Annotated in this window: 56 protein-coding genes (2 of these 56 cut by a window edge); 22 read left to right on the top strand and 34 right to left on the bottom strand. The window is 71.3% G+C overall.

The genetic code is table 11. The annotated features are described in order from the left end of the window. Positions 1-583, bottom strand: the 5' portion of a protein-coding gene (locus P1K89_RS02060; RefSeq protein ID WP_284614697.1) for a DUF4197 domain-containing protein. It extends 104 nt beyond the left edge of the window; 583 of the gene's 687 nt are visible here — the first part of the coding sequence; its start codon is at positions 581-583; its stop codon lies beyond the left edge, outside the window. A 168-nt stretch (positions 584-751) separates the two neighbouring features. On the opposite strand from P1K89_RS02060, the gene P1K89_RS02055 reads away from it, so the two are divergent. Then, positions 752-1,240: a redoxin family protein gene (locus tag P1K89_RS02055; protein WP_284614696.1), complete on the top strand. Its 489-nt coding sequence runs from the start codon at positions 752-754 to the stop codon at positions 1,238-1,240. Positions 1,241-1,336: 96 nt separating this feature from the next. Continuing rightward, positions 1,337-2,266: an aminotransferase class IV gene (locus tag P1K89_RS02050; protein ID WP_284614695.1), complete on the top strand. Its 930-nt coding sequence runs from the start codon at positions 1,337-1,339 to the stop codon at positions 2,264-2,266. Positions 2,267-2,287: 21 nt separating this feature from the next. On the opposite strand, the gene P1K89_RS02045 is transcribed toward P1K89_RS02050, so the two are convergent. Together P1K89_RS02045 and P1K89_RS02040 are read right to left on the bottom strand one after the other, a co-directional pair. After that, positions 2,288-2,725 carry an SRPBCC family protein gene (locus P1K89_RS02045; RefSeq protein ID WP_284614694.1) on the bottom strand — a complete coding sequence of 146 codons (438 nt, stop codon included), beginning with the start codon at positions 2,723-2,725 and terminating at the stop codon, positions 2,288-2,290. A gap of 112 nt (positions 2,726-2,837) precedes the next feature. Continuing rightward, on the bottom strand, positions 2,838-3,701 hold the full coding sequence (locus P1K89_RS02040; RefSeq protein ID WP_284614693.1) for a LysR family transcriptional regulator: 864 nt from the start codon (positions 3,699-3,701) through the stop codon (positions 2,838-2,840). 153 nt (positions 3,702-3,854) lie between these two features. Between P1K89_RS02040 and bla the strand changes: the two genes are divergently transcribed. Next, the gene (gene bla, locus P1K89_RS02035) at positions 3,855-4,727 is read left to right on the top strand and encodes a class A beta-lactamase (RefSeq protein WP_284614692.1); all 873 of its coding nucleotides are present in this window, start codon (positions 3,855-3,857) and stop codon (positions 4,725-4,727) included. Between the two features lie 157 nt (positions 4,728-4,884). After that, positions 4,885-6,228: an alpha/beta hydrolase family protein gene (locus P1K89_RS02030; RefSeq protein ID WP_284614691.1), complete on the top strand. Its 1,344-nt coding sequence runs from the start codon at positions 4,885-4,887 to the stop codon at positions 6,226-6,228. Positions 6,229-6,250: 22 nt separating this feature from the next. Here the strand turns inward: P1K89_RS02030 and P1K89_RS02025 are convergent, their stop codons facing one another. Both P1K89_RS02025 and P1K89_RS02020 read right to left on the bottom strand, forming a co-directional pair. Continuing rightward, positions 6,251-7,831 carry a PAS domain S-box protein gene (locus P1K89_RS02025; protein ID WP_284614690.1) on the bottom strand — a complete coding sequence of 527 codons (1,581 nt, stop codon included), beginning with the start codon at positions 7,829-7,831 and terminating at the stop codon, positions 6,251-6,253. Positions 7,832-7,864: 33 nt separating this feature from the next. Further along, the gene (locus P1K89_RS02020; RefSeq protein ID WP_284614689.1) at positions 7,865-9,016 is read right to left on the bottom strand and encodes a pyridoxal phosphate-dependent aminotransferase; all 1,152 of its coding nucleotides are present in this window, start codon (positions 9,014-9,016) and stop codon (positions 7,865-7,867) included. A 113-nt stretch (positions 9,017-9,129) separates the two neighbouring features. Between P1K89_RS02020 and P1K89_RS02015 the strand changes: the two genes are divergently transcribed. Beyond that, entirely contained in the window at positions 9,130-10,593 is a 1,464-nt protein-coding gene (locus tag P1K89_RS02015; RefSeq protein ID WP_284614688.1) for an aminotransferase-like domain-containing protein, read from the top strand. On the opposite strand, the gene P1K89_RS02010 is transcribed toward P1K89_RS02015, so the two are convergent. The 5 genes from P1K89_RS02010 to P1K89_RS01990 form a co-directional block, all read right to left on the bottom strand. Then, entirely contained in the window at positions 10,551-11,351 is an 801-nt protein-coding gene (locus P1K89_RS02010; protein ID WP_284614687.1) for a DUF2189 domain-containing protein, read from the bottom strand. The genes P1K89_RS02015 and P1K89_RS02010 overlap by 43 nt on opposite strands. Positions 11,352-11,430: 79 nt before the next feature. Continuing rightward, on the bottom strand, positions 11,431-12,288 hold the full coding sequence (locus tag P1K89_RS02005; RefSeq protein ID WP_284614686.1) for a DMT family transporter: 858 nt from the start codon (positions 12,286-12,288) through the stop codon (positions 11,431-11,433). A 28-nt stretch (positions 12,289-12,316) separates the two neighbouring features. After that, complete coding sequence (locus P1K89_RS02000) at positions 12,317-13,306, bottom strand: DUF72 domain-containing protein (RefSeq protein WP_284614685.1); 990 nt, start codon at positions 13,304-13,306, stop codon at positions 12,317-12,319. An 80-nt stretch (positions 13,307-13,386) separates the two neighbouring features. Continuing rightward, positions 13,387-14,034: a response regulator transcription factor gene (locus P1K89_RS01995; protein ID WP_284614684.1), complete on the bottom strand. Its 648-nt coding sequence runs from the start codon at positions 14,032-14,034 to the stop codon at positions 13,387-13,389. Between the two features lie 20 nt (positions 14,035-14,054). After that, the gene (locus tag P1K89_RS01990; protein ID WP_284614683.1) at positions 14,055-14,621 is read right to left on the bottom strand and encodes a TetR/AcrR family transcriptional regulator; all 567 of its coding nucleotides are present in this window, start codon (positions 14,619-14,621) and stop codon (positions 14,055-14,057) included. Positions 14,622-14,718: 97 nt separating this feature from the next. On the opposite strand from P1K89_RS01990, the gene P1K89_RS01985 reads away from it, so the two are divergent. After that, the gene (locus tag P1K89_RS01985) at positions 14,719-15,906 is read left to right on the top strand and encodes an FAD-dependent monooxygenase (RefSeq protein WP_284614682.1); all 1,188 of its coding nucleotides are present in this window, start codon (positions 14,719-14,721) and stop codon (positions 15,904-15,906) included. Here P1K89_RS01985 and P1K89_RS01980 read toward each other — a convergent pair. Then, positions 15,897-16,826 carry a LysR substrate-binding domain-containing protein gene (locus tag P1K89_RS01980; protein WP_284614681.1) on the bottom strand — a complete coding sequence of 310 codons (930 nt, stop codon included), beginning with the start codon at positions 16,824-16,826 and terminating at the stop codon, positions 15,897-15,899. The genes P1K89_RS01985 and P1K89_RS01980 overlap by 10 nt on opposite strands. Positions 16,827-16,988: 162 nt before the next feature. Here P1K89_RS01980 and P1K89_RS01975 point away from each other — a divergent pair, with 162 nt between their 5' ends. Together P1K89_RS01975 and P1K89_RS01970 are read left to right on the top strand one after the other, a co-directional pair. Further along, positions 16,989-18,164: an acyl-CoA dehydrogenase gene (locus P1K89_RS01975; protein ID WP_284614680.1), complete on the top strand. Its 1,176-nt coding sequence runs from the start codon at positions 16,989-16,991 to the stop codon at positions 18,162-18,164. Between the two features lie 4 nt (positions 18,165-18,168). Next, complete coding sequence (locus P1K89_RS01970; protein ID WP_284614679.1) at positions 18,169-19,353, top strand: CaiB/BaiF CoA transferase family protein; 1,185 nt, start codon at positions 18,169-18,171, stop codon at positions 19,351-19,353. Between the two features lie 12 nt (positions 19,354-19,365). On the opposite strand, the gene P1K89_RS01965 is transcribed toward P1K89_RS01970, so the two are convergent. After that, positions 19,366-20,073: a nucleotidyl transferase AbiEii/AbiGii toxin family protein gene (locus tag P1K89_RS01965; protein WP_284614678.1), complete on the bottom strand. Its 708-nt coding sequence runs from the start codon at positions 20,071-20,073 to the stop codon at positions 19,366-19,368. After that, positions 20,066-20,542 carry a helix-turn-helix domain-containing protein gene (locus tag P1K89_RS01960; protein WP_284614677.1) on the bottom strand — a complete coding sequence of 159 codons (477 nt, stop codon included), beginning with the start codon at positions 20,540-20,542 and terminating at the stop codon, positions 20,066-20,068. Before P1K89_RS01960 ends, P1K89_RS01965 begins: the two co-directional genes overlap by 8 nt. Positions 20,543-20,641: 99 nt before the next feature. Here P1K89_RS01960 and P1K89_RS01955 point away from each other — a divergent pair, with 99 nt between their 5' ends. Further along, positions 20,642-21,502 carry a 3',5'-nucleoside bisphosphate phosphatase gene (locus P1K89_RS01955; RefSeq protein WP_284614676.1) on the top strand — a complete coding sequence of 287 codons (861 nt, stop codon included), beginning with the start codon at positions 20,642-20,644 and terminating at the stop codon, positions 21,500-21,502. Between the two features lie 22 nt (positions 21,503-21,524). Here P1K89_RS01955 and P1K89_RS01950 read toward each other — a convergent pair whose 3' ends face one another. Then, the gene (locus P1K89_RS01950; protein WP_284614675.1) at positions 21,525-22,121 is read right to left on the bottom strand and encodes a DUF3617 domain-containing protein; all 597 of its coding nucleotides are present in this window, start codon (positions 22,119-22,121) and stop codon (positions 21,525-21,527) included. A gap of 34 nt (positions 22,122-22,155) precedes the next feature. Here P1K89_RS01950 and P1K89_RS01945 point away from each other — a divergent pair, with 34 nt between their 5' ends. Then, positions 22,156-22,782: an L-threonylcarbamoyladenylate synthase gene (locus P1K89_RS01945; RefSeq protein ID WP_284614674.1), complete on the top strand. Its 627-nt coding sequence runs from the start codon at positions 22,156-22,158 to the stop codon at positions 22,780-22,782. Positions 22,783-22,805: 23 nt separating this feature from the next. Here the strand turns inward: P1K89_RS01945 and P1K89_RS01940 are convergent, their stop codons facing one another. The 3 genes from P1K89_RS01940 to plsY are packed head-to-tail and all read right to left on the bottom strand — an operon-like array spanning position 22,806 to position 24,260. Then, positions 22,806-23,201, bottom strand: a complete 396-nt coding sequence (locus P1K89_RS01940; protein ID WP_284614673.1) for a glutaredoxin family protein — start codon at positions 23,199-23,201, stop codon at positions 22,806-22,808. 4 nt (positions 23,202-23,205) lie between these two features. Next, positions 23,206-23,550 (bottom strand): RidA family protein, encoded by a 345-nt coding sequence (locus tag P1K89_RS01935; protein WP_284614672.1) that lies wholly within the window; start codon positions 23,548-23,550, stop codon positions 23,206-23,208. Then, positions 23,547-24,260: a glycerol-3-phosphate 1-O-acyltransferase PlsY gene (gene plsY / locus P1K89_RS01930; RefSeq protein WP_284614671.1), complete on the bottom strand. Its 714-nt coding sequence runs from the start codon at positions 24,258-24,260 to the stop codon at positions 23,547-23,549. The genes P1K89_RS01935 and plsY overlap by 4 nt, the downstream gene beginning before the upstream one ends. Before the next feature lie 182 nt (positions 24,261-24,442). Here plsY and P1K89_RS01925 point away from each other — a divergent pair, with 182 nt between their 5' ends. The 6 genes from P1K89_RS01925 (at position 24,443) to P1K89_RS01900 (ending at position 30,750) form a co-directional block, all read left to right on the top strand. Then, entirely contained in the window at positions 24,443-24,895 is a 453-nt protein-coding gene (locus tag P1K89_RS01925; protein ID WP_284614670.1) for a copper chaperone PCu(A)C, read from the top strand. A gap of 52 nt (positions 24,896-24,947) precedes the next feature. Further along, the gene (locus P1K89_RS01920; protein WP_284614668.1) at positions 24,948-25,835 is read left to right on the top strand and encodes a DUF3034 family protein; all 888 of its coding nucleotides are present in this window, start codon (positions 24,948-24,950) and stop codon (positions 25,833-25,835) included. A gap of 11 nt (positions 25,836-25,846) precedes the next feature. After that, positions 25,847-26,275 carry a group I truncated hemoglobin gene (locus P1K89_RS01915; protein ID WP_284614667.1) on the top strand — a complete coding sequence of 143 codons (429 nt, stop codon included), beginning with the start codon at positions 25,847-25,849 and terminating at the stop codon, positions 26,273-26,275. Between the two features lie 98 nt (positions 26,276-26,373). Next, on the top strand, positions 26,374-27,195 hold the full coding sequence (locus P1K89_RS01910) for a HoxN/HupN/NixA family nickel/cobalt transporter (protein ID WP_284614665.1): 822 nt from the start codon (positions 26,374-26,376) through the stop codon (positions 27,193-27,195). Positions 27,196-27,242: 47 nt separating this feature from the next. Further along, positions 27,243-29,312 (top strand): TonB-dependent receptor, encoded by a 2,070-nt coding sequence (locus P1K89_RS01905; protein ID WP_284614664.1) that lies wholly within the window; start codon positions 27,243-27,245, stop codon positions 29,310-29,312. A 61-nt stretch (positions 29,313-29,373) separates the two neighbouring features. Beyond that, positions 29,374-30,750, top strand: a complete 1,377-nt coding sequence (locus P1K89_RS01900; protein WP_284614663.1) for a DUF3422 domain-containing protein — start codon at positions 29,374-29,376, stop codon at positions 30,748-30,750. Between the two features lie 29 nt (positions 30,751-30,779). On the opposite strand, the gene P1K89_RS01895 is transcribed toward P1K89_RS01900, so the two are convergent. The 3 genes from P1K89_RS01895 to P1K89_RS01885 form a co-directional block, all read right to left on the bottom strand. After that, positions 30,780-32,957 carry a putative bifunctional diguanylate cyclase/phosphodiesterase gene (locus tag P1K89_RS01895; RefSeq protein WP_284614662.1) on the bottom strand — a complete coding sequence of 726 codons (2,178 nt, stop codon included), beginning with the start codon at positions 32,955-32,957 and terminating at the stop codon, positions 30,780-30,782. Positions 32,958-33,125: 168 nt separating this feature from the next. Next, the gene (gene ybaK / locus P1K89_RS01890; RefSeq protein WP_284614661.1) at positions 33,126-33,614 is read right to left on the bottom strand and encodes a Cys-tRNA(Pro) deacylase; all 489 of its coding nucleotides are present in this window, start codon (positions 33,612-33,614) and stop codon (positions 33,126-33,128) included. 29 nt (positions 33,615-33,643) lie between these two features. Then, entirely contained in the window at positions 33,644-34,705 is a 1,062-nt protein-coding gene (locus P1K89_RS01885) for an aldo/keto reductase (RefSeq protein ID WP_284616293.1), read from the bottom strand. Between the two features lie 184 nt (positions 34,706-34,889). Between P1K89_RS01885 and P1K89_RS01880 the strand changes: the two genes are divergently transcribed. Genes P1K89_RS01880 through P1K89_RS01870 form a run of 3 tightly spaced genes read left to right on the top strand, consistent with a single transcriptional unit; the run spans position 34,890 to position 36,274 of the window. Continuing rightward, positions 34,890-35,387 carry a DUF2975 domain-containing protein gene (locus P1K89_RS01880; RefSeq protein ID WP_284614660.1) on the top strand — a complete coding sequence of 166 codons (498 nt, stop codon included), beginning with the start codon at positions 34,890-34,892 and terminating at the stop codon, positions 35,385-35,387. Between the two features lie 9 nt (positions 35,388-35,396). Further along, positions 35,397-35,630, top strand: coding sequence for a helix-turn-helix domain-containing protein (locus P1K89_RS01875; protein ID WP_284614659.1), 234 nt, complete (start codon positions 35,397-35,399; stop codon positions 35,628-35,630). After that, entirely contained in the window at positions 35,627-36,274 is a 648-nt protein-coding gene (locus tag P1K89_RS01870) for a hypothetical protein (RefSeq protein ID WP_284614658.1), read from the top strand. The genes P1K89_RS01875 and P1K89_RS01870 overlap by 4 nt, the downstream gene beginning before the upstream one ends. Before the next feature lie 21 nt (positions 36,275-36,295). Here the strand turns inward: P1K89_RS01870 and P1K89_RS01865 are convergent, their stop codons facing one another. The 3 genes from P1K89_RS01865 to P1K89_RS01855 are packed head-to-tail and all read right to left on the bottom strand — an operon-like array spanning position 36,296 to position 39,397. Further along, positions 36,296-37,144 (bottom strand): sulfurtransferase, encoded by an 849-nt coding sequence (locus tag P1K89_RS01865; RefSeq protein ID WP_284614657.1) that lies wholly within the window; start codon positions 37,142-37,144, stop codon positions 36,296-36,298. Between the two features lie 19 nt (positions 37,145-37,163). After that, the gene (locus tag P1K89_RS01860) at positions 37,164-38,909 is read right to left on the bottom strand and encodes an acetate--CoA ligase (RefSeq protein WP_284614655.1); all 1,746 of its coding nucleotides are present in this window, start codon (positions 38,907-38,909) and stop codon (positions 37,164-37,166) included. After that, positions 38,906-39,397, bottom strand: a complete 492-nt coding sequence (locus P1K89_RS01855) for a GNAT family N-acetyltransferase (protein ID WP_284614654.1) — start codon at positions 39,395-39,397, stop codon at positions 38,906-38,908. Before P1K89_RS01855 ends, P1K89_RS01860 begins: the two co-directional genes overlap by 4 nt. A gap of 77 nt (positions 39,398-39,474) precedes the next feature. Between P1K89_RS01855 and P1K89_RS01850 the strand changes: the two genes are divergently transcribed. Beyond that, positions 39,475-40,395: an alpha/beta fold hydrolase gene (locus P1K89_RS01850; protein ID WP_284614653.1), complete on the top strand. Its 921-nt coding sequence runs from the start codon at positions 39,475-39,477 to the stop codon at positions 40,393-40,395. A gap of 52 nt (positions 40,396-40,447) precedes the next feature. Here P1K89_RS01850 and P1K89_RS01845 read toward each other — a convergent pair whose 3' ends face one another. The 11 genes from P1K89_RS01845 to P1K89_RS01795 all read right to left on the bottom strand — a co-directional run bounded on the left by P1K89_RS01845 (position 40,448) and on the right by P1K89_RS01795 (position 52,009). Continuing rightward, the gene (locus P1K89_RS01845; RefSeq protein WP_284614652.1) at positions 40,448-42,580 is read right to left on the bottom strand and encodes a 3'-5' exonuclease; all 2,133 of its coding nucleotides are present in this window, start codon (positions 42,578-42,580) and stop codon (positions 40,448-40,450) included. Positions 42,581-42,590: 10 nt separating this feature from the next. Continuing rightward, positions 42,591-42,971, bottom strand: a complete 381-nt coding sequence (locus tag P1K89_RS01840) for a response regulator transcription factor (RefSeq protein ID WP_284614651.1) — start codon at positions 42,969-42,971, stop codon at positions 42,591-42,593. 11 nt (positions 42,972-42,982) lie between these two features. Next, positions 42,983-45,736, bottom strand: coding sequence for a sensor histidine kinase (locus tag P1K89_RS01835; protein ID WP_284614650.1), 2,754 nt, complete (start codon positions 45,734-45,736; stop codon positions 42,983-42,985). Between the two features lie 14 nt (positions 45,737-45,750). After that, positions 45,751-45,948 carry a hypothetical protein gene (locus P1K89_RS01830; RefSeq protein ID WP_284614649.1) on the bottom strand — a complete coding sequence of 66 codons (198 nt, stop codon included), beginning with the start codon at positions 45,946-45,948 and terminating at the stop codon, positions 45,751-45,753. A gap of 61 nt (positions 45,949-46,009) precedes the next feature. Further along, positions 46,010-47,491 (bottom strand): DUF294 nucleotidyltransferase-like domain-containing protein, encoded by a 1,482-nt coding sequence (locus P1K89_RS01825; protein ID WP_284614648.1) that lies wholly within the window; start codon positions 47,489-47,491, stop codon positions 46,010-46,012. A 48-nt stretch (positions 47,492-47,539) separates the two neighbouring features. Next, positions 47,540-48,046, bottom strand: coding sequence for a hypothetical protein (locus tag P1K89_RS01820; protein ID WP_284614647.1), 507 nt, complete (start codon positions 48,044-48,046; stop codon positions 47,540-47,542). Positions 48,047-48,179: 133 nt separating this feature from the next. Next, complete coding sequence (locus P1K89_RS01815; protein WP_284614646.1) at positions 48,180-48,560, bottom strand: hypothetical protein; 381 nt, start codon at positions 48,558-48,560, stop codon at positions 48,180-48,182. 113 nt (positions 48,561-48,673) lie between these two features. Beyond that, positions 48,674-50,788: a cation acetate symporter gene (locus tag P1K89_RS01810; RefSeq protein WP_284614645.1), complete on the bottom strand. Its 2,115-nt coding sequence runs from the start codon at positions 50,786-50,788 to the stop codon at positions 48,674-48,676. 1 nt (position 50,789) lies between these two features. Then, positions 50,790-51,047, bottom strand: coding sequence for a DUF4212 domain-containing protein (locus tag P1K89_RS01805; RefSeq protein ID WP_284614644.1), 258 nt, complete (start codon positions 51,045-51,047; stop codon positions 50,790-50,792). Between the two features lie 93 nt (positions 51,048-51,140). After that, positions 51,141-51,722: a tetratricopeptide repeat protein gene (locus P1K89_RS01800; RefSeq protein WP_284614643.1), complete on the bottom strand. Its 582-nt coding sequence runs from the start codon at positions 51,720-51,722 to the stop codon at positions 51,141-51,143. Continuing rightward, positions 51,713-52,009 (bottom strand): YggT family protein, encoded by a 297-nt coding sequence (locus P1K89_RS01795; RefSeq protein ID WP_284614642.1) that lies wholly within the window; start codon positions 52,007-52,009, stop codon positions 51,713-51,715. The genes P1K89_RS01800 and P1K89_RS01795 overlap by 10 nt, the downstream gene beginning before the upstream one ends. 193 nt (positions 52,010-52,202) lie before the next feature. On the opposite strand from P1K89_RS01795, the gene prfB reads away from it, so the two are divergent. Both prfB and pepN read left to right on the top strand, forming a co-directional pair. Next, a protein-coding gene (prfB, locus tag P1K89_RS01790; RefSeq protein ID WP_284614641.1) for a peptide chain release factor 2 occupies positions 52,203-53,307 on the top strand; the annotation gives its coding sequence in 2 pieces (ribosomal slippage) (positions 52,203-52,283 and positions 52,285-53,307; 1,104 coding nt in all). A gap of 68 nt (positions 53,308-53,375) precedes the next feature. Beyond that, a protein-coding gene (pepN, locus tag P1K89_RS01785) for an aminopeptidase N (protein WP_284614640.1) crosses the window boundary here: on the top strand, positions 53,376-54,419 show its beginning. It continues 1,683 nt past the right edge of the window; only the first 1,044 of its 2,727 coding nucleotides appear in the window; the start codon lies at positions 53,376-53,378; its stop codon lies off the right edge, out of view.

Here is a 54,419-nt window from a genome sequence, read left to right as displayed (position 1 = left end):
CGAGCGCCTTGCGGGTGACGTACTGCTGCACGTTGGCGTCCTCGCGCTTGACCAGGCCGACGCCGGCGCCTTTCTGTGCCAGCGCGTTGTACTTCTCGGCCAGCTTCACCCGCTCGGTGGCGCGCGTGACGATCGGCAGGAACTTCACCGACAGCGGCTCGCGCGTCTTGCCGGCGAAGAAGTCGGTGACGGACGTGTCGCCGCCGCGCACGACCTTCAGCGCGTCCTCGACGCTCATCGCCTTCACCGCATTGACCAGCAAGGTCTTCGCTTCCGGCACCGCCTGCTCGGCCGCGCGGTTCATCGCGGTGACCAGCTCGTCGATGCGCTTCGACTGCCCGATGGCCTTCAGCAGCTTCGCGGCGTCTTCCAGCGCCGGCGGCAGCGGGATGCGCACCTTCGGGTTGCCGAGGAAGCCGTCGGTGCGGCCGAGCAGGCTCACCGCGGCGACCGCGCCGCGTTCGAGCGCGGTGCGCACGCCCGCCACGGCGTCGGTCTCGGTCAGCGAGGCGGCCTGCACCAGGCCGCCCAGCGCAGGCGCGCCCAGCAGCACGATCAGCTCGCGTCGGTGGATGGTCGGCATGCCCACTCCCCTCGGGCACGCGAAGGGCACCCGTCGCGCCATTCTGCGGCGCGCGCCGGCGCTTGGGCATTGGCCAGACGCAAGGTGATGTTTCGTGGACGCGGTGGCACGCTGCACGCCGCGGCCGGGTTCACACTGGCCATTCGTTCACTCACTGCCGTCGACCCCATGATCCCCGCCGCCGCCGCTCACGCCGCGCCGCCGCTCGAGGTGAGCGACTGGCTCAATGCCCCGGCGCCGCTGACGCTGGACGGCTTGCGTGGCCGCGTGGTCGCGCTGCACGCCTTCCAGATGTTGTGCCCCGGCTGCGTCGCGCACGGCGTGCCGCAGGCGCAGCGCCTCCAGCGCACGTTCGACGAGAGCGAGCTCGCGGTGATCGGCCTGCACACGGTGTTCGAGCACCACGCGGTGATGGGCGCCCAGGCGCTGCGGGTCTTCGTGTCCGAGTACCGGGTGACCTTCCCCGTCGGCATCGACGCCCCGGGCGATGAGGGGCCGATCCCGCGCACGATGGCCGCCTACGGCCTGCGCGGCACGCCCAGCCTGGTGCTGATCGACCGCGCCGGCCGCGTGCGGCTGAATCACTTCGGCGCGGCCGACGACCTGGCGCTCGGCGCGGTGATCGGCCGGCTGCTGTCGGAGCCCGTCGAGGGCTGAGCGGCCTTCGTGCTGAGCTTCTGACCTGGGTCGATCGAGGGGTGCCCGGGGCTGGCGCATCATCGCCGTGTTCACACCCGATACGCCCGCACTGCCATGACCCTGCCCGCCCTGCCCCCGACCGCCGCCTTCGACGGCGGCTGCGCCTTCGCCGACGGCGCCTTCGTGCCGCTGTCCGAGGCCAAGGTCTCGCTGTTCGACTGGGGGTTCACCCGCTCCGATGCCACCTACGACGTCGCCAGCGTCTGGCAGGGCGCGTTCTTCCGGCTCGACGACCACCTCTCGCGCTTCTTCACCAGCCTGCAGCGCATGCGGCTGGTCATCCCGTACAGCCGCGACGAGCTGCGCACGATCCTGCACGGCTGCGTGCGCGGCGGCGGGCTGAAGGATTCGTACGTCGCGATGGTCTGCACCCGCGGCGTGCCGCCCCGGGGCGCACGCGACCCGCGCCTGGCCCAGAACCGCTTCTATGCCTATGCCGTGCCCTTCGTGTGGATCGCGACGCGCGAGAAGCAGCGCGAGGGCATCGACCTGCACATCAGCCAGCGCCAGCGCATCGCGCCGGCCTCGGTCGACCCGACGGTGAAGAACTACCACTGGATCGACCTGGTGCAGTCGATGTTCGATGCTTACGACCGCGGCCGGGACACCAGCTGCGTCGTCGATGCCGACGGCCACGTCGCCGAAGGCCCGGGCTTCAATGTCTTCATGGTCAAGGACGGCACCGTGCAGACGGCGGCCACCGGCGTGCTCGAGGGCATCTCGCGCCGCACCGCGATCGAGCTGTGCGGTCACTTCGGCATCCCGGTGAAGATCGCACCGGTGCCGGTCGACGCGATGCGCGCGGCCGACGAGGTCTTCCTCACCTCCACCGGCGGCGGCATCCTGCCGATCGCCCGGCTCGACGGCGTGCCGCTGCCGCACTTCCCTGGCCCGATCACCCAGCGCCTGACCGAAGGCTACTGGGCGATGCACGACGAGGCGGCGTACCGGGACGAAGTGGACTACGGCGACGCCGCCCGCTGACACCGCCGGCTGGAACGCCTCTCAATCGGCCGCGTCGATCAGCCGCTTCCAGTCCTCGATCATCGCGACGTAGGCCGCGCCGGCATACGCCTGCAGCGCCGCTTCGCCCGCGGCATTCAGCGCGGTCATCTCGTAGCGGACCTTGACCTCGGTGACGCGCTCGTCGACGCTGCGGCAGCGCACGTCGACGAGGCCGATGCGCGAGGCCGGCGTCACGCGCGAATAGCGGGCGTGGTGCGCGGCCGGATCGAAATCGACCACCGTCCACCAGGTGCGTTCGTCGCCGTCGCCGGTGATGAACACCTGGCCGGGCTCGGCCTCGCCCGACGCCGGATGAACGTACTGCGGCCGCCAGCCGGGCACCCAGCGTTCTTCGCCTTTCGCGGTGAAGAGCGGGAAGCAGGCATCGATCGGCCGTTCGAGGGTGATGGTGTGGGAGGAGCGGATGCGTGTCGTCATGCCCGCCATTGTTCAGGCCGGCGACGCGAACGAACAGCGGCGACGCACGGCGCGAAGGCGCCCCGGCCGTCGCTTTTTTGGTCCTCCCCGCTTTCGGCCGGAAAGCTCCCCCTCAAGCCGCCCCGGCCTGCCCGCGCACCCAGGTCCTGAATTCACGCATCGCCGCGGTCGGCGCGCGCGACTTCAGCCGCGTCAGCCAGTAACGTCCGATCGACACGTCCACGGCAAACGGCTGGACGAGGCGCTCGCGGCGCAGGTCGTCGGCGAACAGCGCGACGGGCAGCAGCGCGATGCCGGCGCCCATCGCCGCAGCCGCGGCCATCGTGATCGAGGAGTCGAAGACCGGGCCCCGCAGCACCGGCGGCGCGCAGCCGGCGGCATCGAACCAACGCGGCCATTCGTCGGCGCGGTACGAGCGCAGCAGGGTCTCGGGCCGCAGGTCGCCCGGCCTGCGCAGCCGCGCGGCGATGGTGGGCGTGCACACCGGCGACAGCGGTGCGTCGAGCAGCGGCTCGGCCTCGGTGCCGTGCCATGCGCCGTCGCCGAAGCGGATCGCGAAGTCCAGGCCTTCGCCGGCGAGATCGACGCGGTTGTTGTTGGTCAGCAGGCGCAGGTCGACGAAGGGATGGTCGCGGCGGAAGGCCTCCAGCCGCGGCAGCAGCCAGCCCACCGCGAAGGTGCCGACGGCGGCGACGGTCAGCACCTCGCGATGGCGACCGCCGTCGAACTGGCCCAGCACCGCGGCAATGCGCTCGAAGCTGTCGCGCAGCAGCGGCAGCAGCGCCTGGCCCTCGTCGGTCAGCGCCAGCCCGCGCGGCAGCCGGCGGAACAGCGGCACGCCCAGCCGCTGCTCGAGGTTCTTCACCTGCGCGCTGACGGCGTTCTGGGTGACGAACAGCTCCTCGGCCGCGCGGGTGAAGCTCAGGTGGCGGGCGGCGACCTCGAAGGCGCGCAGAGCGTTCAGCGGCAATGTCATCGTCGGTTCGGTGTCGGTTCGGCGTCGGTTCGGCGTCGGTTGGCGGCGGGGCCGCATGCCCCCAATTTTCTGGGGTTTCGCCGCACGAATCCGCGTTTGTCGCGCGCCTCGCCGACGCCTATCGTGCGCCACCTCGCCACTCGAAGGACACGCATGAATCGACGCCACTTCCAGCACGGCCTCGCGCTCGGCCTCGCCGGTGCCACGCTCGGCCTGCAGGCCCAGGAAAACGCCAGGCCCGATGCCGACCCCTGGGCGCGCATCGAAGCCACCTCCGGCGGCCGCCTCGGCATCGCGGTGCTGGACACCGCGACCGGCCGGCTCGACGGCCATCGCCTCGACGAACGCTTTCCGATGGCCAGCACCTTCAAGTGGCTGGTCGCGGCGCTGGTGCTGCAGCGGGTCGACCACGCACTGGAGCAACTCGAGCGCCGCATCCGCTACGGCCGCGAGGTGCTGATCGCGCATTCGCCGGTGACCGAGCGGCACGCTGGCGCCGAGGGCATCACGGTGCGCGCGCTGTGCGAGGCCATCGTCACCGTCAGCGACAACGCCGGCGCGAACCTGCTGCTCGACAGCTTCGGCGGGCCGGCCGCGCTGACGCGCTTCGCACGGTCGCTCGGCGACGGCATGACGCGGCTCGACCGCCGCGAGCTGGCGCTGAACGAAGCACGGCCCGGCGACCCGCGCGACACGACCACCCCGCGGGCGATGGCCGGCCTGCTGAACCGGGCGGTGCTCGGCGACGTGCTGTCGCCGGCCAGCCGCGCGCTGCTGGTGCAGTGGCTGGAAGCCGCACGCACCGGCCTGACGCGGCTGCGCGCGGCGCTGCCGGCCGACTGGCGCGCCGGCGACAAGACCGGCAGCGGGCAGCGCGGCACCAGCAACGATGTCGCGGTGTTCTGGCCGCCGCAACGCGCGCCGCTGGTGGTTGCGGCCTACCTGACCGGCAGCGATCGGCCGATGGAACACCGCAATGCGACGCTGGCGGCGGTGGGACGCGCGGTGGTGGCGCGCGTGGCCTGATGGACGTGCTCGACCTCACGCTCGACGGGCGCAGCCGCACGCGCGCGTCGCGCAGGTGACAGGGATGCTCCAGTCAAGCCCCTATGGCGCGCCGACCGGCATCGGCGCCGAATGGCCCCCCGTTCCGTGCATTGACCACCGACAAGAGGAGACCACCGTGAAGAAGACGCTCGTCCCGATCGTCGCCGCGCTGGCGTTCAGCGCATCTGCACTGCAACCCGCCGTCGCCGCGCCACCGCCGGCCTACTACGTCGACGAAGCGAAGCTGCCGTTCGCCGCGCTGCCCGGGCTGGACACGCAGCGCGCCTGGGGCGTGCACAACGGCGCCGGCTACCGCATCGAGGTGCCGATGAACTGGAACGGCAAGCTGGTGATGTGGGCCCACGGCTACCGCGGCACCGGGCTGGAGCTGACGGTCGACAACCATCCGCTGCGCCCCTTCCTGCTCGCCAACGGCTACGCCTGGGCGGCATCGAGCTACAGCCGGAACGCCTACGACCCGTCGCAGGGCGCCAAGGACACGCATGCGCTGACGAAGCTCTTCAATGGCCGCTTCGGCAAGCCGGTGCGCACCTACATCACCGGCGCGTCGATGGGCGGCCACATCACCGCGGTGGTGGCCGAGCAGTGGCCGGCCAGCTACGACGGCGCGATGCCGATCTGCGGCGTGCTCGGCGACTACGAGCTGTTCGACTACTTCCTGGACTTCAACCTCGCGGCGCAGACGCTGTCGGGACAGAACCAGCTCTACCCGTTCGGGCCGGACTACCTGACCAGCGTGGTGCCGGCGACGAAGGCCGGCCTGGGCCCGGCCTTCCCGTTCGCGCTGAATGCCGCGGGCACGAACTTCAAGGCGCTGGTGCAGCTGCGCTCCGGCGGCGTGCGCCCGCTGTTCGACCAGGGCTGGCTGTACTGGAACGCGGTGGCCGGCGATTTCCTGTTCGGCCTCGGCGTCGGCGACGGCACGCTGCCGCGCCAGCCCGGCGTCGCGGTGCAGAACAGCGACGTGACCTACCAGTTCGATGCGCTGCCCGCGCTGACGCCGGCCGAGGACGCCTTCAACATCGCCATCCAGCGCGTTCAGGCCGATCCGCAGGCGCGCCGCAACAACGGCCTGGCCAACGTCACGCCGACCACCGGCACCCTGAAGATCCCGACCCTGTCGCTGCACACGCTGGGCGACCTGTTCGTGCCCTTCCACATGGAACAGGAATACGCGCGACGCGTCGCGGCGAAAGGCTACGCGCAGAACTTCGTCTCGCGCGCGACGCGCGACGTCGGCCACTGCACGTTCACGCCGACCGAGCTGGTGCAGACCTTCACCGACCTCGTGAAATGGGTCGAGCAGGGCACGAAGCCGGCGGGCGATGCGATCCTCGACCCGGCCGCGGTGGCCAGCCCGAACTTCGGCTGCACCTACACCGACAAGGTCACGCCCCGGCTGTGGGACACGGTGCCGCAGCTGGCCTTCCTGAAGCCGCCGGCCTGCCCGGCGCCGTAAGCGAGAGCGACGCCGCAGCGCTTCAGCCCGCGGCGTCCTGCAGCGGCAGGCGCAGCTGGAAGACGGCGCCCGCGGCGCTGTCCTCCAGCGTCAGGTCGCCGCCCTGCTTGCGCGCCAGCGTGCGCGACACCGACAGGCCGAGGCCGGTTCCCGATCCTTGCGGCTTGGTGGTGAAGAAGGGCTCGAAGAGGCGCGCGCGCACGTCCGGCGCGACGCCGGGGCCGGTGTCGACCACGCGCAGCCAGGCCGACGCCGGCAGCTCGCCGGACTCCGGCACGACGCCGGTGCGCAGCGTGACGCGGCGGACACCGTCGCTTTGCGACAGCACGTGCTGGGCGTTGACCAGCAGGTTCAGCACGATCTGCGCGATCTGGTCCTCGTCGGCCTGCACCGCGGGCAGCGCACCGTCGAGCTCCAGCTTCAGCTCGATCGCGTGGCTGCGGTAGGTGTAGGCCAGCAGCTCGGCCGCCGCGCGGGCGACGTCGTTCAGCGACATGCGCGTCGGGTTCGAAGGCCGGCTGCGCGCCATGTTCAGGAAGGTGCGCACGATGCGCCCGCAGCGGTCGGCAGCGTCGCGGATCTGCTTCGCGTCCTTCAGCAGGTCGGGCCGATCGGCGCAGCGCTCTTCAAGCAAGGTGGCGCGGCCCATCACGATCGCCAGCGGGTTGTTCAGCTCGTGCGCGACGCCGGCCAGCAGGCTGCCCATCGCCGTCAGCCGTTCGCTCTGGCGCAGCGCCTCGCGCTGGCGCGCGATTTCCTGTGCGGCGCGGCGGCGTTCCGACAGGTCGGTGATCGACGCGGTGTAGAAGACCGTGCCGCCGACGTCGGTGCGCCACAGCACCATCTCGATCGGGAACTCGCTGCCGTCGGCGCGCAGCGCCTCGAGCTCGACGCGCCGGCCCATCATCTGCGACGGCGCACCCGCCTGCATGCGGCGCAGGCCGTTGTCGTGCGCTTCGCGATGCCGCGGCGGCACCAGCACCTCGCCGATCGAGCGGCCCAGCGCCTCGCCGCGCGGCCGGCCGAACATCGCCTCGGCGGCGGCATTGAACTCGACGATCCGGCCCTCGGCATCCGACGAGATCAGCGCGGTCTGCGCGTGGTCGACGATGGCCGACTTCAGCGCCTCGGCGCGCTGCAGCTGCTCGTCGCGCCGCGCCAGCTCCTGCTCGGACAGGCGCTGGTCGGTGCGGTCGAGCCCGAGCACGACCACCGACTGCACCGGCCCGCCGTCGGGCATGTAGGGCACCAGGATCTGCTCGCGGTAGCGCCTGCCCTGCTTCTCGTAGTGCACCCAGCCGCTCAGATGCAGCGACTCGCCGGCGTACAGCCGCTCGAAGATCGGGGCGAAGCTGTGCCAGACGCCCTCGTCGAGCACCTCGGACATGTGGCGGCCGATCACCCGCTCGGCCGGCAACGCCATGAACTCGAGCGCGCCGTGGTTGGCGTAGACATAGCGTCCGTCGCGGCCGATCACCGCCACCCGCGTCGCGATGTGCTCCAGCAGCAGGTTGGCCAGGCCGGGGTCCAGCGCCGGCAGCGTCGGCGCCTGCCGGCCCCAGCCGGCATCGCCCCATCGCAGTTCTCGTTCGTCTTCGGTCATCGCGGCGCGTTGGCGGCCGCGTCGCCGGCCGCTTCAATCGCGGCGATCGTACCCGCCCGCGGCCTGCCGCAGCGCACTCGACAGGGCCTGCAGCGCGTCGGCCAGCCCTGCCGTCGGCGGCAGGCCGAAGCCGAGGCGGAATACGCGCGCCGATTCGCCGAACCAGCGCCCGTCGCCGATGCGCAGGCCGAGCGCCGGCAGCGCGGCATGGAAACGCGCGACCGCGGCCTCGTCGAACACGGCCGGCTTCATGCGCACGCAGCACAGCGCACCGGCGTCCGGCCGCACCCAGTCGACCAGCGCCGCTTCGTCGCGGGCCCATTGCGCCGTCAGCGCGAGGTTCGCCGCCAGGTGCGCCGCGCGCTCGGCCAGCAGGTGCCCGCGTCGCTGCAGCAGGCGCAACGCGGCGGCCTCGTCCAGCGGCGAGCAGCAGATCACCGTGTTGAACTTGGCCGTCACCAGCTGTTCGCGCAGCGCCGCGTCGCGGGTGATCGCCCAGCCGATGCGCAAGCCCGGCGCGCCGTGGCACTTCGACAGCGAGGCGACGCTGACCACGCGCTGATCCAGCGCGATCGCGCTCGGCGCGGCCGGCGTGCCGCCGTAGTGCGCCTCGCGGTAGGTCTCGTCGACCAGCAGCCTGGCCTGGGGCGCGTGCTGCTGCATCAGCGCCAGCACCGCGCGCAGGCTCGCCTCGGGCAGCGCGACGCCCGACGGGTTCTGCGGCGACGCCAGGCTGACGAGCCGCGTGCGCGGCGACAGCAGCGCGCGCAAGGCCTCGAGGTCGGGCTGGTAGCCGTCGTCGAAGTGCAGCGGCAGCGTGCGGATCTCGGCACCGACCGCCTGCAGCGCATGGCGCGCCAGCGGGAACACCGGCGAGGTGATCACCGCCTCGTCGCCGCGCCCGCACAGCGTGAAGGCCAGCAGGAACAGCGCGTGCATGCCGCCGACGGTGACCACCACCTCGTCGGCGCCGCCGCCGTGCACGGCGGCGATCGCGGCGCGCAGCGCCGGATCGCCGGCCGCGCTGGCGTAGGACAGCGGCAGCGCCGCCAGCGCACCGGCCTCGTGCGGGTCGTCGAACAGCGCGCCGAAGCGCAGGTCGGGGCCGAGGCTCTCGGCGAGGTCGTGGCGCGGCGGCGCCTCGCCGACGAGCGAGGCGATGGCGTTGGGCGGAAAGCGGTTCATGGCGGCAGCTCCTGGCGGCATCGAAGGGGATCGCAGGGCGCCATCGTGCGGTGCCGGCCGCATCGATAACAGCCACAATCCGGCGCAACTTCAACCAGAACAGTTGCCTGGCGATGCCGCAGCCCGCCCGCTTTCGCTACGAGGCTGTCGCCGAGCTGATCGCGCAAGGCGTGCGCGACGGCACGCTGGCGCCCGGCACACGCGCGCCGTCGCTGCGCGCGATCGCGCAGCAACAACGCACCAGCCTGACCACCGCGCTGCAGGCCTACCGGCTGCTGGAAGACCGCGGCATCCTGCAGGCGCGGCCGCAGTCCGGCTTCTTCGTCGCCGATGTGCCCAGGCTGCCGGCCCCGGCGACGACGCGGCCGAGCCTGCAGCCGACCGAGGTGGCGCTGTCGGCGCTGATGCTGACGATGTTGGAGCACGCGTCCGATGAACGTTATGTGCCGCTGGGCTGCGCGATCCCGAGCCCGGCGCTGCTCGATTCGGCGAAGCTCGACCGCATGCTCGCGCGATCCGCGCGCGTGCGCGGCGCCACCCACAACACCTACTCGCCGCCGCGCGGCGAAGCGGCGCTGCGCATCGAGATCGCGCGCCGCGCGCTGAGGTGGAGCCAGCAGCTGGCACCGGACGACATCGTGATCACCTGCGGCGCCACCGAGGCGCTGGCGCTGGCGCTGTCGGCCGTCACGCAGCCCGGCGACACGGTGGCGATCGAGTCGCCGACCTACTTCGGCGCGCTGCAGGTGCTGCGCGCACTGCGGCTGAAGGCCCTGGAGCTGCCGACCGATGCGCGCCGCGGCGTGTCGCTCGACGCCCTGGCCGCCGCGCTCGAAGCGCAGCCGGTCGCCGCCTGCCTGCTGGCGTCGAGCTTCAACAATCCACTCGGCTGCACGATGGCCGAGCACGACAAGCAGGCGCTGCTCGCCCTGCTGGCGACGCACCGCGTGCCGCTGATCGAGGACGATGTCTACGGCGACATCCACTTCGGCGCCGAGCGGCCGCGGCCGTTCTCGGCACTGGATGCCGGCGACCGCACGATCTACTGCGCGTCCTTCTCGAAGACGCTGGCGCCGGGTTACCGCGTCGGCTGGGTTGCCAGCCGGCGCCACCTGCCGAAGCTGCTCGAGGCCAAGTTCGCCGCGACCCTGGCCGCACCGGTGCTGCCGCAACTGGCGCTGGCGGAGTTCCTCGCCTCCGGCGGCTACGACGCCCACCTGCGCCGGCTGCGCCGGGCCTTCGCCGACACGCTGCGCCGCATGACCGAGGTGATCGCCGCGCACTTCCCGGCCGGCACCCGCGTCTCCCAGCCGGCCGGCGGCTTCGTGCTGTGGCTGGCGCTGCCGAAGGCGGTCGACACCCGCGCGCTGTTCCACCGTGCGCTCGAGGAGCGCATCTGCTTCGCGCCGGGCGTGGTGTTCTCCGCCGCCGGACGCTACGCGAACTGCCTGCGGCTCAGCGGCGGCTGGGGCTGGGATGCGCGCATCGAGAAGGGCCTGCGCCGGCTCGGTGCGCTGGCCGCGTCGATGACGGGTCAGCTGCCGTCCCCCGGCGCGCCGCCCACGGCCCCGCGGTAGGCATGCCAGGACGCGTGGCCGAGCACCGGCCCGGCGACCAGCAGCCCGAGGAAGCCCGGCAGCATCGCCAGCACCACGATCGCGGTGATCAGCGCGCCCCACCACAGCATCACGCCGGTCTGCGTCAGGGTCAGCCGGATGCTGGTCAGCGCGGCGCTGATCGCGTCGGTGCCGCGGTCCAGGATCATCGGCATCGAGATCACGCTGGTGGCGTAGATCAGCCCGGCGAAGAGGCCGCCGACCGCGCAGTAGGCGGCGATGAACTCCAGGTTGCGCGCATCCAGCAGCGCCAGCAGCGAGCCGTGGAAATCCGGCATCGCGTCGAAGCTCAGCGCGAAGACGACCAGCGATGCGCGGCCCCACAGCATCTCCAGCACCAGCAGCACGAAGCCGAAGATGCCCAGCGTGCTGGCGCGCGGCAGCCACGCGCGCAGCGAGACGCCCAGCGCCGGCGCCTCGCCGCGTTCGAGCCGCCGGCTGGCGTCATAGAGGCCGATGCAGAGGAACGGCCCCATCAGCAGGAAACCCGCCGACAGCGCCAGCACATAGGCCGGTGCCTGCTCGAAGACCGCCAGCAGCGCCCAGCCCATCACGGTGAAGGCCGAGCCGTAGAAGAGGCCGATCCCGGGGCAGCGCCGGAAGTCGCGCCAGCCCAGCGCCAGCCAGCGCAGCGGATCGCCGAAAGCCAGCCGGCGCAGCGGGATCTCGAAGGGCGAGTCGGAAGCGGCGGTGGAGTCGTGCAGTTCGACGGGCGTCATGGCGGCTGCTCCTGTTCGCCATGACGTTAGGCAAGCCCCGCCGCAGCGTCCATCGGGCCAACCCTGGAACACCCGGCAACTACCGGGTGCGCGCTTGACCGCCGTCAATCCGGCGCAGGTTCAGCAGGTTGCCGCCGAGGATCAGCGCGGTGCCGATGACGGTCAACAGGTCGATGCGCTCCGAATAGACCAGCCAGCCGGCCAGCGCGGTCAGCGGCACGCGCAGGAAGTCCATCGGCACGACGACGGTGGCATCGGCATGGCGCAGCGCACGCGACATGCAGTAGTGCGAGAAGGTGCCGCAGAAGGCGATCACCAGCACCCAGCCCCACACCGTCGGCGAGGGCCAGCGCCACACCGCCAGCGCCGGCAGCAGGCCGAGCACCGACTGCACGATGAGCATCCAGAACATGATCTGCACCGCGCTGTCGGTGCGCGTCAGCGACTTGGTCAGCGTGACCGACACCGCGAAGCCGACCGCCGCCGCCAGGGCGATCAGTTGCCCCGGCGAGATCGCGCTCGCGGCCGGCCGCACGATCAGCGCGACGCCGACGAGGCCCAGCAGCACCGCCAGCGCCTTCCAGCGGTTGAAGCGCTCGCCGAGCAAGGCGACCGCCAGCAGCGCGGTCCAGATCGGCATCGTGAACTCGATCGCCACCACCTGCGCCAGCGGGATCAGCGTCAGCGCGACGAACCAGCCGTACTGCGCCGCGTAGTGCACCGCGTTGCGCAGCGCGTGCTGCGGCCAGCGTGCGGTCTTCATCGCGGCGAAGCCCCCGGCGGCATGCACCAGGGGATAGAGCATGACGAGGCCGATCAGCGAGCGCATCACCATGATCTGGAACACCGCCAGTTCGCGCGTGGCCTCGCGGCCGGCCACGGCGATGACCACCATCAGCGAGAGCCAGCCGGCCATCCAGGCCGCGGCGCGGGACATCGAAGCAGGAACCTGATCGGGCATCGGCTCATTGTGGCCGGGCGCCACGGCCGAAGCCGCTCGCCCGCGCCCGCGGCGGCGCCAGGTCCGGCGGCGGCTCGAAGCGCCCGCCCGGCCGCAGCCCGGTCGGCACGCCCAGCCGCTGCGCGAGGTGCGCGGCGTCGTAGGGCGCGTGCACCTTCACGTCGTTGTCGAAGTAGACGTAGACGTCGCGCTTCGCCCGCTGGGGCGGCGGCTTCGGCGATGCCAGGCGCGCATCCCGCACCTGCCTGCCCTGCCGCCAGGCGTCGATGCGTTCGGCCCAGCGGTCGAGCGCTTCGTCGCCGTAACCGCTGGCGTAGAGCTCGACGTCGCCGTGCAGCCGCAGGTAGACGAAGTCGGCCGTCAGGTCTTCGAGCAGCGGCCAGCGGCCCGCGGTGTCGGCGGTGACCAGCGCGATGCGGTGGCGGCGCAGCAGCGCGACGAAATCCGGGTCGACGAAGCTCGGATGGCGGATCTCGACCGCATGGCGCAGCGGGCGCTTGCGGTCTATCGCCAGAAGCGAGCGTCCTTCGACGCGGCGGTCATGGTCTTCGGCCAGCGCCAGCGCGGCCTGGGTGTCGTGCGGCAGCATCTCGAAGAAGGTCTCGAAGCGCTCGGCCAGGAACGGCAGCTGCGGCGGGAACTGCCACAGGATCGGACCTAGCTTGGCACCGAGCGCGAACACGCCGGAGGCGAAGAAGTTCGCCAGTGGCGTGCGCACGTCCTTCAGCCGGCGCAGGTGCGTGATGTACTTCGGCCCCTTGACCGAGAAGACGAAGTCCTCCGGCGTCGCGTCGTGCCACTCGGCATAGAACGCGGGCTTCTGCAGCGAGTAGAACGAGCCGTTGATCTCGATCGTCGGCAGCATGCGCGACGCGAAGGCCAGCTCCTGCCGCTGCGGCAGGCCCGGGGGATAGAAGACGCCGCGCCAGGGCGCGTAGCGCCAGCCCGAGATGCCGATGCGGACGCTGCTGCGCGCCTGGATGCTGCTGGCCATGCCGGCAGCGGCGGCAAGCGGTGTGCCGGCGACCCCGCCACGCGGCCGTCAGCCACCCGGGGGTCAGCCGCTCGGCCCCCTCAGCCGATCGCCAGGCACCAGCCGATGCCGCGCACCGCGACCAGCTTCAGCGGTGTGGCGTCCAGCCGCTGCTGCAGCCCGGCGATCACCGGCTCCAGCGGCTGCGACGCCAGCGGCGACAGCTCGTCGGCGCCCACCGCTTCGCCGTGGTGGCTGGCCAGCCGCTCCAGCACGCGCCGCTGGTCGTCGTCGAGTTCGAGCGGCGCGCCATCGATGGTCGTGCGGCCGGTCGCCGGGTCGCACCGCAGCGGGCCGAAGTGCACGACATGCCGGGTCGCGTGCTCGCGGCAGATGCCGCGCTCCAGTTCCTCGACCAGCGACTCGAAGGCATTGATGCTGAACGGCTTGGTCAGCACCGCGTCGACCGCCAGCCCCTGGTCGGCCAGGCGCCTCGCCGCGTCGTCGTGCGCGCTGGCCAGCAGCACCGGCAGGTAGTCGGTGCGCGCACGCACCCGGCGCAGCACCTGCGCACCGTCGAGGCGCGGCATGCCGTAGTCGAGCACCAGCAGCTCGAAGTGACCGCGTTCGATCGCCTCCAGCGTGGCCTGACCGTCGCTGACCGCCTCGACGACATGGCCGGACTGCTCCAGGACGTGGCCCAGGCCCAGCGCGAGCGCTTCGTTGTCGTCGGCGATCAGGATGCGCATGGTCCGGATCGTATAGGGGCTCAGCGCGGCTCGAACAGGTAGGCCTGCAAGGTCGGGCCGATGCGCCGCGCGGCTTCGGCACGCGACAGGGCGACCACGGGCGGCAGCTTCAGCAGGTAGCGGCAAAGCGCCAGACCGAGCATCTGCGTCGCGACCAGCCCGGCGCGCGCGGCGACGCCGGCGCGCGGCTCGTCGACGAGCCCGGCGATCGCCGGCGCCACCTGCGTCGCGAAGAGCCGGCGCATGCGTTCGGCCGCGGCCTCGTTGGCGATCGCGCTGCGCAGCAGGGCCATCAGCGAATCGTCGGCCTCCCAGCGCTGCAGGAAGTGCGCGACGAGTGCGGCGCCGACCTCCGCCCTCGGCAGCGCCGACAGGTCCGGCAGCTGCAGATCGAACTCCGCCGCGGCGGCGAACAGCTGCTCCTTGTTGCCGAAGTAGCGCATCACCATCGCCGGGTCGATGGCCGCGGCGCCGGCGATCGCGCGGATCGTCGCGCCCTGGTAGCCGTGCCGCGCGAACTGCTCGCGGGCGGCGCCGAGGATCGCCGCCTTGGTGGCGTCGGACTTGCGGGGAGGGGCGTCGCTCATTGTGTCGACTGTAAGCCAACGGACGTTGACTTCTTGCGCCATCCGTCTAAAGTAGTCAACACATGTTGACCAACACTTGTTGACCAGGAGCCCGACGATGCCCGCCACCCCACCCCGCCCCGATGTGCCCTCGCCCGCTGCCGGCACGGCCTGCGACACCGACGTGCTGATCGTCGGCGCCGGCCCCACCGGCCTGACGCTGGCCGCCGCGCTGCAGGCGCGCGGCGTGCGCTGCCTGCTGATCGACCGCCTGGCCGAAGGCGCGAACACCTCGCGCGCGGCGGTCGTGCATGCGCGCACGCTGGAGGTGCTGGAGCCGCTGGGCGTGTCCGCCGCGCTGGTCGCCCGCGGCCTGCAGGCGCAACGCTTCAGCGTGCGCGACCGCGACCGCGTGCTGATGCCGATCGGCTTCGCCCAGCTGCCGTCGCGCTATCCGTTCACCTTGATGATTTCGCAGGCCGAGACCGAGCGGGCGCTGCTCGATCGGCTGCTGGCGCTGGGCGGCACGGTGATGCGGCCGCGCACGCTGATCGGGCTGACGCAGTCGGACGAGCACGCGCTGGCCACGCTCGACGACGGCACGTGCATCGCGGCGCGCTACGTCGTCGGCGCCGACGGCATGCACAGCGCGGTGCGCGGCTTTGCGGGCATTCCGTTCGACGGCGACCGCTACGACGAAGCGTTCGTGCTGGCCGACGTGCAGCTCGACGGCGGCGTGCCGCACGACGAGGTGGTGCTGTACTTCTCGCCGGCCGGCATGGCCGTCGTCGCACCGCTGCCCGATGGCCGGCACCGCGTCGTCGCGACGGTCGACGAGGCGCCCGAGCAGCCCGACGCCGCCTTCATCCAGGCGCTGCTGGATGCGCGCGGGCCGCAGCGCGCACCGGCCCGCGTGCGCGCGCTGCTGTGGAGCTCGCGCTTCCGCGTGCACCACCGCATTGCCGAGCGCTACCGCGCCGGCCGCCTGCTGCTGGCCGGCGACGCCGCGCACGTGCACAGCCCGGCCGGCGGCCAGGGCATGAACACCGGCATGCTCGACGCGATGCGCCTGGCCACGGCGCTGGGCCGTGCGCTGGAAGGCGACGACGCGGCGCTGGATGCCTATGGCGCCGAGCGCCGGCCGATCGCGCAGCAGGTGATCGCGCTGGCGCACCGGCTGACGCGGCTGGCCACGGTGCCGCCGGCGCGCCGGCTGCTGCGCAATGCGCTGCTGTCGCTGCTGGCGCTGTGCCCGCCGTTCCGGCGCCGCCTGGCCTGGCAGCTGTCGGGCCTGGCCTACCGCTGAGCCTGCGCCTGCTGCACCAGCCAGTCGCGCAAGGCCGCCAGCACCGGCCGCTCAGCGCCGGGGTGCTCGGGCACCACGAAGTAGTAGCCGCGCTGGCCGCGCAACGGCTTCGGGCAGGCGATGCGCAGCTCGCCGCGTTCGAGCTCGGCCTCGACCAGCAGGCGGGGCACCAGCGCCACGCCCAGGCCCTGCGCGGCAGCCACCGCGAGCATCGAGAACAGCTCCAGCCGCGGACCCTGCAGCGCGCGCGGGCTGGCGGCGGCGTCGGGCACGTCCATCGCGGCGAACCAGTCGCGCCAGGCCTCGGGGCGGGTGCTCTGCTGCAGCAGCGGCAGTGCGACGAGGTCGGCGGGCGACCAGCGCCGGCGGCCGGCCAGCAGCGCCGGGCTGGCCACCGGCAGCACCTCCTCGTGCAGCAGCAGCGTCGCGCGCGTGCCGGCCCAGTTCGCCACCTGCTGCGGCGTGCCGGCGTACAGCGCCGCATCGTGGCCGGAATCGGCGAAAAGGAAGGGCCGCGTCGCGACCTCGACGTGCACCGTGATGTCGGGATGGCGCGCCGCGAGGTCCGGCAGGCGCGGCAGCAGCCAGCGCGTCGCGAAGGTCGGCACCGCGGCCAGGTGGATCGCGCCGCCGCCGGCGCCCCCGGCGCTCTGGGCCATCGCGTCCAGCGTATCGCGCTCCAGCCCGTCGAGCCGGCCGGCCACCTGGCGCGCGTACGCCGCGCCGGCCGGGGTCAACGCGACGCCGTGGCGCGTGCGGCGGAACAGCGCGACGCCGACGAAGTCTTCCAGCGCCGCGACCTGGCGCGACACCGCGCCCTGCGTCAGCGCCAGCTCGTGCGCGGCGCGGGTGTAGCTCTCGTGGCGGGCGGCGGCGTCGAAGCAGCTCAGGGCCTGCAGCGACGGGATCTTGCGGGGCATGACATGCTCCTTCGGCACTCCGATGACCCGCCGGTCATCGGTGGATCGATTCCCGAGACATTCTGCCGCCTCATGTCTGGGTGACAAAGAATGATTTGCCGCCGACCCGGCATCGGCCTAGCATCGCCGCCATCCCTTACGAGCAGACGAGCGAGACAGACCATGGCCAAGCCTTCCTTCCACTGGGACGATGCCCTCCTGCTGGACGCGCAGCTGAGCGACGACGAGCGCGCCGTGCGCGATGCCGCGCGCGCCTACTGCACCGACCGCCTGGCGCCGCGCGTGCTCGAGGCCTTCCGCCACGAGAAGACCGATGCCGCCATCTTCCGCGAGATGGGCGAGCTGGGCCTGCTGGGCCCGACGATCCCTGAGGCCTACGGCGGCGCCGGCCTGAACTACGTCTGCTACGGCCTGGTGGCGCGCGAGGTCGAGCGGATCGACTCCGGCTACCGCTCGATGATGAGCGTGCAGTCGTCGCTGGTGATGGTGCCGATCAACGAATTCGGCACCGAGGCGCAGAAGCAGAAGTACCTGCCGAAGCTGGCCACCGGCGAATGGATCGGCTGCTTCGGCCTGACCGAGCCGAACCACGGCTCCGACCCCGGCAGCATGGTGACGCGCGCGAAGAAGGTGCCGGGCGGTTATTCACTCTCCGGCTCGAAGATGTGGATCACCAACAGCCCGATCGCCGACGTCTTCGTCGTCTGGGCCAAGGACGACGGCGGCCAGATCCGCGGCTTCATCCTCGACAAGGGCGCGAAGGGGCTGTCGGCACCGGCGATCCACGGCAAGGTGGGCCTGCGCGCGTCGATCACCGGCGAGATCGTGATGGACGAGGTGTTCTGCCCCGAGGAGAACGCCTTCCCCGAGGTGCGCGGCCTGAAGGGTCCGTTCACCTGCCTGAACAGCGCGCGCTACGGCATCGCCTGGGGTGCGCTCGGCGCCGCCGAGTTCTGCTTCCACACCGCGCGCCAGTACACGATGGACCGCAAGCAGTTCGGCAAGCCGCTGGCCGCGAACCAGCTGGTGCAGAAGAAGCTGGCCGACATGCTGACCGACATCACGCTGGGCCTGCAGGGCTGCCTGCGCCTGGGCCGCATGAAGGACGAAGGCACGGCCGCGGTCGAGATCACGTCGATCATGAAGCGCAACAGCTGCGGCAAGGCGCTGGACATCGCCCGCACCGCGCGCGACATGCTGGGCGGCAACGGCATCTCGGACGAGTTCGGCGTCGCGCGGCACCTCGTCAACTTGGAAGTCGTGAACACCTACGAGGGCACGCATGACGTGCATGCGCTGATCCTCGGCCGCGCGATCACCGGCATCGCCGCGTTCTGATCCGATGAGTGGCCCCAAGCTGCTGGAGGGCATCCGTGTCCTCGACCTGTCGCGCGTGCTCGCCGGCCCGTGGGCCGGCCAGGTGCTGGCCGACTACGGCGCCGACGTCATCAAGGTCGAGCGCCCCGGCGCGGGCGACGACACCCGCGGCTGGGGCCCGCCCTGGTGGGGCGAGGGTGAAGACCGCGTCGCCGCCTACTACCTCAGCGCGAACCGCGGCAAGCGCTCGATCGCCATCGACATCGCGTCGGCCGACGGCGCGGCGATGGTCAGGCAGCTCGCGCGCGAGGCCGACGTGCTGCTGGAGAACTACAAGGTCGGGCAGCTGGCGAAATACGGGCTCGACTACGCGTCGCTCTCGAAGGAGAACCCGAAGCTGATCTACTGCTCGGTGACCGGTTACGGGCAGGACGGCCCCTACGCCGCCGCCGCGGGCTACGACTTCGCGATCCAGGCCACCGGCGGGCTGATGAGCGTCACCGGCGAGAAGGACGGCACGCCGGGCAGCGAGCCGCAGAAGGTCGGCGTCGCGGTGGCCGACCTCTTCACCGGCATGTACGCGACCAGCGCGATCCTCGCCGCGCTGATCGAACGTGGGCGCACAGGCCGCGGGCGCCACATCGATGCCGCGCTGCTCGACACGCAGGTCGCAATGCTCGCCAACCAGGCCAGCAACTACCTCGTCGGCGGCAAGACGCCCAAGCGCATGGGCAATGCGCACGTCAACATCGTGCCCTACCAGGTGTTCGCGACGAAGGACGGCCACATCGTCGTCGCCGTCGGCAACGACGGCCAGTTCGCGCGCTTCTGCGCGCTGGCCGGCGATCCGGCCGTCGCGCAGGACCCGCGCTACGCGACCAACGAAGGCCGCGTCGAACGCCGTGCCGAGCTGGTGCCGGTGATCGCGCAGTGGATGCTCGCGCGGACCACCGCCGAGTGGACCGCGCTCTTCGAGCCGAACGCCGTGCCCTGCGCGCCGATCCTCGAGCTGCCCGGCGTCTTCGAGCATGCGCAGGTCAAGCACCGCGGCATGCAGATCGAGGCGCGCAACGGCATCCCGATGGTCGCCTCGCCGATGCGCTTCGACGGCGAACGCGCGGTGTCCGACCGGCCGCCGCCGCAGCTGGACGAACACGGCGACGCGCTGCGGGCTGCGCTGGCGCGCGGCGACGGCTGGCCGCGTACTTGATCCGTCAGCACCTCAAGGGCGCGGCGGCGGTCGCAGCGCCCTGATCCTCGCCCACAGCTGCGCCTTGGACACCCTGTCCATCTGCATCGCGCGCATGCAGTGGTCGAGGCGATGCGGGCGCGCGCGCAGGTCGTCGATCGCCTTGACCAGGTCGGACTCGATGCTCAGGCCATAGGCCTGGCTGGCCTTGTCGATCGCCTGTCGCAGCAGGGCCTTGCGGGGCGCCATCATCGCGAGGTCGATCAAGTCCCGGCTCATCACCGCGTCGTCGCGCCAGCGGTCCGAGTTCGCCAGCAGCTTGCTCGTGGCCATGTCCAGCGGCGTCAAGGTCGCGACGCCGCAGATGCGATCCGCGGGGCCGGGCCGTTCGAGGCCGATGCGCGCTTCGAGCACGATCTCGAACTTGATGTCGATGTCGACCGCGCGCAGCATCGTGCGGATGCCGTACTGGTCGGCGCGGACTTCGCGCGCCTGCACGAGGGTCCGGCCGTCTCGCACGATCGCCGCGATGCCGTCGCGGCCCGACAGGCGCTGCCGCAGCTGGCGGTAGCCCTCGCGGTCGGAGACCAGGAAATCGATGTCGACCGACTCGCGGAATTCCCCATGCCGCAGCGCGATCGCGGTGCCGCCGCCGAAAAGGCATTGCGCCGCGTCGAGCGGCACCGAATCGAGCGACTCGAGGATCGCCGCGACGCGGCGATGATGTTCGCGCTCAAACAAGAAGGCGCCCCCCGCCCAGGCGGGCTGCCAACGTGCGCACCAGCGCGCGCTCGCGGGGGTCAAGTGCCGCGGCATCGACGTGGCGCCAGTTGCGCTCGTACAGCGCCAGCGCCTCTGCGGGCGTCAGCACCGTCGCGTTATCGAGCTGCCACGCCAGACGCTTGAGCTGCGGATAGTCGTCGAGCACGATCGCCGGTGGCAGCTCGACATCGTCGGACGGCTCCCGCGCCTGGGGGTCGCGCAGCACGAGCTCCAGGCCCAGGGCCGCGAGCGCGTTCATGTAGGCACCCATCGTCACCGAGGGTTCACCGCGCTCGATGCGATGCAGCGTGACACGCGACAGCCCCGCCGCCTCTGCCGCCGCAACAGCGCTCACCTTCTGGCGCTTGCGGCGTGTGCGCAGCTGGTCGCCGAGCGCCTTGAGCTTGGCGGCGGTGAGCATCTCGACGGGCGGTGTTTTGGCCGGCATTTGATTCTCATTATGGTCATTCCTCGAAAAATGTAAACAATGAGAATCTGTTCACCCTCCGACGAAGCGCCAGTGCTCCCGCCTCCCTAGAATTCGGGGGTGCCCCATGCCCTCAACGCCGATCTCCACAGCCATTCCCGCTTCTCCGACGGCACCCTGACGCCCGAGGCGCTCGCCGCGCGGGCGCGTGGCCAGGGTGTCGAGCTGTGGGCCCTGACCGACCATGACGAGCTCGCGGGCCAGGCCCGCGCGGCGGCGGCCGCGGCGGCCGAAGGCATCGCGTGGCTGGGTGGCGTCGAGATCTCGGTGACCTTCGCCGGCGAGACGGTGCACATCGTCGGCCTGGGCATCGATCCCCACGACGCCGAGCTGCTCGCCGGCCTGGCGCGCATCCGCGACGGCCGCCTGCTGCGCGCGCAGCAGATCGGCGACGGCCTCGCGAAAGTCGGCATCGCCGGCGCCTACGAAGGCGCGCTCGGCTACGTGACGAACCCCGACCTGGTGTCGCGCACGCACTTCGCGCGCTGGCTGGTCGACACCGGCGTCTGCCGCGACAACGGCGAGGTCTTCCGCCGCTACCTGGTCAGCGGCAAGCCCGGCTACGTGCCGCACCGCTGGGCGGGCTTGGGCGAAGCGGTGCGGTGGATCGTCGGCGCCGGCGGCGCGGCGGTGATCGCGCACCCGGGCCGCTACAAGTTCACGCCGAACGAGGAGTACGCGCTGTTCTCCGAGTTCAAGGCGCACGGCGGCACCGGCGTCGAGGTGCTGACCGGCAGCCATGGCTCGGCCGATGCCGCGAAGTACGCCGGCATGGCGATCGAGTTCGACCTGGCCGCCTCGCGCGGCAGCGACTTCCATTCGCCCGACGAGAGCCGCATCGACCTCGGCACGCTGCCCGCGCTGCCGAAGCAGCTGACGCCGATCTGGCAGCAGCTGGCGCCGCGCATTCGCCGCGTCTGACGCCGCGGGCGCACTGCCGGGGCTACTGCCCCATCGACTTCTTCATCTGCTCCATGAACTTCGCCCGCTCCTCGGGCGTCATGTTCTTGAGCTTCTCCATGTCGAAGGCCATGCCGGGCTGACCGCCGGGGCCCGGCATCACCATGCTGCCCATGCGCATGTCGCCCGGCTTCATGTCGGCCGGGCAGGCGCCGGCATGCTGGCCGCTCATCGTGAACTGGCCGGTGCTCATGCCGTGGCGCGGCGGATTGAAGGTCATCGTGCTGTCGACCTTGAAGCTCGACTGCATGTCGCCGGTCATGCGCGACACCACCTTGGTCGTGCCCTCGTCGCTCTTGCACTCCATCTCGATCTCGACGCCGCCGGCGATCTTCTTGCTCGACAGCTGCCTGCACTGCTGCTTCTGGTCCGGGCCGCCCATGGCCTTCTTCTGCATCTCGGCATCGGTCTTGTCGTCGATGCACTGCTTGGAGCTCATCGCCGGCCGGTTCGGGCCGGGCATCTGCATCGACACCTCCCAGAGGCCGGGCTTGCGCTTCATCCAGTGGTCCTGCGCCTGCACGGCGGTGAGGCACAACAGGCCTGCGGCGGCCACGGCAATGCAACGAGGGGTATTCATAATCCGCTTCCTTTCGGGTGCATCCCCGATCTTCATGTCCCAGTATTTCGAAGTCCACCCCGACAACCCGCAGCAGCGGCTGCTGAAGCAGGCCGCGCAGATCCTGCATGAAGGCGGTGTCTGCGCAGTGCCGACGGATTCGAGCTATGCGCTGGTCTGCCACCTCGACGACAAGAAGGCGGCCGAGTCGCTGCGCCGCATCCGCCAGGTCGACGAACGCCACCACCTGACGCTGCTGTGCCGCGACCTGTCCGAGCTCGGCCGCTATGCCCGTGTCGACAACCGCCAGTACCGGCTGCTGAAGCTGGGCACGCCCGGGCCCTACACCTTCATCCTCGAAGCGACGAAGGAGGTGCCGCGGCGAGTCTCGCATCCGTCGCGCCGCACCATCGGCCTGCGCGTGCCGGACCACCGGGTGACGCAGGACCTGCTGGGCGTGCTCGGCCAGCCGCTGCTGGCGACGACGCTGATCCCGCCCGGCGAGAGCGAGCCGCTGAACGATCCGCACGAGATCCGCGAGCGCTTCGAGCACGTGCTGCAGGCGGTGGTGGATGCGGGCGCCTGCCCGATGGAGCCGACGACGGTGGTCGACTACAGCGGCGACGAGCCGGTGCTGATCCGCCAGGGCCGCGGGCCGCTGGGGCCGCTGGGCCTGGCTTAGGCGCTCAGCCGCGGCGCAGGCGCTCAGCCGCGGCGCAAGCGCTCGAGCACCTTCATCGGCATGAAGCCTTCGAAGGGTTCGCCGCGCACCAGCACCACCGGCATGCCCTTGAGCTTCAGCGCGGCATGCTGCGCCGCGCAGGCGCTGTCCTTGTCGATCGAGCACTCGGTGTAGCGGATCGCGAAGGTCTTCAGGTAGCTGCGCGCCTGCTCGCAGTAGTTGCAGTCGGTCGACAGCATTACGATGTCGCCGTCGCGCGCCAGGCTGGCGATGTCGCGACCCACCTGCTGCTCCTGGCGCCAGCCCCACCACTGGGTGCCGGCGCTGATCAGCAGGATCACCGCGATGAACCACAGCAGCGAACGCCGCGACTCCGACGGCGCGCGTGCGGGCTTGGTGGTGGCGGCGGTGGGGGCCAAGGCTTCAGAGCGCCGCGGTGATGACGATCTCGACCTTCCACTCGGGCTTGGCGAGGGCGGCCTGCACGGTGGCCCGCGCCGGCGTCTGCCCGGGCACGACCCATTCTTCCCAGACCTTGTTCATGCCGGCGAAGTCGGCCAGGTCGGTGAGGAAGATCTGCGCGCGCAGCACCTTGGACTTGTCGCTGCCGGCGCGGGCCAGAAGCGCGTCGACCGCTGCCAGCACCTCGCGTGTCTGGCCTTCGATGTCGGTGGCACCGCCGACGGCCACCTGGCCGGCGAGGTAGCACACGCCGTTGTGCACGGTCATCTCGGCCATGCGCGGGCCGGCGTCGAAACGTTGGATCACGGTCGATGTCCTTTCTTGGAGGTCTTGTGATGGTGCGGATGGTGTGGATGGTGCGGTTGCGGCGGATGGTGGCCGGCGTGCGCGGCGGCGGCCGGCGCGGCCGACTTCTGCCCGAGCTTCGATTCGGTGCCGGCCAGCAGCTTCTGGATGTTCGCGCTGTGCCGCCATACCAGCAGCAGGCTCATCACGGCGATCGACAGCACCAGGGGCGACGGACCCCAGATCAGCAGCTGGTAGAACGGCGCGAAGGCCGCCGACACCAGCGCGGCCAGCGACGAGTAGCGGAAGAACGCGGCGACGATGACCCAGGTCAGCAAGGTCGCGGCACCGAGCCAGGGGTTCAGCGCCAGCAGCACGCCGGCCGCCGTGGCCACGCCCTTGCCGCCCTGGAAGCGGAAGAACACCGGCCACAGGTGGCCGAGGAAGGCGGCCAGGCCGACCAGCCCGATCGTCAGCTCGCCCCAGTCGAAGCGGGGGCTCAGCAACAGCGCGGCGAGCACCGGCACGTAGCCCTTCAGCGCGTCGAAGGCCAGCGTCAGGATCGCGGCGGCGCGGTTGCCCGAGCGCAGCACGTTGGTCGCACCGGGGTTCTTCGAGCCGTAGCTGCGCGGGTCCGACAGGCCCATCGCCCGGCTGACGATCACGGCGAAGGACAGCGAGCCGATCAGGTAGGCGGCGAGCACGGCCGCAAGGCTGGTCAACAGGGGCATGCGCAGGGGTTTGCGGGGGAGGCTGCGCAGTGTACGACCGGGCCGGGCCGCCGCTTCCCCACGTGCCCGGCCCGGCGCTGCCAACCGCGGCGGCGGTGGCTGCGTTCAAAGGAGTTGCGGCCGGCCGAAGCCGCCACCCGATCGCCCGCGTATCCTCCCCACCGACCGGAAAGAAACCGACCATGAACCTTCGCAGCACCGTCGCCGCCCTCGCCATGCTGATCGCCTGCGGCGCCAGCACAGCCACCCGCGCCGAGACGACCGCCAGCTGGCCCTGGATCCGCGGCACCGTGCCGCAGCAGCAATCCACCGGCGCCTTCATGACGCTGAAGTCGACCACCGGCGGCAAGCTGGTCGGCGCCAGCTCGCCGGCGGCCGGCAGCACCGAGATCCACGAGATGGCGATGGACGGCAACGTGATGCGCATGCGTCCGGTCGCCTCGCTGGACCTGCCGGCCGGCCAGCCCGTCGAGCTCAAGCCGGGCGGCTTCCACCTGATGCTGATGATGCTGAAGGCACCGCTGAAGGCCGGCGACATGGTGCCGATCACCCTGGTGATCGAAGGCAAGGACGGCAAGCGCGAGACGATCGAGGTCAAGGCGCCGGTGAAGGCGCTGGGCAACAAGGCGCTCTGACCGCCGCGCCGGCGGCGTGCATCCAGGTGCGCGCCGCCTGCGTAGCCCCGTCATGCGCTCGAAGACCCTGCTGCTCGCAGCCCTGGCGGCGACCTCCCCCCTGCCCGCCGCCGCGGCCGACAAGCTGCTGCTGACCGGCGGCGTCAGCACCGTCGACGGCGCTGCCGGCGGCGGCCTGACGCCGTGGGCGCTGATCGGCGGCTACGGCAGCGACGGGCAATGGGGCGCGACGGCCTTCGCCAGCGTCGCGAAGACCCGCGACTACCGGCTGGTCGCCGGCGGCGTCGCGGTCGGCCTTCACGACCGCGTCGAGCTGTCGCTGGCCCGCCAGGCCTTAGACACCGGCGCGACCGGCGCCGCGCTGGGCGTGCCCGGCCTGACGCTGAAGCAGGACATCGTGGGGCTGAAATGGCGCGTGGCCGGGGATGCGATCCTCGACAGCGACACCTGGATGCCGCAGCTCGCGCTCGGCGGGCTGGCCAAGCGCGTCGATGCCGGCGGGCTCGCGCCGACGCTGGCCACGCTGGGCGCGCGCCGCGACGGCATCGAGCTCTACGCCAGCGCCACCAAGCTGCTGCTGGCGCAGGGGCTGTTGTTGAATGCCACCGTGCGGGCGACCAAGGCCAATCAGAACGGCCTGCTCGGCTTCGGCGGCACGGCGCACGATCGCGTCCGGCTGATGCCCGAGCTGTCGGCCGCCTGGCTGCTGCAGCGCACGCTGGCCGTCGGCGCCGAGTACCGCCGCAAGCCCGACAACCTGAACCCGTCGCTGCTGGGCGCCGGGCTGAAGGAGGATCCCTGGTGGGACCTCTTCGTCGCCTGGGCACCGAACCGTCGGGCATCGCTGACGCTGGCGGTGGTCGACCTGGGCCGCATCGTGCCGGCGGTGCAGACGAAGCGGCAGCGGGCCGCCTACCTGTCGCTGCAGCTCGCGCATTGAGGAGCCCAGCCATGAAACCGACGTTCCTGCGGGGCCTGCTCGTCGCGCTGCTGGTCGGCACCAGCCTGCCGGCCACGGCGCAGCCGGCGGGGTTCGAAGCCTTCGGCGGCAAGGCGGGGCTGGTCGCGCTGATGGACGACTTCATGCAGCGCCTGCTCGCCGACCCGCGCACGGCGCCCTTCTTCAAGGACGTCAACCAAGCGCACGTGAAGGCGCAGCTGGTCGATCAGTTCTGCGAACGGCTCGGCGGGCCATGCCGCTACGAAGGCGCGGACATGAAGTCCTCGCACCAGGACCTGGCTGTCGGCCGCCGCCACTTCCTCGCGCTGGTCGAGCTGCTGCAGCAGGCGATGGACGCCCGCGGCGTGCCCTTTGCCGAGCAGAACCGGCTGCTGGCGAAGCTGGCGCCGATGTCGCGCGACATCATCACCGCGCGCTGAAGCGGTGGCCGCGGTGTTGCGGCCCCGCGCGGCCGGCCGGTGCACCGGCATGCTTCTTGTAGGATCGATCCACCTCTTCGTCCTGCAAGCCCCGCGCGATGGCCGACCTGCCGACCGACTGGACCTCGCTGGCTGCGCTGGCACTGCTGCTGGGCCTGAAACACGGCGTCGACGCCGACCACCTCGCGACCATCGATGCGTTGACACGGCTGCAGCGCGGGCGCCCCGTGGCGCGCTGGTGCGGCGCCTTGTTCTCGCTGGGCCATGGCGCGGTGGTGATCGGCGTCGCCGCCGGGCTCGCGCTGATGCACCAGCGGCTGGCGCTGCCCGGCTGGCTGCACGCCAGCGGTGCCGCGGTGTCCATCGTGGTGCTGACGGCGCTGGGCATCGCGAACCTGCGGCTGCTGCTGGCGCAGCCGGCCGGTGCGGCGCCGCAGCCGGCCGGATGGATCGGCCGCTGGATCGTCGCGCGCCTGACGGGCCGCTCACCTTGGATGTCAGCCGCCGTCGGCGCGCTGTTCGCGCTGTCCTTCGACACCTTGAGCCAGGCCGCCGTGTTCGCGCTGGCTTCGCCGGGCCATGGCGCGGCGCCCGCGCTGGTGCTGGGCGGGCTGTTCACCGTCGGCATGCTGCTGACCGACGCGCTGAACGGCTGGTGCATCAGCCGCCTGCTGTCCCGCGCCGACGGGTGGGCGCGCCGTGCTTCGCGAACCATGGGCTGGGGCGTCGCGCTGGCGAGCCTGGGCGTCGCGGCGCTCGGTTTCGTGCGCCTGGTCTCGCCGGCGCTCGATGACTGGGCCGATGCCCGCGCCGCCTGGCTCGGCGCCGGCGTGGTCGCGCTGCTGGCGGCGAGCTTCGCGCTCGCGTGGCGGCTGGCCGCGGTCGACCGGCGCGCATCCGGCAGCACGATCTCGGCGTAGGACCTCCGGGACCGCCGCGCGAACGCGGCTCACGTCCCGAGGACCCGATGCCCCTTCCGATCCGTGCGCTGGCGCTGCTGGCCCTGCCCCTCCCCGCCGCCGCCCAGGACGCCACGGTCGTCGCGCACGCGCCGCTGACCGTCGAGGTCACCGGCCGCCACTACGACAACGCCGTCGGCACCAGCGACGCCGCATCGCAGGGCCGCATCCGCGCCGAGCTGCTGAAGAGCCGGCCGGCGCAGCGGCCCGGCGAGGTGCTGGAGTTCGTGCCCGGCCTGATCGTCACGCAGCACTCGGGCGACGGCAAGGCCAACCAGTACTTCCTGCGCGGCTTCAACCTCGACCACGGCACCGACTTCGCGACCTCGGTCAACGGCATGCCGGTCAACATCCCCAGCCACGCGCACGGCCAGGGCTACACCGACCTGAACTTCCTGATCCCCGAGCTGGTGCAGCGCATCGAGTACCGCAAGGGCCCGTATTTCGCGGGCAGCGGCGACTTCGCCTCCGCCGGCGCCGCCGACATCGTCTACCGCCGGGCCTTCGATGCGCCCTTCGCGCAGCTGACGCTCGGCGAACACACGTTCCGGCGCGGCGTGGCCGGCGGGTCGACCCCGCTCGGCCACGGCCTGACGCTGCTCGGCGCCATCGAGCTGACGGGCCATGACGGCCCGTGGACCGTGCCGGAGGGCCTGCGCAAGCGCAACGGCGTGCTGAACGTGAGCGGCGGCACGGCGAACGACGGCTGGTCCGCCAGCGCGATGGCCTACGGCGCGCAATGGACGGCGACCGACCAGGTCCCGCAGCGCCTGATCGACGCCGGCACGTTCGACGGACGGGCGTTCGGGCGCTACGACTCGCTGGACGATTCGACCGGCGGCCGCACCGCGCGCAGCAGCGTGTCGGGCGAATGGCATCGCCGCGATGACACCGGCACCACGAAGATGGCCGCGTACCTGATGCGCTATCGGCTCTCGCTGTACTCGAACTTCACCTACTTCGCCGACCGCGCGGCAGGCGACCAGTTCTCGCAGCAGGACCGGCGCACGGTCGGCGGCTTCAGCGCCAGCCGGCAGTTCGCGCACCAGATGGGCGGCCTCGACGCGCGCAGCGAGATCGGCCTGCAGCTGCGGCACGACCGCGCGCGCGTCGGCCTGTTCCAGACGCTGCGGCGCACGGTGGCCGGCACCACGCGGCAAGACGAACTGCGCGAGACGCTGGGGGGCCTGTACGGCCAGAGCGCGGTCGAGCTGGCGCCGCGGCTGCGCGGCGTGCTCGGGCTGCGCGCCGACGCGCTGCGCACGCGCGTGCATGCGCTGACGCTGGCCGCGAACTCCGGCTCGGCCAGCGACCACCAGCTGTCGCCCAAGCTGTCGCTGGTCGCGGGGCCGTTCGCGAAGACCGAGTTCTTCTTCAATGCCGGCCGCGGTTTTCACAGCAACGACGCCCGCGGCACGACGGCGCGCATCGATCCGAAGACCGGCGAGCCGGTCGAGCGCGTGGCGGGCCTCGTGCCTACCCGCGGGTTCGAGATCGGTGCGCGCAGCGAGGCGCTGCCGGGACTGCAGAGCTCGCTCGCAATCTGGTCATTGAAGGCGGCCTCGGAGCTGGTCTACGTCGGCGACGCTGGCGCCACCGAGGCCCAGGCGGCCAGCCGGCGCCGCGGCATCGAGTGGAACAACCGCTGGACCATCGGCCGCCACGGGCTGGTCGATGCCGACTTCGCATGGACGCATGCCCGATTCGCGAACGGCGACCGCATCCCGAACGCGGTCGACCGCGTGGCGTCGGTGGCCTTCACGCTGCGCGACTGGGGCCCGTGGTCGGCCAGCCTGCAGTGGCGCTACCTCGGCCCCGGCGCACTGCTCGAGAACAACCAGCAGCGCTCGTTCCCGTCGCTGACGACGAACCTGCGCATCGGCTATCGCCTGCCCGCCGCACTCGGCAGGGACAGCGAGCTCACGCTGGACGTGTTCAACCTCGGCGACCGCCGGGTCGACGACATCCAGTACGTCTACGAATCGCGCCTGCCGGGCGAGGCCGCGCCGGTCGCCGACCGACATGTGCACCCCGCCGAACCGCGCACCCTGCGCCTGACGCTGCGGCTCGGCTTCTGAGCCTGCCCTGGCCCGGTCATCGCGGCAACGCACAATCGCGCTGCCGTACACGACCTGACCGATGGACCCGAACCACCACAACGGCCTGCCGTTCCCCGCCCGCACCGACCTCGAACTGCACCAGGAGCTGCATGCCCGCCCGGCGCTGCCGGCGCGGGCGCCGTGCGTCGTCTCCTACTGGGTGCATGCCGACATGGCGCCCGAACGGGCCGACGGCGCGCTCGCCGCGCTGTGCCTCAGCCTGGGCCTCGCGGCCCCGGCACCCGGCGTGCGCCACCAGGTGGTGCAGGCGCCGGGTTATGCGCTGAAGTTCGAGCGCCACGGCGAGTTCGTCAGCTGGCAGGTCAATCGGACCCTGCAGGACGTCTCCGAAGGCGCCGACGATGCGACGCTGCGCGGGCTGATGCAGGATGCCAGTGCGCTCACCGAGCTGCCCGACGCCTTCATCGGCCAGCTCGCGGCGGCCGACGGCGGCCGCATGCTGGCCGCCGCGCACGTGGTGATGCTGCAGGCCCACGACAGCGACGACATGCTGCGCCGCTGCCAGGCGCTGCTGGCCGCGCAGGCCGGCCCCGCGGGCGGCGACGACGCGGCGCCGCTGATGGGCGCCTTCATCGGCGACGCGCGCCGCGGCGCGCTGCTGACGCACCTGCGCCTGGGCCGCGACGGCTTCACCCGCTTCATCGTGCTCGACTTCGGCCTGCCGCACGACCAGGCCGCGCGCGAGGCGCAGCGCCTGTGCGAGATCGAGGCCTACCGCATGCTCGCGATGCAGGGCTTCCCGGTCGCGCAGCGCGAGGCCGCGACGCTGGCCGAGCTGGAGCGCACGCTGCAGGGCACCGTCGACGCGATGGCCAACGACGTCAGCCACGACGACGCCCAGGCCTTCGAGACGCTGACGCGCCTGGCCGCCGACGTCGAGCACGGCACCGCACGCACGCGCTACCGCTTCTCCGCGACGCGCGCCTACCACGCGATCGTCGAGCGCCGCCTGGCCGACCTGCGCGAGCAGCGCATCAACGGCGTGCAGACGCTGTCCGGCTTCCTGTCGCGCCGCTTCGCGCCGGCGATGGCCTTGTGCGAGAGCATCGACGGCCGCCTGACGGATCTGGGCGAGCGCATCAACCGCGCGACCAGCCTCGCGCGGGTGCGCATCGAGGTGCGGCGCGAGCAGGGCAACCAGGAGCTGCTGCGCGCGCTGGCGCAGCGGCAGAAGCAGCAGCTGCAGCTGCAGCAGACGGTCGAGGGGCTGTCGGTGGTGGCGATCAGCTACTACGCGCTGGGCGTGATCGGCTACCTCGCGAAGGGCGCGAAGGTCCTGCCGGGGCTGGAGTCGCTGCACGTGCAGCCGGATGTGGTCGTGGGCATCGCGGTGGTGCCGGTGGTCGCGGCAGTCACGTGGTTCGTGCACCGCTTGCGGCGGCACTGGAGCAGTTGACGGCGGCGCCTTGACGCGTCCTTCGCAGGTCAGCGGGCGTCGGCCGACCACCGCTGCAAGGCCAAAGCCGGCACCTCTTCCGGCGCCACCGGCCGGCTGAACAGGAACCCCTGGGCCTGCCCGCAGCCGGCCAATCGGACGGCATCGAGCTGCTCCCCCGTCTCCACGCCCTCGGCCACCACCTGCAGCCGCAGGTTGTGCGCCAGGGTCGCGATGGCCGAGACGATCGCCGCATTCGCCGGATCGGCGCCGATGTCGCGCACGAAGGACTGGTCGATCTTCAGCTGGTCGACCGGGAAGCGCTTCAGGTAGCTCAGGCTCGAGTAGCCGATGCCGAAGTCGTCGATCGCCAGCTTCAGCCCCATCTTGTGCAGGCGCGACAAGGTGCCCAGCGTCTGCTCGGTGTGCTGCATCAGCGAGGTCTCGGTGATCTCCAGCTCGATCAGCGACGAGGGCACGCCGGTCTCGAGCAGGATCTCGCCGATGCGCTCGGCGATGTGGCGCTGGCCAAACTGGCGCGGCGACAGGTTCACCGCGACCGGGAAGGTCGGCAGCCCCTGGCGCTGCCAGTCGAGGAGCTGGCGGCAGACCTCGCGCAGCACCCATTCGCCGACACGCGTGATCAGCCCGGTCTCCTCGGCCAGCGCGATGAAGGCGCCCGGGTGCAGCACGCCGCGGCGCGGATGGTGCCAGCGCACCAGCGCCTCGACGCCCACCAGCCGCCCCAGCCCGAGGTCGATGCGCGGCTGGTAGTGCAGGAACAACTCGTTGCGCTGCAGCGCGTGGTGCAGGTCGTTCTCCAGCTCCAGCCGCTGCTGCGCGGTGACGTTCATCTGCGCGGCGAAGAACTGGTGGTTGTCGCGGCCCGCTTCCTTCGCGTGGTACATCGCCGAGTCGGCATTGCGCAGCAGCGTCTCGGGCGTCTCGCCGTCGCTGGGAAAGACCGCGATGCCGACGCTGGCGGTCACGTGCAGCTCGTGACCCTCCAGGCGCAGCGGTTGCGCGAGCGTCTCCATCACCTTGGCGGCGACGACCGAGGCCTGCGTGCCCGATTCGATGCGCGGCAGCAGGATCACGAACTCGTCGCCGCCGATGCGCGCCACCGTGTCGCCCTCGCGCACGATGCCGACGATGCGCTGCGCGACGCCGCGCAGCAGCGCATCCCCGACCGCATGGCCGAGCGAGTCGTTGATGGTCTTGAAGCGGTCCAGGTCGAGGAACATCACGGCCAGCTGTTCCTCGGCGCGGCGGGCCAGCGCCAGCGCCTGCGCCAGCCGGTCCAGCAGCAGGCGGCGGTTCGGCAGGCCGGTCAGCTCGTCGTGGTTCGCGAGGTGGCGCACGCGGTTCTCGACCAGCTGGCGCTCGGCCATCTCGGCCAGCAGCCGTTCGTTGCTGCGCGCGAGCTCGGCGGTGCGCTCGCGCACGCGCAATTCCAGGTCCTCGCGCGCGGCCCGCTGCTCGGTGACGTCCTCGAACAGCCACACCGATTCCTGCTCCGGATGCGCGGCATCCACCGCACGGCCGGTCAGCCGGCACCAGAACAGCGAGCCGTCGTGCCGCATCAGCTGCTCCTCGCGCGCATGGGCCTCGCCGCGCGCGAGCACCGGGTAGACGTAGGCGGCGTCGCGCCAGGCCTTCTCCGACGGGTACATGAAGCGCGTGCCGCGCTGCAGCAGTTCCTCGGGCGGGTAGCCCAGCATCTCGCCGAAGCGGCGGTTGCAGCGCAGGATCACGCGGTCCTTCAGGAACGCGATGCCGGCCGACGCGTTGTCCAGGATCGCCTGCTGCTCGAGCACCAGGCTGCGCACCGCCAGCTCCTCGGCCTTGCGCTCGCTGACGTCCTCGAACAGCCACACCGAGCCCAGGTGCGGCTGCGCCGCGTCCATCGCCCGGCCGTAGAGGCGGCACCAGAACGTGCTGCCGTCCTTGCGCATCAGGATCTGCTCGCGCTGGTGCGTCGCGCCCTGCGCCAGCGCGGCATACGGGCTGCCGCCGTACTGGAAGCCGGCGTCGTCGGGGTACAGCACGCGGGTGGATCGGCCGTCGAGCTCGTTCGGCGCGTAGCCGAAGATCTCCTCGAAACGGCGGTTGCAGCGCAGCATCACGCGCTCGCGGACGAACACGATGCCCACCAGCACCGTGTCGAGCAGGGTCTGGTTCTCGCGCGCCAGCGCGTGCAAGGCGTCGTCCTGATCGCGGACCGACATCGGCACTCCCGTCGCACGGGCCGCGCGGTGATCACGCGGTCCGGCGTCTGCTCTTGGGTGCTCTCCCTGCGCCCGATTGAATCACAGCGCGCAGTACACCGATAGCGCCCTCAAAGGGCGCAGTGCACCGACAGCGCCCTCAAAGCGCGCACTGAACCGACTGCGCCCTCAGAGGGCGCACTGAACCGATTGCGCGCCGAGCGTGCTGCTGAGCACATCGGGCGCGATGCCGATCAGGAAGCCGCGCCGCCCGCCATTGATCAGGATCTTCGGCAGCGCGAGCACGCTGGCCTCGACGTACACCGGCATCGCCTTGCGCGTGCCGAACGGCGAGGTGCCGCCGACGAGGTAGCCGCTGTGGCGCTGCGCGACCTCGGGCTTGCAGGGCTCGACGCTCTTCGCGCCGATCGCCCGCGCGAGGTTCTTCGTGCTGACCTGCTTGTCGCCGTGCATCAGCACGATCAGCGGCTCGCCCCGCTCGTTCTGCATCACCAGCGTCTTCACCACCTCGTGCTCGGGCACGCCGAGCTGGCGCGCCGACTCGGCCGTGCCGCCATGCTCGACGTACTCGTAGGGGTGCTCGGTGAACGGGATGCCGGCGCGGCGCAGCGCCTGCGTCGCCGGGGTTTCGCTGACGTGTTTGTCCTTCTTGGCCATCGGCGGATTTTCACCGTCCCGCGGCGAGGCTACTGCGCCGGGTCGCGGATCTCCCAGCGGATGCGGTCGATCGCGGCGAGCACGTCGGGCGACAGCTGCACGCCGTACGCGTCGAGGTTCTCGTCGAGCTGCGCGACGGTGGTCACGCCGATGATCGTGCTCGCGACGCGCCAGCTGCGGTAGCAGAAGGCCAGTGCCAGCTGCGTCGGCGTCAGGCCATGGTCGCGCGCCAGCGCGTTGTAGCGCCTCGCCGCGGCCAGCGTCTCGGGCCGCGCCCAGCGCTGCTTCTTCATGCTGTCGAAGCGCGCGAGCCGGCCCAGGTCCTTCGGCGCGTCGGCCGGCGACAGGCCGTCGTACTTGCCGGTCAGCGTGCCGAAGCCCAGCGGCGAGTAGGCCAGCAGCGACACGCTGCTGCGGAACATCACTTCGTCGAGCCCGTTGTCGACCACGCGGTTGACCAGCGCGTACGGGTTCTGCACGGTGGCGATGCGCGGCAGACCCATGCTGTCGGCGAGGCGCACGAACTCGGCGACACCCCAGGGCGTCTCGTTCGACAGCCCGATCGCGCGCACCTTGCCGGCCTGCATCAGGCGCTGCAGCGCCTGCAGCTGATCAGCGATCGAGCTCACCACGCGTTCGTTCGCCGGGTCGAAGTACAGAGCCCCGAACATCGGCACGTTGCGCACCGGCCAATGGATCTGGTAGAGGTCGATCACGTCGGTCTGCAGGCGCTTCAGGCTGTCGTCGCAGGCTGCGGCGATGTCGGCCGGCGTGACGTCGGCTGCGCCGCCGCGGATCCAGTCCATGCCGCGTGCCGGGCCGGCGATCTTGGTCGCCAGCGTGATGCGCTGCCGTGCGCCGGGCCGCGCGGCGAACCAGCGGCCGAGGATGGTCTCGGTTGCGCCGAAGGTCTCGCGCCGCGCCGGCACGGCGTACATCTCGGCGGTGTCGATGAAGTGAAGGCCGCGCTCGAGCGCGCGGTCGAGGATCGCGAAGGCGGTCGGCTCGTCGACCTGCTCGCCGAAGGTCATGGTGCCGAGGCAGACCTTGCCGACGCGCAGGCCGCTGCGGCCCAGTTCGATGGAGTCGATCACGTGAAGCAGCTCCCGGGGAGGTTCGTGGAGGCGGGGACGGTGGAGTGTGCCAGCGCGCGTCACCGCAGCGCCGCGTGGGGTCGAGTCATCGATTGACGGCAAGAACTTATCGTTTTACGATAATTCCATGCCGCCAAACAACCATCCTCCCCGTCGGTCGCTTCGCTTCCTGATCGCCTTCGTGCGTCTGCTGACCCTGATCGGCGCGGGCACGCTGGTGGTGGTGCCGGCGGTGTTCTGGCTGTCGCCCGAGTGGGTGCGCGCCGCCGGCCCGGCGCTGGCCACGATCGGCGACCTGCCCATCGTCGTCGACCAGCGCGCGCGCCTGCTCGGCGCCGCCGCCACGCTGCCCTCGGTGCTGCTCGGGCTGCTCGCGATGTGGCACCTCTGGCGCCTGTTCGGCGAGTACCACGGCGGCCGCGTCTTCGCGCTCGCGGCGCAGCGCCACCTGCGCAGCTTCGCCGCGGCGATGCTGGCCTCGGCCCTGCTGGCGCCGCTGCTGCGCGCGGCGGTCGGCGTCGCGCTGACCTGGGGCAATCCGCCGGGGCAGCGCGTGCTCGCGCTGACCCTGTCCTGGAACGACTACACCGCGGTCCTCTGCGGCGCGGTGCTGCTGGCCGTGGCCGCGGTGATGGCCGACGCGGTGCGGCTGGCCGAAGAGAACGAAGGCTTCGTCTAAGTGACTGACATGCCGATCGTCGTCAACCTCGACGTGATGCTTGCGAAGCGCAAGATGCGCTCGCGCGAGCTGGCCGAAGCCGTCGGCATCACCGAGCAGAACATCTCGCTGCTGAAGAGCGGCAAGGTGCGCGGCGTGCGCTTCGAGACGCTGGCGCGCATCTGCGAGGTGCTGCAGTGCCAGCCGGGCGACCTGCTGGAGTACCGGCCGGGGCCTCACGACGACAGCGGCGAGACGGCATGAACGCCGCCCTGTCGCGACAGCCGGCACGCCGGCTGCTGGCGATCGTCGTCGCCCTGCATGTGCTGGCCCTGCTCGTGATCGGGCAGTCGCTGAAGCCGCAGCGGCGTGGAGCGCCGCCCGATGCCGCGCCGGTCGCGATCACCTGGCTGCAGTGGCCTCGGGTGACGGCACCCGAGCCGGCGCACCGGGACGTCGAGCAGGCGACGCGGCCGGTGCCTGCGACGCCGCGCAGGCCGGTGGCGATCGACGCGCCGCGCACCGCGCCGACCGAGCCCGTGGCGATCACCGTCGTGCCCGATGCGCCGCCAGCGGCCGCGGCGCCCGCGTCGGTACCCTCCTCCGCGCCACCGCTCGACCTGCGCCTGCCCTCGTCGTCGCGCAACGCCGGCGCGATGGCCGCCCGCCCGCCCGCGGCCCTGGCCATCGACGACCCGCGCGTGCGCAGCGCCCCGCTGTCGGGCGACGAGCGCCTGGCGCAGGCGATCGGCACCGACCTGCGCCTGCGCGAAAGCACCGAACCCGACGGCACGCGGCGCTTCCAGCGGGGCAAGGACTGCGTCGTCGCCCGCCAGGCGCGCGAGGCACAGCTGAATCCGTTCAACCAAAGTACGCGGCCGACGCCGCGGCTGGTCACCGGCTGCTGAGGCCCGTTGGGCCCGCCGCGATCACGCGCCGACCGCGATCGGCGCGCCCGGCTGCGCGATCCACTCGCTCCACGAGCCGGGGTAGAGCTTCGAACCGGGCAGGCCCGCGGCCTCCATCGCCAGCAGGTTGTGGCAGGCGGTCACGCCCGAGCCGCAGTGCTGCACCAGCTCGCCCGGCGCGCGGCCGCCCATCACCGCCTGCCACTCGGCACGCAACTGCGCGGCCGGCTTGAACGTGCCGTCGGCCGCGAGGTTGTCGCGGAACGGGCGGTTCGCCGCGCCGGGGATGTGGCCGGCCACCGGGTCGATGGTCTCGTTCTCGCCGCGGAAGCGGTCGGCGGCGCGGCCGTCGACGATCAGCTCGCGGCCGCTGCCGAGCGACTCGCGCAGCGCGGCGTAGTCGACCGCTTCGACGAGCGACGGCTTCAATGCCACGGCGCCGGCCGGCCGTGCCGCCGCCGGCCCGGTCTCGATCGCCCCGCCCGCGGCACGCCACGCCGGCAGGCCGCCATCGAGCACGCGCACGGCCGCATGGCCGATCCAGCGCAGCATCCACCACAGCCGCGAAGCGTAGGCGCCGCCCTGCGCATCGCAGGCGATCACCGTCGTGCCCTCGCGCAGGCCGATCGACGCCAGGCGCTGCGCGAAGCCGGCGCGGTCGGGCAGCGGATGGCGGCCGTTGCGGCCGGTCTTCGGTGCGGACAGGTCGTCGTCGAGGTGCAGGTAGACCGCGCCCGGAATGTGGCCGGCGGCGAAGGCCAGCGCGCCGGCCGCGGGATTGGCGAGGTCGAAGCTGCAGTCGCAGACCAGCACGTCGGCACCGGATTGCAGCAGGGTCTTCAGGTCGGTGGCGGAGATCAGCGGGTTCATGCGGGATGTCGAAACGATGTCAGGTCGGGAGGCGGTTGGCGGCGTCGCGCGCGCGCTGCTCTTCCTGCAGCCGCAGGACGCGGCGCTGCACCTTGCCGGTGGTGGTCATCGGCAGCGCGGCGATGAACTCGATCTCCTTCGGGTACTCGTAGGGCGCGAGCCGGCCCTTGACGTGCTGCTGCAGCGCGTCGACGAGCGCGTCGTCGGCGACGAAACCGGGCGCCAGCACGACATAGGCCTTGACCACCGCGCCACGCGCGGCGTCGGGCTTGGGCACCACCGCGGCATTGGCCACCGCGGGGTGCTTGACGAGGCAGTTCTCGACCTCGCTCGGGCCGATGCGGTAGCCGGCGGCCTTGAACACGTCGTCGCTGCGCCCCTGGTACCAGAGGTAGCCGTCTTCATCCATCACCGCGGTGTCGCCGGTGCGGCACCAGCCGTCGTCGGTGTACTTCGCGCGCGTCGCGTCGTGATTGCGCCAGTAGCCGAGGAAGAACACCGGGTCGGGATCGCCCTGCACGTCGTGGCGGTGCACCGCGACGTCGCCGGGTGTGCCACGCGGGCATTCGCGGCCCTCGTCGTCGATCACCGCGATGCGGTGGCCCGGATAGGCGCGGCCCATGCTGCCGGGGCGCGCCGGCCAGCCGGGCTGCCAGCGGCCCTGCGCATCGAGATGCCGGCCGCAGTTGCCGACGACGTAGTTGATCTCGGTCTGGCCGAACATCTCGTTGACGATGACGCCGAGCTGATCGCGGCAGTAGGCGAACACCGCATCGCCGACCGCCTCGCCGGCGCTCATGATCGACTGCAGCTGCAGCGCGTACCGCGCGCGCGGCTGCGGCACCGCCTTCATCATCGCCTTCAGCGCGGTCGGGAACAGGAAGGTGTGCGTGACCCGGTGGTCCGCCATCAGCTCGAACGCCGTCTCGGGCTGGAAGCGCCCCTGGTAACCGACGATGGTGCGGCCGAAGTACAGCGTCGGCAGCAGCGCATCCATCAGGCCGCCGGTCCACGCCCAGTCCGCCGGGCTCCAGAACACCGGCTCGGCGGCGGGCGCCGCGACATGCGGGAACCAGTTGTGGCTGCAGACGAAGCCGGTCAGGTTGCCGATCAGCGCGCGGTGCGGGATCAGCGCACCCTTGGGCGGGCCGGTGGTGCCGCTGGTGTAGATCAGCACCGCGGCATCGTCGGCGCTGGTCTTCACCGCATCGAAGCCGCCGCGCTGCGCGGCCAGCAGCGCGGTCCAGTCATGGTCGCCCCGGGCTGCCGCCGCGCCGCAGGCCACGATGTGCTGCAGCGCCGGACACGACGCGCGCGCGGCCAACAGCGCATCGATGGCGCTTTCGTCGGCCAGCGCGACGCGCGACTCGCTGTGCTCGAGCCGGTAGGCCAGCGCGTCGGGGCCGAACAGCATCGACAGCGGCATCGCGATCGCGCCGAGCCGATAGACCGCGATGTGAGCGACCGCGGTCTCGAAACGCTGCGGCATCACGATGGCGACGCGGTCGCCACGCTGCACGCCGAGGCCGCGCAGCGCGGCGGCGAGGCGGTCGGCCGCGTCGTGCAGCTGGAGGTAGCTGAAGCGCGCGCGGTCGCCGTTCTCGTGCTGCCAGCGGATCGCCACCGCTTCGGGATGCTTGCGCGCCCAGCGGGTGCAGCAGGCCTCGGCGATGTTGAAGTCCGCCGGCACCTGCCAGCGGAAGCCGGCGTGCAGCGCGGCGTGGTTGTCCGCGCGATGACCGGCGGCCACGGCGCGCGGCTTCATGTCGACGTGGCGTCGCCGAACTTCGTCAGCGCGTCGCCGGTGACGCGGCACAGGCGCCACTCGGGCAGCATCGTCGCGCCCATCTTCTCGTAGAAGCGGATCGCGTTCTGATTCCAGTCGAGCACGCACCATTCGAAGCGGCCGTAGCCGCGCTCGACCGCCACCGCGGCGAGATGTGTCAACAGCGCCTTGCCGATGCCCAAGCTGCGGTAGGCCGGCTGGATGTACAGGTCCTCGAGGTACAGCCCCGGCTTGGCGAGGAAGGTCGAGAAGTTGACGAAGCACAGCGCGAAGCCGACCACCCGGCCCTCGACCTCGGCCACCCAGGCCTGCGCGGCCGGGCGTTCGCCGAACAGGTGCGGCGCCAGCGCCTCGGGCGTGGCCACCATCAGGTGCGTCAGGTGTTCGAACTCGGCGAGCTCGCCGATCAGGCCGACGATGGCCGGCACGTCTCGCGGCTCGGCCGCACGGAGGGAGAAGGAAGCCATGGCCGATTCTGGCACCGGGCCGATGCCACCCGACGCCGACGGCGGCGGACCGGACAGGCGTTGCTAGAGTGCATCTCATGACGATTGCCTACCAGCCCGTCCGCGCGGCGACCAGCCTGCACCTTGACCTGCGCGGCATCCGCGTGCATGCGCTGCTGTGGGGCGACCTGCAGCGCGCGACGCGCGAACGACCGCTGCGCGTGCTGATGCACGGCTGGATGGACGTGGCCGCGTCGTTCCAGTTCGTCGTCGATGCGCTGGACGCGGACCGGCCGGTGCTGGCCGCCGACTGGCGCGGCTTCGGCGGCAGCGTGACGCCGCCGGTCGATGCCTACTGGTTCCCGGACTACGTCGGCGACCTCGACGCGCTGCTCGACGCGCTGTCGCCCGAGGTGCCGGTCGACCTGGCCGGCCACAGCATGGGCGGCAACGTCGTGATGGCCTATGCGGGCGTGCGGCCACAACGCGTCCGGCGCCTGGTGAACCTGGAGGGCTTCGGCCTGCCCGACACGCCGGCCGACGCCGCGCCCGAGCGCCTGGCGCGCTGGCTCGACGAGCTGAAGGCGCCGGCGCAGCTGCGGGACTACGACAGCGCCGCGGCGGTGGCCGAGCGCCTGCGCCAGACCAATCCGCGGCTCGCGCCGGAGCGGGCCGCGTGGCTCGCGACGCACTGGGCGGCGCCCGATGCGCACGGCCGCTGGCGTCTGCTGGCCGATGCGGCGCACAAGCGCATCAACCCGGTGCCCTACCGTGCCGCCGAGGCGGTGGCGATGTGGCGGCGCATCGAGGCTCCGGTGCTGTGGGTCGAGGGCCGCGACACGCGCATTCCGGCGGGCTGGGCCGACCGTTATCCGCGCAGCGAGTTCGATGCGCGCCTGGGCGTCGTGCCGACGCTCGAGCGCGCGGTGATCGAGGACGCCGGCCACATGCTGCACCACGACCAGCCGCAGGCGCTGGGCGCGCTGATGGAAGCCTTCTGGGATCGTGCCGCCCCCTAGGCGCTGCGCGCCCTCCGAGGGGGGCGCGCGCCCTTCGCGCGGCCGTGCAGGCTCAGTAGCTCAGCTTGGCGTAGGCGGTGCGCTGCGACGCGGCGCGCGCGTCGCCCAGCGTGCGGATGCCTTGCGCGGCCAGCAGCGGCAGCAGCTTCAGCAGCACCTCGGCGGCGACGATCGCATCGCCCAGCGCACTGTGCCGCCCGACCACCGGCACGCCCAGGCGCGCCGCGATCGCCTCGAGCCGGTGCTCGGCATCCGCATGGCCGGCATGCGCCACCGCCGACAGCAGCAGCGTATCGAGCACGGGCTGCTCGAAGCGCACGCCGGTGGCCGCTTCCTTCAGCTGAAGGAAACGCAGGTCGAAGGCCGCGTTGTGGGCGACCAGCACGCTGTCCTCGGCGAAGGCATGGAAGGCGGGCAGCACCTGGTCGATCGGCGGCTGGCCGGCGAGCATCGCGTCGTCGATGCCATGCACGCGCCGGGCCTCGGCGGAGATGGCGCGGCGCGGGTCGACCAGCTGGTCGAAGCACTCGTGCCGCAGCAGGCGGCCGTTGACGATGCGCACCGCGCCGATCGAGATGATCTCGTCGCCGCCCGACGGGTCGAGCCCGGTGGTCTCGGTGTCGAACACGGTGTAGGCCAGCGCGGCCAGCGGCCGCTGGTCGAGCGCGGTGGGCTGGCCCGGGCGATCGAACAGGTCGAAGTCGTAGTACACGGGGCGGCCGGACGCCGGCGCGGCGACGGGCGCCGCGGCCTCGCGCAGCAGCGCCGGCAGCTGCAGGCACAGCCGGCTGACGCCGGCGCGCCGGTCGGCCTGGCACCACAGCTCGGCGCGATGCTGCTCGAGCACGTCCTTCAGCCGCCGCCCGGGCACCGGCGCCGCCGCGTCGAAGGCCTGCTGCGTCCACTCCTCGATCTGGTGGTCGTCGAGCGCCGGACCCGGCCAGCGCAGCATCAAGCGCACGAAATGGCCGATCCGGGTCGCCTCCAGCACCGGCGCCGTCAGGTCGCGCACGGCGGCGATGCGGTCGGCCAGGTCGGTCAACGCGCGCACCAGCGCATGGCTGTCCGCCTCCAGCCACGCCGGCTCCGCGTCGCCCTCGATGCGCGCGTTCAGTCCCAGGCTGGCCGCCAGGTTGCGGCGCAAGGCCTCGAGCAGGTCGGCGGCCAGCACGTCCTCGAGCGGCCAGGGCGATGCCGCCGGCTCCGGGCCGCGCACGAGCGCCTCGTCGATGCGCCGCGACAGGCCCTCGGCTTCGTCGCGGATCACCGCGTGGAAGCGCTCGCGCTGCCGGCTGTCCATGTCTGGAAACTGCGCGACCGTTTCCGCCGCCGCGCGGATGTTCGCGACGGACGCGCGGCTGCCCTCGGTCAGTTGCAGCAGCAGGCGGTCGAGCCGGCTGTGGCGCTCGACGGTGCGCGTGATGTCCTCCAGCACCAGCACGATACCGTCGAGCCCGCCGGCCGGATCGAGCACCGGCGCGGCCTGCGCGCGCAGCAGGTGGCCCGCGCGGGCGGTGACGAAACGCACGACCGGCGGTTCGCCGCCACGTTCGAGCCGCCGCTGCAGCTCGGCCATCGCGTGCTCGACGGGGCGCCGATCGAGTATCGCCAGAAGTGAGCGGCCGAGGCCGAGCGGCAGCCCCGAGCCGCCGGTCAGCAGCCGGCTGGCGGCATCGTTGTAGAGCAGCACCTGGCCTTGCGGATTGCATACGAGCACCGCCTGTGCCAGCTCCGACATCAGCGCGGCGAGGCGGTTCTTCTCCCGCTCGAGCCGCGCGTTGGCCGCCGCGACCCGCGCCTCCACGCCCTCGCCCAGCGTGGCCGCGGCATCGGCGAAGGCGTTGATCTCGGTGGCCAGCCGGGCCATCTCGGTGGCGCCGCCGGCCTCGATGCGCAGGCCGCGGTGCGGTCCGGCGATCACCTGCAGCTGTTCGGCGAGCTTCAGCGCGCGCGCGGGATAGGCCGCGATGAACGGCCGCAGGCCGGCCCACAGCAGCAGCGGCAGCGCCAGCGCGGCCAGCAGAAGCAACCCGATGCGCTGCGGCTGCCCGAGCAGCGCCGCGACGGCGGCGCGTTCGGCGGCGTCGAGGTCGGCCCACAGGCCGAGCGCGACCACGCCGGCAGCGCCCACCACGAGCATCCAGGCGGCCAGCAGCCACAGCAGCGATTTGGTGCGAAGCCGCATCGTTCGGCGGTCAGGCGGCCGGCGTGCCGCCGAGCTGCGACTGGATCGTCGCCAGCAGCTCGCGCGTCGAGAACGGCTTGGTCACGTAGACGTCGGCACCGAGCGCGAGGCCCTTGCTGACCTCGCCCTCGCGCCCCTTGGCCGTCAGCATCACGATACGCAGCCCGGCCAGCGCGGGGTCCTCGCGCAGGCGCTGGCAGACCTCGTAGCCGCTGAGTCGCGGCAGCATCACGTCCAGCAGCACCAGGTCGGGCCGATGCCGCGCCACCGCGTCCAGCGCTTCCTGGCCGTCGCGCGCGACGAGCACCTCGAAACCCTCGCGCTGCAGCAGGTACTCCAGCGAGAGGACGATGTTCGGCTCGTCGTCGGCGATCAGGATGGTGCGTTTCATGTCGGTCTGCATCATGCGGCGGCCGTCTGCGCGGCGGGTGTCCGCGCGCGAGGCAGGGTGAAGCTGAAGGTGGCCCCTTGCCCTGGCGCGCTGGCCACCCACAGCCGGCCGCCGAAGTGCTCGACGATCTGGCGGCTGATGGGCAGGCCCAGGCCGGTGCCCTGCGGCTTGCCGGTCAGCGCATCGCCGACCTGGCGGAACTTCTCGAAGATGCTGTCGTGGTCCGCCGCGGCGATGCCGGGGCCGTTGTCGTGCACGTCGATCTGCAGCGCCTGCGGCAGCACCTGCAGGCGCACGCCGATGCGGCCGGACGCGCGGTCGCAGAACTTCGCCGCGTTCGACAGCAGGTTCAGCATCACCTGCAGCAGCCGGTCGCGGTCGGCCTGCACGCGCGGCACCGCGGCGGGCAGGTCGAGCTGCAGCTCGATGCGCTGCTCCGACAGCAGCTGGCTCGTCGTGGACACCGCGTCCTCGACGACTTCCTTCAGGTCCACTTCCGTCGGATGCCACTCGGCCTTGCCGGACTCCAGCTTCGCCAGGTCGAGCACCTGGTTGATCAGCCGCGTCAGGCGCTCGCTCTCCTTGACGATGATGCCGATGAACTGGCGGCGCTTCTCCAGTTCCAGCCGCGGGTCGTTGTGCAGGATCTCGGAGAACGCGCGGATCGAGGTCAGCGGCGTGCGCAGCTCGTGGGTGACGGTGGAGATGAAGTCGTCCTTCAGCCGGTCGAGCTCCTGCAGGCGCGCATTGGCCGCACGCAGCTCGGTGGTCGCGGCCTGCAGCTCGCGCGACTTCTGCTCGAGCTGGCGGCTGTAGGCGATGACCTGCGAAGCCTCGTCGAGGATGTCGAGCACCTCGTCCATCGACAGCGGTTCCTCCTGCACCACCGATGCCAGCATCACCCGCGCCGAGGCGGCGCCGATCGCGCCGGCCAGCAGGTTCTGCGCGAAGTGCACCAGGTCGGCATCGGGCACCAGCTCGCGCGCGGCCTTGCGGCCGTGGCGCCGCGCGTAGTCGGCGAACTCCTCCTCGGCGCGCTCCGGGCCGATGAAGCGGCCGACCAGCGTGATGACCTCGTCGATCGACGCGCTGCCGCGCCACAGGCTGGAGCCGCGGCCGGCGACCTTGAAGACGTCGACGAACAGCAGCGCCTGCGCGTGGTCGCCGATGCTCTGCCGGCCGAGCAGCGACACCGCGACGTAACCGCCGACGTTGGCCAGCATGCTCCAGAACAGCGCATGCGTGATGTCGTCCAGCCCCGCCAGCCCGAACAGGGCCAGCGGCTTGAGCAGCGCGATGCCGAGCGGCCCCTGCTCGACGAAGGACAGCGGCAGCCAGCCCGACTTCGCGAACGACGGCAGCAGCAGCGTGTACAGCCACAGCGCGAAGCCCAGCGACAAGCCGGTCATCGCGCCGGCGTAGGTGCCCTGCTTCCAGTACATGCCGCCCAGCATCGCCGGCGCGAACTGCGCCACCGCGACGAAGGACACCAGCCCGATCGAGACCAGCGCGTGCGCTTCGCCCGCGGTGCGGTAGTAGGCGTAGCCGAGCATCGTCATCAGCACGATCGCGCCGCGGCGGATGCCCAGCAGCAGCCCCGACAGGTCCGCCGCGCGCGACAGCGCCAGCGCACGCCAGCGCAGCAGCACCGGCATCACGAGGTCGTTGCAGATCATCGTCGACAGCGCGATGGTCTCGACGATCACCATGCCCGTGGCCGCGGACAGCCCGCCGATGAACACCAGCAGCGCCAGGGCTTCCTGCTGGTGCGCCATCGGCAGCGCGAGCACGAAGATGTCGGCGTTGACCTGCCCGGGCGCGAACTGCAGCAGCCCGGCGAAGGTGATCGGCAGCACGAAGACGTTGATCGCCAGCAGGTAGGCCGGGAACAGCCACGCCGCCTTCGACAGGTGGTGCTCGTTGACGTTCTCGACCACGCTGATCTGGAACTGGCGCGGCAGGAACAGGATCGCCATCATCGACAGCACGGTCAGCGCGCTCCACGCGCCCCAGCCCGCCGCCGTGTCGGGCATGTGCAGCAGCCGCGCGGCGTTCGGCAGCGCCGCAGCGCGGGCAAACAGGTCGCCGAAGCCGTCGTAGAGCCAGAAGGTGACGAACAGACCCACCGCGAGGAAGGCGCACAGCTTGACCACCGACTCGAAGGCGATCGCCGCCACCATGCCCTCGTGGCGCTCGGTGGCGTCGAGGTGGCGCGTGCCGAAGACGATGGTGAATGCCGCCAGCAGCAGCCCGACGTACAGCGCCGTGTCCCGGTACCAGACCACCGCCTGGCCCTTCAGCGGCGCGATCACCTCGGGGTACTGCAGCAGCACCTCGAAGGTGTTGGACACCGCCTTCAGCTGCAGCGCGATGTACGGGATGATGCCCACCATCACGATCACCGTGACCAGCCCGCCGAGCAGGCTGCTCTTGCCGTAGCGCGCGGCGATGAAGTCGGCGATCGACGTGATGCGGTTGACCTTGCTGATGCGGATCATCTTGCGCAGCACCAGCCACCACAGCGCGGCCATCAGCGTCGGCCCGAGGTAGATCGGCAGGAAGCCGACGCCGGAATTGGCCGCCCGGCCGACGCTGCCGTAGAAGGTCCACGAGGTCGCGTAGACCGCCATCGACAGCGCGTAGATGGTCGGGTTGTCGATGATCGAGCGGCCCTGGTCGGCGCGCCGGTCGCCGTAATAGGCGACCGCGAACAGCACGCCCAGGTAGGCGAACGAGACGAGCAGGATGACGCCGCCGAGCAGCATGGCGGATCAGCGGGTCATCCGTTGCGCTGGGCAGCGAGTGCCATCAGCGCGATCAGCAGCGCCCAGGCGCCGAACAGGTAGGCATAGAGCAGCGGGATGCCGAACACCGCGCCGCCGCCGTTGAACAGCGCCAGCAGCGGATAGCTGAACAGCAGCCAGCCGAGCAGGAACAGCCCGACCAGGCGCTGCGCCTGGATCACGCGGTGTCTCATCCCGGTCCCCTCGTCGTGCGTGCCGCGCGGTGGCCCATTCTGATCGCCGCGGCGGCCGCGCTCAACGGCCGTGGTCGAGCTCGATGCGCTGCTGCAGCCGGCGCGCGACACGCAGCGCCTCGTGCAGCATCGGGCGGTCCATGTCGTTGAGCGCGCCGACGTCGAGCAGGTTGGGCGGCGCATCGGGTGCGGCGCCCACCTGCACGCGCAGCCGCAGCGCCTGCAGGCATTCGAAGGCGCCGATCCAGGCGTCGGCCTCGCGCGGCTCGGCATGCAGCAGCGGCGCCACCGCCGCCAGGCGCAGCCGGGTATTGGTCTCGGCCACGCCCTGCGCCAGCGCATACAGCCGCGCCGCGTCGACGAAGATCGCGGTGCCCTGCAGCTTCAGGTCCAGCGTCTCGCGGCCATCGACGGTGGCCGTCGCGATCGCGCCGCGCCAGTTCAGCGGCACGCGACGCTGCAGCGCGTTGTCCGCCAGCTGCTTGCAAAAACGCGGCGTGCGGCGGCCCTCGCGCACGATCAGCTCGCGCAGCGGCTGGGCCAGCGCCGTATTGCCGGCGAGCGGCCGCAGATCGAAGTAGATGCTGGCGTTCAGCAGGTCCTCCGGCGCGCCGTGCAGGATCCAGTGGCCGAAGCGGTCGAGCCAGCGCGGCTGCGTCAGGCAGCAGTCGGCGTTGCCGGCCATCACGCCGCCCTTGCACAGCGGATAGCCGCAGGCATCGAGCCCGCGGTTCACCGCCTGCCCGAAGGCGAGCCAGCGCGCATGCTCCGCGTCGTCGACCGACGCATCGAGCACCAGGCCGTTGTCCTGGTCGGTGGCGATGGTCTGCTCGCTGCGGCCTTCCGAACCGAAGGCCAGCCAGCAGGCGCGGGCCAGGTTGAGCCCGGCGCGCTGCGCCTCGAGGACCACGAGGCGTTCGGTCAGCAGGTCATTCAGGTGGCTGATCAGCTCGGTCAGCTGGCGCGCCTGCACGCCCTGCTGCAGCAGGTTGTGCGCGAGGCCGCGGATGTGCGCGGCGCCTGCCTGCAGCGCCGCGAGGTCCGGTGCGGTGCGCAGCTCGGCACTGAGGTGGCGCAGCGACAGCCGCTGCAGCGCGAACAGGTCGCGCTCGGACACCACGTTGATCACGCGACCGTCTTCGGTCACCGGCACGTGGCGGATGCCGTGGCGCAGCATCAGCAGCGCCGCGTCCTGCAGGCTGGCCTCGGCCGCCAGGCTGAGCACCGGCGTGCTCATCACCGCACCGATCGGTTCGTCGAGGCGGCGCTGCGGCAAGGTCACGCGCGACAGCACGTCGTGGCGCGTCAGGATGCCCTGCAGCACGCCGGCGTCGTCGGCAACCAGCACCGAGCCGACGCGGCGTTCGTCCATCTGCCGCAGCGCATCGCCCAGCGGGGTCGACGCACGGCACTGCAGCGGCGGCCGGCGCGGCAGCCCGCCAAGCGGCGCTTCGAGCGACTGCTCGGCGAGCCATTGCGAGGCCGCCGGCGGGGGCGCCCCGGCAGCGGGGTCATCGTCAACTGGCGGTGGCTGATCGCTCATCGGCGGGCTCCCTGGGCGCCGCCGATCTTAGGCCCCGGGACCGCGTCTTCAGGCGGCCGGCGGCAGGAAACGCGCGGCGAACTGCGCCGCCGGTCCGCCACCGCGCGCGTTGGCGATGTAGGTGACCGCGCGTTCGAGCGCTTCGCGGAACTGCTCGTCGTTCGTCGCCCGTTCGATCTTGAGCGCGAGCGTCTCGGCGGCCGGGCCGAGCAGGTCATTGACCGCGCGCACGGCTTCGCGGCGGCGCGTCGACAGGTCGGCCTGCGCTGGCGCCGCGGCGGGCTTCGTCGGTGCCGGCGCCGGCGCCGGCGCCGGGGACGGCGCCGCTTCGGCTGTGGCAGTGCGCGAGGGCGCAGCGGCCACGGCCTGGATCAAGCCGGCGTCCAGCAGCGCCTGCAGCGTCTCGTCATGCTGCTGGATCAGCTTGGAGAGCTCGGTGTCGGAGCGCTTGCCGTCGACGAGGATCAGCGCCGAGCGCAGCCGCGGCGACAGGCGACGGGCGCGGGTCTCGATCTCGTTCTGGCCGTCGGCCGTCTTGACGTAGATGGTCGGCATGGCTTCGGATGGGGAGAGGCGGCCGAGCTTACTCCCTGCTGACGCCCGTGCAGCACCCGTGCAGCGCCGGCCGCCGGCTGGTCGTGCAAATCGACACAGGCCGCGCCGCGCTGGAGCCGCCGCGGGCGGCTTCTCAGAGCCGGATCACCCACTCGTGGCGGCAGTGCCTGCAGCAGACGTTGAGCTCCGCAGGCGTCGCGCCTTCGTCGACCGAGTCGAACGATGCATAGCGCTCGCAGCGCCCGCAGACCGCCTGGTCGGCGACGAACTCCGCGTGGTTCAGCAGGTAGAGATAGCGGCGCAGCGCGTGCAGGCCGATCGCCGCACTGGCCGCCGCGCAGGCCAGCACCTGCAACTGGTCGGACAGGGCGATACGCCGGTCGTAGATCTCGGCGGCGGTGAGCAGCCCGATTGCGGACAGCAGCAACAGCACCAGGTTCGCGTGGCTGCGCAGCAACTCGCGCTCATACCACTTGCGGAAGCCGATGCGGCGGATGGTTTGCACGGGGCTCACGGGTTCGACCTGTCGTTGGCCAGCGGGCAGTGGCCATCTTCGCATGGGGCCTGCGCAAGCGAAAGGGGCCGCGCCCGACGGACGCGGCCCCTGCGATCAGCCGGAAACGGCGATCAGCTCAGCTTCAGGTTCGGGTAGCGCACGTGCTCGACGAGCTCCTGAGTGTCCTTGCGCGGCGCCCCGGTCAGCAGGCTCACGATGATGATCACCGCGAAGCCGACCGGCACCCCGAACAGGCCCGCCGAGATCGGCTGGATGCCCCACCACAGCTCGACCGGCGAGGTGACGCCGAAGATGCTGCGCATCCAGGGCTGCGTCGTCGCCATGTAGTAGAAGGTCGTGCCCAGGCCGGCGATCATGCCCAGCGAGGCCCCCCACTTGTTGGCGCGCTTCCAGAAGATGCCGAGCACCAGCGCCGGGAAGAACGACGCCGCCGCGAACGAGAACGCGGCCGAGACCAGGAACAGGATGTCGGCCGGCTTCTGGGCCGCGACGCCGGCCGCGGCCAGCGCAACGACCAGCAGCAGCGCCTTCGAGATCGCCACGCGGCGGCTCGTCGGAGCGTTCGGGTCGATCATCTTGTAGTACAGGTCGTGCGACAGCGCGTTGGCGATCGTCAGCAGCAGGCCGTCGGCGGTGGACAGCGCCGCGGCGAGGCCGCCGGCCGCCACCATGCCCGAGATCACGTACGGCAGACCACCGATCGCCGGCGTCGCCAGCACGATGATGTCGCCGCCGATCTTCATCTCGCCGAGCTGGAAGATGCCGTCCTTGTTGATGTCGACCACCGACAGCAGCGCCGGGTCGACCCGGTTCCACGCGGCGATCCATTCCGGCAGCTTGTCGAACGGCGTGCCCACCAGCACGGTGAACACCTCGTACTTCACCAGCACCGCGAGTGCCGGCGCGGTGAAGTACAGCAGGAAGATGAAGAACAGGCTCCAGGTGACCGACTCGCGCGCCTCCTTCACCGACGGCGTCGTGTAGTAGCGCATCAGGATGTGCGGCAGCGCAGCGGTGCCGACCATCAGACAGAACACCAGCGCGAGGAAGTTGCGCCGGGACTCGTCGTAGGTCTTCTTCGCCTTCTCGTCGCCGTTCGGGTCGCCGGCGTACTGCTGCGCGTGGCGCGGCATGCCTGCCAGCGGCTTGGCCCGGTCGGCGGCCGCCTTCTGCCCGGCCTCCCAGGCCTTCTTGGCAGCGGCCGGATCGGCCGGCACCGCGGCGAGCGCCTTCTCGGCCGCCTGCACGTCGGCCGCCGGTGCGTTGGCAGCCTTCAGATCTTCGACCTTCTTCTGGGCCGCCGCGCGGTCCGCCTCGAGCGCCGTCGGAATGTCCTTCAGCTTCGCGGCGAAGCCGTCGGCCTGCGCCTTGAATGCCGCGATGACTTCCTTTTCCTTCGGATCGTCGATCAGCTTCTTCTCGGCTTCGGTCACCTTCTGCAGTTGGAAGCCGTAGACCGCCTGCGGGATCGGCACGCTGGTCTGCTTGACCGACAGCCAGACCACCGGCACCAGGTACGCGATGATCAGGATGATGTACTGCGCCACCTGCGTCCAGGTGACCGCACGCATGCCACCGAGGAACGAGCACACCAGGATGCCGCCCAGGCCGACGAAGATCCCGACCTCGAACGCCAGACCCGACAGACGCGCGGTGATCAGGCCCACGCCGTAGATCTGCGCCACCACATAGGTGAACGAGCACAGGATCGCCGCGACGATGCCGATGAAGCGCGGCAGGTTGCCCTCGAAGCGCGCGCCCAGGAAGTCAGGGATGGTGAACTGGCCGAACTTGCGCAGGTAGGGCGCGAGGAACAGCGCCACCAGGCAGTAGCCGCCGGTCCAGCCCATGATGAAGGCGAGGCCCCCATAACCCGTGAGGTACAGGGTGCCGGCCATGCCGATGAACGACGCTGCGCTCATCCAGTCGGCGCCGGTGGCCATGCCGTTGTAGACCGCCGGCACGCGCCGGCCGGCGACGTAGTACTCCGCGGCGTCGGTGGTGCGGCTCATGATGCCGATGCCGGCATACAGCGCCACGGTGGCGATCAGGAAGATGAAGCCGATCCACTGTCGCGGCAGCCCCATCTGCTCGAGCACGCCGAGCACGACGATGAAGGCGATGAAGCCGCCGGTGTACCAGGTGTAGACCTTGTTCAGCTGCGCCTTGAACGCCCTGTTGTCGGTCGGCTTGCTGCTGATGCCGGATTCGAATGCGCCTGCCATGTCATTCCTCCTCGGCAACGCCGTGTTCCTGGTCCAGCCGGTTCATGTACCGCGCGTAGTACCAGATGATCAGGCAGTACACGATCAGCGCACCCTGGGCGCCGACCCAGAAGCTGAACGGCCAGCCAAAGAACGTGAAGCTCAGCTCGCGGGCGAAGTACCCGACGACAAACGTCACGACGAACCAGATGGCCAGAAGAATCGCGGTGATCCGCAGGTTCTTCGACCAGTACTGGCGGTGCTTCTCTGTCAGTTGCATTGCAGTCGCCTCGTTGGTTGAACGAACTCGTCGCAAGGCTCTGCGGGCCCCCGCGACACCCGGAACAGGCGGTCAGCGCGCCTCAAGCTGCCGTCACGGCTGCAGCCCGGTCTCGCGCTGCAGTTGCGCGGCGACCTTGGGCTCGAAGCCCTGGAGATGCCGGATGATCCGGCGCGTCTCCTCGGGCTCGTGACGATCCATGTGCACCCGGGCCAGCTGGTACCAGCCGTAGGGACTCATGGGTTGCAGTTCGGTGTTGCGCTTCAGCGCCGCGATGGCGTCGTCGTAGCGCTGCTGGCGGATCAGCGTCAGGCCGAGGCCGTACCAGGCGCGGTCGAGCTTGGGGTCGAGCGCCACCGCGCTCCGGAACGCGGCCTCGGCCTCGTCGAGGCGACCCACGTCTTCCAGCAGGTAGGCCAGGTTAAACCAGTCGGCGGCGCTGCGCCGCGGATGGTGGTGCACCAGCGCCTGCGCATCGGCGATCGCCGCTTCGCGGCGCCCGGCCTGGGCATGCACGTGCGCGCGGCTGGCCAGCGCATAGGCATCCTGCGGCCACGCCTGCAGCATGCGGTCGAAGACCGCGCACGCCTGCTCCGGCCGGCCGGCCAGCAGCCAGCCCATCGCCTGCAGCCTGGCCACGACATGGGCGAGTCCGCCCTGGTCCCTCATCGACATTGTTCGACTCCGATCTGAAGGCAGATCGAGACCCGTGTGATGGTCGCGACCAGCCAGGCGAAGGACAGCAGCAGGAACGCCACCAGCGGCACGTGGCGGTCCAGCACGATGCGCGGCGACAGCATGCGCGCAAGCTTGACGAACGGCGAGGTCAGCGTCTGCAGCAGCTGGTAGAAGAAGTTCGTGTCGCGCCGGGCCCCGGCCAGCAGCCCGAGCAACCATTGCCCGATCAGCGCCATCAACGCGATCTCCGCGACCAGCTTGACCGAAGACACCAGCAGCAGCACGCGACAGCCTCCTGTAAGGTTGGCCGCAGGGTCGACCCGCTCGCTTACGACTTTCTGACAATCCGACACGGCTCCGGTGAAGCTCGGGGCAGGCAAACCCGTAGATGCAGTGCAGCGAAAGACACCGGCCGGGCCCGGGTCGGCGCTCCGGAGCCCCATGCGAGAATTCTTGCTTTCCGCCAATGACAAGACCATGGACATCGAACGCGTCAACGCCATCGGCTCGCTGCTCGCCGATCTGAGCGCCCGTACCGAGCAGCTCCGGGGGTATCTTTGACTACGACCGCAAATCGCTGCGGCTGAACGAAGTCAACGCCGCGCTCGAGAACCCGAGCGTGTGGAATGAACCCAAGCGGGCCCAGGAGCTGGGCCGCGAGAAGAAGTCGCTGGAAACCGTCGTCGAGACCATCGACCACCTGGCCAGCAACCTCGCCGACAACATCGAGCTGTACGACATGTCGAAGGCCGACGAGGACTTCGACGGCCTGGCGGCGATCGAGGCCGAGGCCCACGCGCTGCGCGAGACCGTCGAGCAGCTCGAGTTCCGGCGCATGTTCAGCAACCCGGCGGACCCGTCGAACTGCTTCATCGACATCCAGGCCGGCGCCGGCGGCACCGAAGCCTGCGACTGGGCCAGCATGCTGCTGCGCCAGTACCTGAAGTACTGCGAGCGCAAGGGCTTCAAGACCGAAGTGATGGAAGAGACCGAGGGCGACGTCGCCGGCATCCGCTCGGCCACGCTGAAGGTCGAGGGCGACTACGCCTTCGGCCACCTGCGCACCGAGACCGGCGTGCACCGCCTGGTGCGCAAGAGCCCGTTCGACTCGTCGGGCGGCCGGCACACGTCCTTCGCCAGCCTGTTCGTCTACCCCGAGGTCGACGACTCGATCGAGATCGAGATCAACCCGGCGGACGTGCGCACCGACACCTTCCGCGCCTCCGGCGCCGGCGGCCAGCACATCAACAAGACCGACTCGGCGGTGCGGCTGACGCACATCCCGACCGGCATCGTCGTGCAGTGCCAGAACGACCGTTCGCAGCACCGCAACCGCGACGAGGCCTGGCAGATGCTGCGCTCGCGCCTGTACGAGCACGAGATGCGCAAGCAGATGGCCGAGCAGCAGAAGCTCGAGGACTCGAAGACCGACGTCGGCTGGGGCCACCAGATCCGCAGCTACGTGCTCGACCAGAGCCGCATCAAGGACCTGCGCACCAACGTCGAGATCTCGAATACGCAGAAGGTCCTCGACGGCGACCTCGATGCCTTCATCGAGGCCAGCCTGAAGCAGGGCCTGTAAGTCCAGCCCGAAGAAGAAGCCAGTCGCCACCGGGCCCCCCCGGGGCGACGCCAAGGAGACCAAGCACCATGCGTGAAGGACCCGCCACCGTGATCCGCCGCGAGGACTACCAGGCCCCGGCGTTCTGGATCCGCTCCGTCGACCTCACCTTCGACCTCGATCCGGCCAAGACGATCGTCACCAGCAAGCTGCAGATCGAGCGCAATGCGTCGGCCCCCGAAGGCCAGCCGCTGAAGCTCGACGGCGAGGAGCTCAACCTGCTGCGCGTGCTGGCCAACGGCGAGAGCGTCTCGTTCCGCCACGAGCCCGGCCAGTTGGTGATCGACAACCCGCCGGCCGATGCCGCCTTCACCCTCGAGATCCGCAACGCGATCTCGCCCGAGAAGAACACCGCGCTGTCGGGCCTGTACACCTCGGGCGGCGGCTTCTTCACCCAGTGCGAGGCCGAAGGCTTCCGCCGCATCACCTACTTCCTCGACCGGCCGGACGTGATGGCGGTCTACACGGTGACCCTGCGCGCGGACAAGGCGAAGTACCCGGTGCTGCTGTCCAACGGCAACCTGCTCGAGCAGAAGGACCTCGACGGCGGCCGCCATTGCGCGAAGTGGCACGACCCCTTCCCGAAGCCGAGCTACCTGTTCGCGCTGGTCGCGGCCGACCTCGTCGCGCGCGAGCAGCGCATCCGCTCGCGCGCCGGCCGCGACCACCTGCTGCAGGTCTACGTGCGCCGCGGCGACCTCGACAAGACCGAACACGCGATGAACTCGCTGATCGCGTCGGTGGCGTGGGACGAAGCCCGCTTCGGCCTGTCGCTGGACCTCGAGCGCTTCATGGTCGTCGCCGTCGGCGACTTCAACATGGGCGCGATGGAGAACAAGGGCCTGAACATCTTCAATACGAAGTACGTCCTGGCCAGCCCCGCGACCGCGACCGACAGCGACTTCCTCGGCATCGAGAGCGTCGTCGGTCACGAGTACTTCCACAACTGGACCGGCAACCGCATCACCTGCCGCGACTGGTTCCAGCTGTCGCTGAAGGAAGGCCTGACGGTCTATCGCGACCAGGAGTTCTCGGCCGACATGGCGGGCTCGCCGTCGGCGCGCGCGGTGCGC

The sequence above is a fragment of the Aquabacterium humicola genome, assembly GCF_030167915.1.
In the GTDB taxonomy this organism is placed as follows: Bacteria; Pseudomonadota; Gammaproteobacteria; order Burkholderiales; family Burkholderiaceae_C; genus Pseudaquabacterium; species Pseudaquabacterium humicola.
The sequence above is the reverse complement of the archived record's forward strand: the minus strand, read 5'-3'. Positions and strand labels throughout refer to the sequence as shown.

What these genes read in the sequence shown, in the direction of transcription:
- P1K89_RS02055 (WP_284614696.1), top strand. Translation starts at nt 752, where the DNA reads ATGATCCCCGCCGCCGCCGCTCACGCCGCGCCGCCGCTCGAGGTGAGC.
- P1K89_RS02050 (WP_284614695.1), top strand. Translation starts at nt 1,337, where the DNA reads ATGACCCTGCCCGCCCTGCCCCCGACCGCCGCCTTCGACGGCGGCTGC.
- P1K89_RS02045 (WP_284614694.1), bottom strand. Translation starts at nt 2,725, where the DNA reads ATGACGACACGCATCCGCTCCTCCCACACCATCACCCTCGAACGGCCG.
- P1K89_RS02040 (WP_284614693.1), bottom strand. Translation starts at nt 3,701, where the DNA reads ATGACATTGCCGCTGAACGCTCTGCGCGCCTTCGAGGTCGCCGCCCGC.
- bla (WP_284614692.1), top strand. Translation starts at nt 3,855, where the DNA reads ATGAATCGACGCCACTTCCAGCACGGCCTCGCGCTCGGCCTCGCCGGT.
- P1K89_RS02025 (WP_284614690.1), bottom strand. Translation starts at nt 7,831, where the DNA reads ATGACCGAAGACGAACGAGAACTGCGATGGGGCGATGCCGGCTGGGGC.
- P1K89_RS02020 (WP_284614689.1), bottom strand. Translation starts at nt 9,016, where the DNA reads ATGAACCGCTTTCCGCCCAACGCCATCGCCTCGCTCGTCGGCGAGGCG.
- P1K89_RS02015 (WP_284614688.1), top strand. Translation starts at nt 9,130, where the DNA reads ATGCCGCAGCCCGCCCGCTTTCGCTACGAGGCTGTCGCCGAGCTGATC.
- P1K89_RS02010 (WP_284614687.1), bottom strand. Translation starts at nt 11,351, where the DNA reads ATGACGCCCGTCGAACTGCACGACTCCACCGCCGCTTCCGACTCGCCC.
- P1K89_RS02005 (WP_284614686.1), bottom strand. Translation starts at nt 12,288, where the DNA reads ATGTCCCGCGCCGCGGCCTGGATGGCCGGCTGGCTCTCGCTGATGGTG.
- P1K89_RS02000 (WP_284614685.1), bottom strand. Translation starts at nt 13,306, where the DNA reads ATGGCCAGCAGCATCCAGGCGCGCAGCAGCGTCCGCATCGGCATCTCG.
- P1K89_RS01995 (WP_284614684.1), bottom strand. Translation starts at nt 14,034, where the DNA reads ATGCGCATCCTGATCGCCGACGACAACGAAGCGCTCGCGCTGGGCCTG.
- P1K89_RS01990 (WP_284614683.1), bottom strand. Translation starts at nt 14,621, where the DNA reads ATGAGCGACGCCCCTCCCCGCAAGTCCGACGCCACCAAGGCGGCGATC.
- P1K89_RS01985 (WP_284614682.1), top strand. Translation starts at nt 14,719, where the DNA reads ATGCCCGCCACCCCACCCCGCCCCGATGTGCCCTCGCCCGCTGCCGGC.
- P1K89_RS01980 (WP_284614681.1), bottom strand. Translation starts at nt 16,826, where the DNA reads ATGCCCCGCAAGATCCCGTCGCTGCAGGCCCTGAGCTGCTTCGACGCC.
- P1K89_RS01975 (WP_284614680.1), top strand. Translation starts at nt 16,989, where the DNA reads ATGGCCAAGCCTTCCTTCCACTGGGACGATGCCCTCCTGCTGGACGCG.
- P1K89_RS01970 (WP_284614679.1), top strand. Translation starts at nt 18,169, where the DNA reads ATGAGTGGCCCCAAGCTGCTGGAGGGCATCCGTGTCCTCGACCTGTCG.
- P1K89_RS01960 (WP_284614677.1), bottom strand. Translation starts at nt 20,542, where the DNA reads ATGCCGGCCAAAACACCGCCCGTCGAGATGCTCACCGCCGCCAAGCTC.
- P1K89_RS01950 (WP_284614675.1), bottom strand. Translation starts at nt 22,121, where the DNA reads ATGAATACCCCTCGTTGCATTGCCGTGGCCGCCGCAGGCCTGTTGTGC.
- P1K89_RS01945 (WP_284614674.1), top strand. Translation starts at nt 22,156, where the DNA reads ATGTCCCAGTATTTCGAAGTCCACCCCGACAACCCGCAGCAGCGGCTG.
- plsY (WP_284614671.1), bottom strand. Translation starts at nt 24,260, where the DNA reads ATGCCCCTGTTGACCAGCCTTGCGGCCGTGCTCGCCGCCTACCTGATC.
- P1K89_RS01925 (WP_284614670.1), top strand. Translation starts at nt 24,443, where the DNA reads ATGAACCTTCGCAGCACCGTCGCCGCCCTCGCCATGCTGATCGCCTGC.
- P1K89_RS01920 (WP_284614668.1), top strand. Translation starts at nt 24,948, where the DNA reads ATGCGCTCGAAGACCCTGCTGCTCGCAGCCCTGGCGGCGACCTCCCCC.
- P1K89_RS01915 (WP_284614667.1), top strand. Translation starts at nt 25,847, where the DNA reads ATGAAACCGACGTTCCTGCGGGGCCTGCTCGTCGCGCTGCTGGTCGGC.
- P1K89_RS01910 (WP_284614665.1), top strand. Translation starts at nt 26,374, where the DNA reads ATGGCCGACCTGCCGACCGACTGGACCTCGCTGGCTGCGCTGGCACTG.
- P1K89_RS01905 (WP_284614664.1), top strand. Translation starts at nt 27,243, where the DNA reads ATGCCCCTTCCGATCCGTGCGCTGGCGCTGCTGGCCCTGCCCCTCCCC.
- P1K89_RS01900 (WP_284614663.1), top strand. Translation starts at nt 29,374, where the DNA reads ATGGACCCGAACCACCACAACGGCCTGCCGTTCCCCGCCCGCACCGAC.
- P1K89_RS01895 (WP_284614662.1), bottom strand. Translation starts at nt 32,957, where the DNA reads ATGTCGGTCCGCGATCAGGACGACGCCTTGCACGCGCTGGCGCGCGAG.
- ybaK (WP_284614661.1), bottom strand. Translation starts at nt 33,614, where the DNA reads ATGGCCAAGAAGGACAAACACGTCAGCGAAACCCCGGCGACGCAGGCG.
- P1K89_RS01875 (WP_284614659.1), top strand. Translation starts at nt 35,397, where the DNA reads ATGCCGATCGTCGTCAACCTCGACGTGATGCTTGCGAAGCGCAAGATG.
- P1K89_RS01870 (WP_284614658.1), top strand. Translation starts at nt 35,627, where the DNA reads ATGAACGCCGCCCTGTCGCGACAGCCGGCACGCCGGCTGCTGGCGATC.
- P1K89_RS01865 (WP_284614657.1), bottom strand. Translation starts at nt 37,144, where the DNA reads ATGAACCCGCTGATCTCCGCCACCGACCTGAAGACCCTGCTGCAATCC.
- P1K89_RS01860 (WP_284614655.1), bottom strand. Translation starts at nt 38,909, where the DNA reads ATGAAGCCGCGCGCCGTGGCCGCCGGTCATCGCGCGGACAACCACGCC.
- P1K89_RS01855 (WP_284614654.1), bottom strand. Translation starts at nt 39,397, where the DNA reads ATGGCTTCCTTCTCCCTCCGTGCGGCCGAGCCGCGAGACGTGCCGGCC.
- P1K89_RS01850 (WP_284614653.1), top strand. Translation starts at nt 39,475, where the DNA reads ATGACGATTGCCTACCAGCCCGTCCGCGCGGCGACCAGCCTGCACCTT.
- P1K89_RS01845 (WP_284614652.1), bottom strand. Translation starts at nt 42,580, where the DNA reads ATGCGGCTTCGCACCAAATCGCTGCTGTGGCTGCTGGCCGCCTGGATG.
- P1K89_RS01840 (WP_284614651.1), bottom strand. Translation starts at nt 42,971, where the DNA reads ATGAAACGCACCATCCTGATCGCCGACGACGAGCCGAACATCGTCCTC.
- P1K89_RS01835 (WP_284614650.1), bottom strand. Translation starts at nt 45,736, where the DNA reads ATGCTGCTCGGCGGCGTCATCCTGCTCGTCTCGTTCGCCTACCTGGGC.
- P1K89_RS01830 (WP_284614649.1), bottom strand. Translation starts at nt 45,948, where the DNA reads ATGAGACACCGCGTGATCCAGGCGCAGCGCCTGGTCGGGCTGTTCCTG.
- P1K89_RS01825 (WP_284614648.1), bottom strand. Translation starts at nt 47,491, where the DNA reads ATGAGCGATCAGCCACCGCCAGTTGACGATGACCCCGCTGCCGGGGCG.
- P1K89_RS01820 (WP_284614647.1), bottom strand. Translation starts at nt 48,046, where the DNA reads ATGCCGACCATCTACGTCAAGACGGCCGACGGCCAGAACGAGATCGAG.
- P1K89_RS01810 (WP_284614645.1), bottom strand. Translation starts at nt 50,788, where the DNA reads ATGGCAGGCGCATTCGAATCCGGCATCAGCAGCAAGCCGACCGACAAC.
- P1K89_RS01805 (WP_284614644.1), bottom strand. Translation starts at nt 51,047, where the DNA reads ATGCAACTGACAGAGAAGCACCGCCAGTACTGGTCGAAGAACCTGCGG.
- P1K89_RS01800 (WP_284614643.1), bottom strand. Translation starts at nt 51,722, where the DNA reads ATGTCGATGAGGGACCAGGGCGGACTCGCCCATGTCGTGGCCAGGCTG.